35 protein-coding genes are annotated in these 44,642 nt (G+C 71.6%); 11 read left to right on the top strand and 24 right to left on the bottom strand.

The genetic code is table 11. From position 1 onward, the window contains the following. Both ACWEBX_RS22920 and ACWEBX_RS22915 read right to left on the bottom strand, forming a co-directional pair. Positions 1-414, bottom strand: a 414-nt coding sequence (locus ACWEBX_RS22920; RefSeq protein ID WP_451886681.1) for a sigma factor, incomplete at its 3' end; no start/stop codon positions are given. A gap of 70 nt (positions 415-484) precedes the next feature. After that, complete coding sequence (locus ACWEBX_RS22915) at positions 485-958, bottom strand: carboxymuconolactone decarboxylase family protein (RefSeq protein ID WP_451886680.1); 474 nt, start codon at positions 956-958, stop codon at positions 485-487. Between the two features lie 169 nt (positions 959-1,127). On the opposite strand from ACWEBX_RS22915, the gene ACWEBX_RS22910 reads away from it, so the two are divergent. Together ACWEBX_RS22910 and ACWEBX_RS22905 are read left to right on the top strand one after the other, a co-directional pair. Further along, positions 1,128-2,762, top strand: coding sequence for a M48 family metalloprotease (locus tag ACWEBX_RS22910; RefSeq protein ID WP_451886679.1), 1,635 nt, complete (start codon positions 1,128-1,130; stop codon positions 2,760-2,762). A 358-nt stretch (positions 2,763-3,120) separates the two neighbouring features. Further along, a complete protein-coding gene (locus ACWEBX_RS22905; RefSeq protein WP_451886678.1) occupies positions 3,121-3,576 on the top strand; it encodes a hypothetical protein in 456 nt (151 codons plus the stop codon). Between the two features lie 51 nt (positions 3,577-3,627). Here ACWEBX_RS22905 and ACWEBX_RS22900 read toward each other — a convergent pair whose 3' ends face one another. The 4 genes from ACWEBX_RS22900 to ACWEBX_RS22885 all read right to left on the bottom strand — a co-directional run bounded on the left by ACWEBX_RS22900 (position 3,628) and on the right by ACWEBX_RS22885 (position 6,862). Next, positions 3,628-4,164: a 2'-5' RNA ligase family protein gene (locus ACWEBX_RS22900; protein WP_451886677.1), complete on the bottom strand. Its 537-nt coding sequence runs from the start codon at positions 4,162-4,164 to the stop codon at positions 3,628-3,630. A gap of 137 nt (positions 4,165-4,301) precedes the next feature. Further along, positions 4,302-4,907 (bottom strand): hypothetical protein, encoded by a 606-nt coding sequence (locus ACWEBX_RS22895; RefSeq protein WP_451886676.1) that lies wholly within the window; start codon positions 4,905-4,907, stop codon positions 4,302-4,304. 301 nt (positions 4,908-5,208) lie between these two features. After that, positions 5,209-6,174, bottom strand: coding sequence for an NAD(P)H-dependent flavin oxidoreductase (locus tag ACWEBX_RS22890; RefSeq protein ID WP_451886675.1), 966 nt, complete (start codon positions 6,172-6,174; stop codon positions 5,209-5,211). 34 nt (positions 6,175-6,208) lie between these two features. Continuing rightward, on the bottom strand, positions 6,209-6,862 hold the full coding sequence (locus tag ACWEBX_RS22885) for a TOPRIM nucleotidyl transferase/hydrolase domain-containing protein (RefSeq protein WP_451886674.1): 654 nt from the start codon (positions 6,860-6,862) through the stop codon (positions 6,209-6,211). Between the two features lie 162 nt (positions 6,863-7,024). Between ACWEBX_RS22885 and ACWEBX_RS22880 the strand changes: the two genes are divergently transcribed. The 3 genes from ACWEBX_RS22880 to ACWEBX_RS22870 all read left to right on the top strand — a co-directional run bounded on the left by ACWEBX_RS22880 (position 7,025) and on the right by ACWEBX_RS22870 (position 10,370). After that, positions 7,025-8,245 (top strand): PP2C family protein-serine/threonine phosphatase, encoded by a 1,221-nt coding sequence (locus ACWEBX_RS22880; RefSeq protein ID WP_451886673.1) that lies wholly within the window; start codon positions 7,025-7,027, stop codon positions 8,243-8,245. A gap of 68 nt (positions 8,246-8,313) precedes the next feature. Then, positions 8,314-9,924, top strand: a complete 1,611-nt coding sequence (locus tag ACWEBX_RS22875) for a sensor histidine kinase (RefSeq protein ID WP_451886672.1) — start codon at positions 8,314-8,316, stop codon at positions 9,922-9,924. Next, positions 9,921-10,370 carry a response regulator gene (locus ACWEBX_RS22870; RefSeq protein WP_326790027.1) on the top strand — a complete coding sequence of 150 codons (450 nt, stop codon included), beginning with the start codon at positions 9,921-9,923 and terminating at the stop codon, positions 10,368-10,370. The genes ACWEBX_RS22875 and ACWEBX_RS22870 overlap by 4 nt, the downstream gene beginning before the upstream one ends. Here ACWEBX_RS22870 and ACWEBX_RS22865 read toward each other — a convergent pair whose 3' ends face one another. The 5 genes from ACWEBX_RS22865 to ACWEBX_RS22845 form a co-directional block, all read right to left on the bottom strand. Further along, a complete protein-coding gene (locus tag ACWEBX_RS22865) occupies positions 10,371-12,380 on the bottom strand; it encodes a hypothetical protein (protein ID WP_451886671.1) in 2,010 nt (669 codons plus the stop codon). Then, positions 12,377-16,099, bottom strand: coding sequence for a DUF5682 family protein (locus ACWEBX_RS22860; protein ID WP_451886670.1), 3,723 nt, complete (start codon positions 16,097-16,099; stop codon positions 12,377-12,379). The genes ACWEBX_RS22865 and ACWEBX_RS22860 overlap by 4 nt, the downstream gene beginning before the upstream one ends. Continuing rightward, positions 16,096-17,256 (bottom strand): ATP-binding protein, encoded by a 1,161-nt coding sequence (locus ACWEBX_RS22855; protein ID WP_451886669.1) that lies wholly within the window; start codon positions 17,254-17,256, stop codon positions 16,096-16,098. The genes ACWEBX_RS22860 and ACWEBX_RS22855 overlap by 4 nt, the downstream gene beginning before the upstream one ends. Before the next feature lie 177 nt (positions 17,257-17,433). Next, a complete protein-coding gene (locus ACWEBX_RS22850) occupies positions 17,434-22,338 on the bottom strand; it encodes a DNA-binding protein (RefSeq protein WP_451886668.1) in 4,905 nt (1,634 codons plus the stop codon). Continuing rightward, complete coding sequence (locus tag ACWEBX_RS22845) at positions 22,335-23,201, bottom strand: DUF4132 domain-containing protein (protein ID WP_451886667.1); 867 nt, start codon at positions 23,199-23,201, stop codon at positions 22,335-22,337. The genes ACWEBX_RS22850 and ACWEBX_RS22845 overlap by 4 nt, the downstream gene beginning before the upstream one ends. Positions 23,202-23,382: 181 nt before the next feature. Between ACWEBX_RS22845 and ACWEBX_RS22840 the strand changes: the two genes are divergently transcribed. Then, on the top strand, positions 23,383-24,180 hold the full coding sequence (locus ACWEBX_RS22840; RefSeq protein WP_451886666.1) for an inositol monophosphatase family protein: 798 nt from the start codon (positions 23,383-23,385) through the stop codon (positions 24,178-24,180). A gap of 298 nt (positions 24,181-24,478) precedes the next feature. Next, positions 24,479-26,878 (top strand): RICIN domain-containing protein, encoded by a 2,400-nt coding sequence (locus ACWEBX_RS22835; RefSeq protein ID WP_451886665.1) that lies wholly within the window; start codon positions 24,479-24,481, stop codon positions 26,876-26,878. A gap of 102 nt (positions 26,879-26,980) precedes the next feature. On the opposite strand, the gene ACWEBX_RS22830 is transcribed toward ACWEBX_RS22835, so the two are convergent. Next, positions 26,981-27,487, bottom strand: coding sequence for a DUF6584 family protein (locus tag ACWEBX_RS22830; RefSeq protein ID WP_451886664.1), 507 nt, complete (start codon positions 27,485-27,487; stop codon positions 26,981-26,983). 81 nt (positions 27,488-27,568) lie between these two features. Between ACWEBX_RS22830 and ACWEBX_RS22825 the strand changes: the two genes are divergently transcribed. Further along, entirely contained in the window at positions 27,569-28,021 is a 453-nt protein-coding gene (locus ACWEBX_RS22825) for an N-acetyltransferase family protein (RefSeq protein WP_451886663.1), read from the top strand. Here the strand turns inward: ACWEBX_RS22825 and ACWEBX_RS22820 are convergent. Next, positions 28,018-29,394: a serine hydrolase domain-containing protein gene (locus ACWEBX_RS22820; RefSeq protein ID WP_451886662.1), complete on the bottom strand. Its 1,377-nt coding sequence runs from the start codon at positions 29,392-29,394 to the stop codon at positions 28,018-28,020. The genes ACWEBX_RS22825 and ACWEBX_RS22820 overlap by 4 nt on opposite strands. Positions 29,395-29,498: 104 nt before the next feature. Here ACWEBX_RS22820 and ACWEBX_RS22815 point away from each other — a divergent pair, with 104 nt between their 5' ends. Next, positions 29,499-30,194: a TetR/AcrR family transcriptional regulator gene (locus ACWEBX_RS22815; protein ID WP_451886661.1), complete on the top strand. Its 696-nt coding sequence runs from the start codon at positions 29,499-29,501 to the stop codon at positions 30,192-30,194. Between the two features lie 161 nt (positions 30,195-30,355). On the opposite strand, the gene ACWEBX_RS22810 is transcribed toward ACWEBX_RS22815, so the two are convergent. The 4 genes from ACWEBX_RS22810 to ACWEBX_RS22795 all read right to left on the bottom strand — a co-directional run bounded on the left by ACWEBX_RS22810 (position 30,356) and on the right by ACWEBX_RS22795 (position 32,970). Beyond that, positions 30,356-30,811, bottom strand: a complete 456-nt coding sequence (locus ACWEBX_RS22810; protein ID WP_451886660.1) for a hypothetical protein — start codon at positions 30,809-30,811, stop codon at positions 30,356-30,358. A gap of 204 nt (positions 30,812-31,015) precedes the next feature. After that, on the bottom strand, positions 31,016-31,537 hold the full coding sequence (locus ACWEBX_RS22805; protein ID WP_451886659.1) for a hypothetical protein: 522 nt from the start codon (positions 31,535-31,537) through the stop codon (positions 31,016-31,018). 59 nt (positions 31,538-31,596) lie between these two features. Next, complete coding sequence (locus tag ACWEBX_RS22800; protein ID WP_451886658.1) at positions 31,597-32,202, bottom strand: hypothetical protein; 606 nt, start codon at positions 32,200-32,202, stop codon at positions 31,597-31,599. 75 nt (positions 32,203-32,277) lie between these two features. After that, complete coding sequence (locus ACWEBX_RS22795; RefSeq protein ID WP_451886657.1) at positions 32,278-32,970, bottom strand: VOC family protein; 693 nt, start codon at positions 32,968-32,970, stop codon at positions 32,278-32,280. Positions 32,971-33,127: 157 nt separating this feature from the next. On the opposite strand from ACWEBX_RS22795, the gene ACWEBX_RS22790 reads away from it, so the two are divergent. Together ACWEBX_RS22790 and ACWEBX_RS22785 are read left to right on the top strand one after the other, a co-directional pair. Further along, entirely contained in the window at positions 33,128-33,349 is a 222-nt protein-coding gene (locus ACWEBX_RS22790) for a DUF7489 domain-containing protein (RefSeq protein WP_451886656.1), read from the top strand. Between the two features lie 450 nt (positions 33,350-33,799). Then, positions 33,800-34,414: a hypothetical protein gene (locus ACWEBX_RS22785; protein WP_451886655.1), complete on the top strand. Its 615-nt coding sequence runs from the start codon at positions 33,800-33,802 to the stop codon at positions 34,412-34,414. A 134-nt stretch (positions 34,415-34,548) separates the two neighbouring features. Here ACWEBX_RS22785 and ACWEBX_RS22780 read toward each other — a convergent pair whose 3' ends face one another. From ACWEBX_RS22780 to ACWEBX_RS22750, 7 genes are all read right to left on the bottom strand, one after another. Beyond that, positions 34,549-35,370: a DUF1963 domain-containing protein gene (locus ACWEBX_RS22780; RefSeq protein ID WP_451886654.1), complete on the bottom strand. Its 822-nt coding sequence runs from the start codon at positions 35,368-35,370 to the stop codon at positions 34,549-34,551. Positions 35,371-35,441: 71 nt separating this feature from the next. Next, complete coding sequence (locus ACWEBX_RS22775) at positions 35,442-36,074, bottom strand: glyoxalase (protein WP_451886653.1); 633 nt, start codon at positions 36,072-36,074, stop codon at positions 35,442-35,444. Positions 36,075-36,177: 103 nt separating this feature from the next. Further along, positions 36,178-37,938 (bottom strand): ABC transporter ATP-binding protein, encoded by a 1,761-nt coding sequence (locus tag ACWEBX_RS22770; RefSeq protein WP_451886652.1) that lies wholly within the window; start codon positions 37,936-37,938, stop codon positions 36,178-36,180. Between the two features lie 149 nt (positions 37,939-38,087). Then, a complete protein-coding gene (locus ACWEBX_RS22765) occupies positions 38,088-38,225 on the bottom strand; it encodes a SapB/AmfS family lanthipeptide (protein WP_107065889.1) in 138 nt (45 codons plus the stop codon). A 102-nt stretch (positions 38,226-38,327) separates the two neighbouring features. Further along, on the bottom strand, positions 38,328-41,030 hold the full coding sequence (gene lanKC, locus ACWEBX_RS22760) for a class III lanthionine synthetase LanKC (RefSeq protein WP_451886651.1): 2,703 nt from the start codon (positions 41,028-41,030) through the stop codon (positions 38,328-38,330). An 885-nt stretch (positions 41,031-41,915) separates the two neighbouring features. Beyond that, positions 41,916-43,937, bottom strand: coding sequence for a hypothetical protein (locus tag ACWEBX_RS22755; protein ID WP_451886650.1), 2,022 nt, complete (start codon positions 43,935-43,937; stop codon positions 41,916-41,918). 11 nt (positions 43,938-43,948) lie between these two features. Then, on the bottom strand, positions 43,949-44,642 hold a 694-nt coding region (locus tag ACWEBX_RS22750; RefSeq protein ID WP_451886649.1), incomplete at its 5' end, for a hypothetical protein.

Raw genomic sequence — 44,642 nt, 5'->3', positions numbered from 1 at the left:
CCACCAGACGCACGCTGACACCGTGGGCGCGATCAACGTTCTACGGGCCGGGCTGGTCCGTCGCGAAGCCCAACCGGCATAGCGAGAAGCCCCCTCGTCACGAGGGGGAGGAGTCACCGACACGGAGTCGGCCAGTTCCGCCGAGCGCTCCGGATCACTCAGCAGCGGCTCGGGCAGCCACGGTCCCGCGTACTGTTCCCGCCGGACGCGCGCCGAGCGCAGTACGTCGATCGACACCCGCGTGACCGTGGCCGACAGAAAGGCCTTCGCCGAGGTCGGCAGGGTAGTGGAGCGGTCGAAACGGAGCCAGGTCTCCTGCACCGCGTCCTCGGCCTCGCTCACGCTGCCCAGGATCCGGTAGGCGATCGAGAACAGCAGCGCTCGCAGCTCCTCGAACTCCTCGGCCTTGTTCACGCCGGTTCCCCTTTCGCTCGCTCCTGCCCTGCCACGGTCGCCGATCTCGCTCCATCGCGTTCCATTTCGCTCAGTGGAACTGTTCCGGCTCGTAGTCGCCGGCCGGCCGCCGGGCGATGATGTTCAGCCGGTTTGCCGTGTTCATGAAGGAGACCAGCATGACCAGGGCCGTGAGCTGTTCCTCGTCGAAGTGCTTGACGGCGCGTGCCCACACCTCGTCACCGACCCCTTGGGCGGCGTCGGCGACCCGGGTGCCTTCCTCCGCCAGCTCCAGTGCGGCGCGTTCGGCCTCCGTGAAGACGGTGGCCTCCCGCCAGGCCGCGACCAGGTTCAGCCGTACCGAGGTCTCACCGGCTGCCGCGGCCTCCTTGGTGTGCATGTCGACGCAGACCGCGCATCCGTTGATCTGGCTCACCCGCAGCGACACCAGCTCCTGCGTCGCGGCCGGCAACGCCGAGTCCTTCAGCGCCTTCCCGGCCGACATCAGGTGCTTGAGGGCCTTGCCTGCGGTCGGGTCGGCGAAGTAGTTCAGTCGCGCTTCCATCGTGGACTCCTCGTGTTCGGCAGTGGCTGCAACCCCGAGACGAGACAGCCCGCCCATCTGTGACACGAACGGACGCGGCCCACCCCCCGAAGGCGTTTTTCGGCCACTGGGTAAGATCCGCGAGCCAAGTCGGCCCGTTCGGGCCGCCGAGTTCTGTGGGGGGACTCCGATGACGTTCCGTCTGCGTGCCCTGCGCGCCGTTCTGCTGCTGGCCGGCTTCTTTCTGATGGGCATCGGGCTGCTGACGGCCATGGCCGTGCTGGACTGGCTTCTGGTGACACAGATGCTCACCGCGCAGGCGGCCCGGTTCGAGGGCGCGATCATCGCCGTCACCGTACTGCTGGCGCTGGTGATCCTCAGGGGCATGTTCACCTTTCTGCGGGCCGGGCGCCTCGGACCGGTGGACAACGCCGTCGCCGTCCGCCCGGGTGACCAGCCCGAGCTGTGGGAAGAGGTCCGGGCCGCCGCCGAGGTGGCCAGGGAACGGCCGCCGGACGAGCTGTACCTGGTGAACGAGGCGAACGCGGGGGTGGCCGAACAGAGCCGTCTGCTCGGCCTGTTGCCCGGACGACGCCGAATTTTCCTGGGCCTGCCTCTGCTCGCCGGCCTGACGGTGCCTCGGCTGCGCGCCGTCCTCGCCCACGAGTTCGGGCACTACGGCCATCGCGACGGCCGCGTCGGCGCTCTCGCCATGCGTGGCCGGAAGTCGGTGCTTCACACGGTCGAGATGTTCCAGGAGGGCAGCACCTCGCTCCACCGGGCCATCGGCGGACTGTACGTCGCGTACGCCCACATGTTCCTGCGCACCTCGCAGTCCGCCGCCCGGGACCAGGAGTTCGCCGCCGACCGGACGGCCGCCGAACACGCGGGCCGCGACGCGACAACGGCAACCCTGCGGGCGCTGCCGGTGATTTCCGCCGCCCACGACCACTACATGAAGGCGTACGCGGGGATGGGCGACCCGATGGGAGCCCTGGCTCCGGTGGGTGAGGTGTGCGGAGGATTCCGCCGGCTTGTCGCCGCCCGGCCCGGCGACCGGCTCGCCGTGCTCACCGCCGGGACACGTCCTCCGCGGCCGCACCGCTACGACTCGCACCCTCCGGACTCCGAACGAATCGCCCGGATCGAGGAGTTGGCCACGGACGGTCGCACCGACGGCGCGGACGCTCCGGTCGCCCTCACCCTCTTGCGCGACGCGGAGCTGGTGTTCGCGGCGCTGGAAGCGCGCCTGCTGCCTGAAGGGGCTGCCCAGTTGACCCGTATGAGCTGGGAAGACCTGGTCATGGCCCGCGCTGTCGTCGACGCGGAAGGCTGGTCCCGGCCGCTGCGCGTCGCCGTGAACAGGGCGCTGCGCTCCTCGGAGGAGCCGAGGGCGCCGCAGGCATCCGCCCAGGTGGCGGACGGGGAAGCGCTCGTCCGCCAGGGCGGCCCGACCGCTCAGCCGAACGAAGCCGATCTGCCCGGCCTCGACGAGGTGCTGGACGCGTTCGACCGCGGACTGTTGTGGATGGACATCGCCGACCGCATGCCCAAGCCTCCCCAGGCGGCCCGGCTGACCGGACCGTCGGCCCGGAACTTCATCAGGCCCGAGATCTTCGACGGGCTCGCCGGAATGGTCCATCAGCACCTCGTCCGAAACGGACACGCGGTTCCCGACACAGGCTGGTCGGGACAGCCCGGACTGACCCTGCCGGAACAGTGGGAGAAGGGACTTGACGACGCCCTTGACGCAGCCGTGGCCGACACACCGGACACAACACCGCTGCGCTCCCTGCTGGCCGGCAGCGAAAGGGTGTCCGCGTAACCCCCAATTCGGCCCACCCCGAGCAGGTTCCGGCTGACAGGGTTGATGCGGACTTACAGGAGGAGGATGCGGACAACTCGTGCCCTGAGGCGAATTGAGTACGGATACTCACGACGGCCGGCGGAGCTGCTCGTAGCCTGGGCTCGATCTTGGGCGGGGACGCAGAGTACGGGAGGCATGTGTGGTCAAGGGTGCGTTAGACGCGAGCGGACGGCGGCCCCTGCGGGGTGGAAGGAGTGCCCTGGCGGCGGCTCTGGTCGTCCTGGCGGCCGTGTCACTCGGGGCATGCGGAACGGAGCGGGTCACGTCGGGCGCATCCGGCGGGACCACCGCCCGCCCGAGCACGGAAGCCACTCCGATGCCCTCGGCGGCGTCTCCCTACGTGGAACCGGGAGCCAACGACGGAGCCCCGCACTACCGGGAGAACAACGGTTCCCGGATGTCGGGCGAGATGTCGGCGGCGAGCGCCGTGGACGCCCAGCGGGAGGCCGCGCGCATCGAGCCCGTGCTCAAGCGCCTGTGGCAGCACGGGACTTGGGACCCCAAGTCGGTCCGCGCAGCGATGCTCAAGCTCGACTACCAGGAGCAACGCTTCGATTCCAACGGGAACTTGCTCGGCGGGTCACTGCTGGTCAAGCCGATGGACCCCCGTTTCGAGAACGGCAGGGAGGTCACGCACGAGGGTGCGCAGGTGGGCCTGCGCGTCCATGATGACGCCTGTGTCACGGCATTTGTAAAGAAGACCAACTACCAGGTGTCCGCCAACGGCCCCTACCCGGAATCGGGTTGCTTCGAGCCCCCGTTCGCACACTGAGCGCGCCGCGCCCTCCGCGTTCTCTCGGGGCCGAACTCCCCTTTCCCCGGATCACCCCAGCGTGAACGACGCCCGCTGCCGCCATCGCGATCCGTCATGGACCATGAGATCGACCGACGCCACGCGGGTGATGACGGGGAGCCGGTCTTGAAGGTCGGCCTCGGCCTCGTCCAGTTCGGTGCCGTCCTGGCCCTGGGCGATGGTCAGATGCGGCACGATCTCGGCGAACCGGCCGCCGAACGACGGGGTTTCGGGCCACCGAGCCACGACGGCCTCGGTGAGCGCGCGGAACGACGCGGCCGGCTCCGGGGCGAGATACAGAATCCCCGGGAACCGCCCGCACTGCCCGAACCGCGCCTCGAACGGCTTGTGACGCCCGAAGACGTCAGCGATGGCGGCCAAGGTGTCGTCGTCGATGCGGCTCTCGGGGAGGAAGGGGAAGAGCACGGTGACATGGGCCGGCATGCCCGAATGGACGGACGGATCCAGCCGGTCCCGCCACGCTCGAACAGCGGGCTCCGCCTCGGGAACCGTCACCACCAGTCCGGAACCGGCAATTGGATGGGCGCTGGAGTCGTTGCCTGTCATCGCCCCTGTCTATCCGCGGGCGACGAGGATGCGCGACCGATTTTCAAGGTTCACGTTCGGCACAGTCAGCCAGTCAGCCAGTCAGCCAGTCAGCCAGTCAGCCAGTCAGCCAGCCACAGCCATTGCCATCGCCGTCGTCACGACCGCAAGCCCGCCTGCCTGAGTGTCAGCATGGACAGGTCCGCGATGACCCGCTGGTCGCCGCGTCGCCAGGCATCGGCCAGCCCGCCCGGTGGAGTGGGGATCGCGGTGAGGGCGCGCTGGGGTCCGGTCAGGGCGCGCAGGGCGAGCAGGTCCGCGCCTCCGGGAGCGTCCAGGAGACGGCGGGTGGTGGCACTGCGCCGGATCCAGCGCACGCGCGGCGGAAGCCACAGCACCAGGACGAAGGCCACCGAGAGCACGATCAGGGCGATCGCGGCCAGCAGGGCCACGCGGCCCACCAGGTCCTCCAGCGACTGCCCGGCGTCGGAGAGGCCGGTGGCCGCGTCGGCGGCGGACCGGAGCGGCTTCTTCAGGGTGTCTCCGACGAGCGGCACCTTCGAAGCCGCGTCGCCGGCGTCGTCGAGACCGTTGGAGAGGCTGTCGCCGGCGCTCTGGGCCTCTCGCCCCGGCTCGGCCAGCAGCATGATCGCGTGGTGGACCACCAGGGCGAATTTCACCGCGGCCGCGATCAGTGCCACGGCGATCAGGTCGGCGATCACCTGACGGGTCCGGCGCGCTGGGGTCTGGGCGTAGAGGCGCATGGGCGTGCTCCTGTTCCGGCGATGGGGGAGCGAGCGGGGGGCGAGCGGTGGCACTGTGCCGGGGATCGACGGGGGCAGAGGTCAACGGAGGGCAGGGGGCGACAGGGTCAGGGGGTGACGGGGGTCAGAGGACGACGGGGGTCGGAGAGGCTGGCCCGAACGGTTTTCCGCGGCAATGGTGACATTCCGTCAGTACGACTTCCCGTCTTTCGTGAAGTCGTGCATGGCGTGGTGCGTGGGGGAGGGAGGAGGGGCCCCGGCGGCGGCGGTGGCGGACACTCTGGCCGAAGCGTCGTCTCGGTCAGGTGACGCGTCCGGCTCGGGTCAGGGCCTGCCCGGCATCGGACGCGAGGGTGGCGACAAGCTCGGCCGCGGGCGGCAGGTCGGTGACGAGGTCGACGCCCTCGCCCGCCCAGACTGGCAGCGCGGGAACGTCCCCGCTTGCCACATCGGCCTGATAGGCCAGGCGTGCCGCTCCGGGGTCGGCCGCGATCTCCGCCTCCCGGTCCCGCCAGTGGTCGAGGTACGGGTGACCCAGGGTGCGGGCCGTGTACTTCGACGGCCATCGGGAGTTCCGCGCGATGTCCAGGATGCGGTTTCTCTCCGTGTCCTGACCGCGTCCGTCGAGGAGTGCCTTGGCGGTCGAGGGATCGACGAGGGCCTCGGCCGTGGCCTGGAAGCGGGTGCCGATGACCGCCCCGGCGGCGCCCAGAGCCAGGACGGCCGCGACCCCCCGGCCGTCCGCGATCCCGCCGGCCGCCAGCACCGGTACACCCTGGGCCAGGTCCACGACGACCGGTACGAAGGGAAGCGTGGACCGCCCGTGCCGGCCGCCGTGCCCGCCGCTCTCCGTACCCTGCGCCACGACGACGTCGGCCCCGAGGTCCAATGCCCGTCTGGCTTCGTCGAGATCGGTGACCTGGACGATCACGGCCGCGCCGGCCTCACGGACCCGTTCGGTGTACGGGCCGGGATCGCCGAAGGAGAACATCACGGCCGCGGGACCGTACTCCAGCGTCTGCTCGATCGCCCCCGGGCCGGCCGCCCAGGTCTGGAATCCGACACCCCACGGTCTCCCGGCCCCCGCGACGATCGGCAGCTCACGCGCCAGCCAGTCCGGATCACCCCCTCCGGCGCCCAGCAGACCGAGCCCGCCCCCACGGGAGACGGCCGCCGCCAGGTCACCGCCGGCCGAACCACCCATGGGAGCAAGAGCGATGGGATGCTCGACACCGAACAACGTCGTGAACGCGGTCGACAAGGCCATGACGGCCATCATCCCCATGCGCCGTCCGGAACAGTCACACGTCGGCGAGCAAGTCGTCGAGCGGGGCGGGTACGCGGTCGGGGGTGAGTGCCTCGACGAGGACGCGGCCGTAGTGGATCTTGCGGCCCTTCTTCGTGCCGAGGAAGCGCCTCAACCGCTGGTGTGGGGAGCGGTCGTGCTGGGCGGGCTGGCGGACGAAGGTCCGCAGGGCCCGTAGATCGCCCTCCGCCTGGATCAACTCCTCGACCCGGGGCACGCCCAGCGCGCGGATCAGTTCGTCCTCCAGATCGGCCGCGCAGACGAAGAACGCGCGTCGCCGTGACCCGTCGCCTTCCATGGCGTTCGGTTCCCGTTCCAGGGGGTTCTGTTCCAGGGCCCGGGCGTAGTAGCCCCGTTCCGCCTCGTCGCACAGCCCGGTGAGCCGCAGGCCCAGGCCCGCTGGGCCGAGGACACGGGCGAAGCGGCCCACGCTCATGGCGCCGTTCATCGCCAGGACGCAGACTCCTTCGGCCTCCAGGTCCCGACCGCGGCTCTCGGCGAGTGCCTCGACCGCCGCGAGATCGCTCGGCCCTTCGAGCAGGACGACCGTCTTCACGGACAGCTCGGCGGCCAGCTCGTGCGCCAGGTCACCGGGGCCGCCGGCCGCCCAGGCGGTGACTGTCTCCCGGAACGCCCCCATGTCGGTCATGCGCCGAGTCTGAGCCCCTCCCGCCCGGCAGGGCAACGAATTTCCGGCGGCGGTGTGCCGACCGTGAAGTCCTCCTCACGTACGTTCGTGCGAGCGTGAGTATGCTCGCGGAGTTGTCCGTCATGAAGCGGCGGAGTGGTGGCGGGTGTGGGGGTTCATTCAATGATGACGTCGCAGCCCAGGGCTGCCGGCGTGGCTTCGCCCGAGCTGGAGCGCGCCGCGGCCTGGGGGACGGAAGAGCCGTCGGTGCTGCTGATCGAGGACGACCCGGGCGACGCGCTGCTCGTGGAGGAGATGGTCGCCGACAGCGCGCTCGGCATGCGCCTGCGCTGGGTGCGCTCCATGGCCGAGGCCTGCGACGTGCTCGCGTCCGAGGTCCCCGACTGCGTGCTGCTCGACCTGCACCTCCCGGACGCGCAGGGCCTGGAAGCGGTGTCGAGGGTGCGCGAGCGCGCCGAACACGTCGCCGTCGTGGTCCTCACCGGACTCGCCGAGGAAGGGACCGGTCTGGCGGCGGTGGCCGCCGGCGCACAGGACTACCTGGTCAAGGGCCGGGTCGAGCCCGAACTGTTCGGACGCGCGGTGCGCTACGCGATGCAGCGCAAGCAGGCCGAGCGGGACGCCGTGGCGTTGCAGGCGAGCCGGATGCAGGCCCAGGAGAACGCCCGTCTGGAACGCGGACTGCTGCCCCGCCCGCTGCTGCGCGGGGACGGCGTCGAGGTCGTGACCCGCTACCGCCCCGGCCGCGCGCACGCGCTGCTGGGCGGCGACTTCTACGACATCGTGCAGAGCGCCGACGGCACCGTGCACGCCCTGATCGGCGACGTCTCCGGGCACGGTCCGGACGAGGCCGCCCTCGGGGTCGCCCTGCGCATAGCCTGGCGCACCCTGGTGCTCAGCGGTGTGACCGGCGCCGACCAGGTGGGCCGGCTCGAGGAGATCCTCCTGGCCGAGCGGGCCAAGAGCGGGGTCTTCGCCACCCTGGTCATCCTCAGTGTCAGCCCCGGCCGTCGAAGTGTCCGGATGATGCGCGCGGGTCATCACGGCGTCCTGCTGTGCGGGACCGGCGGGGTCGAGTGGGTGGAGGTCCCGGGCGGCCCGGCGCTCGGCATCATCCCGGGCGGGGCACGCTGGCCCGTGGAGGAAGTGGCGCTCCCGGAGGGCGCGGCGATGGTGCTGTTCACCGACGGTCTCTTCGAGGGGCGCGTCGGCCGCGGCACGGAGCGGCTGGGCGAGAAGGGGCTGCTGGCGATGGCCCGTGAGCTGGCCGGTCTGCCCCCGGCCGCGTTCGTCGACGGGCTCATCGACCGGGCCGAGGCACTGGCCGAGACGCAGGGCGGTCTGGCCGACGACGTCGCCGTGCTCTATCTGCGCTGGGGCTGACGCGGGTGAACGGCGAGCGTGAGAACGGCGAGCATGAGAACAGTGACTTCGAGGACGGGACACGGAACATGACCGGCGCACGATGGGCCGGACGCCGGCTGACGGTACAGGGCTGGATCAGACTGGTCCTGGCGCTCATGTCGCTGGTGGTGATCGTGGGCGCCGTGGTCGGCGCCGGGCTGCTCCAGCGGACGGCCTCGGTCACCGACCATCTCCTCCTGGACGTCAAACCCGCGCAGACAGAGGCGTACCGGCTGCAGGCAGCCCTGGTGAACCAGGAGACGGGGATCCGCGGCTACGCCATCGCGGCGGACCGCCAGTTCCTGGCCCCCTACACACAGGGCCAGAAGGACGAGGCACATGCCGTCGCCCGGCTGCGCGCCCTCATCGGCGACCGCCCCGAACTGCTCGGCGACCTGGAGACGGTCGAGAAGCGGGCGGCCGACTGGCGGCGCGCCTACGCGGAACCCCTTGTCGACGGCATCACACCGGGCGAGCCGCGCACGATCGACACGGCGACCGCCGAACGCGGCAAGAACTCCTTCGACCGTATCCGCGGCGCGTCGGCCCAACAGATCGCCGGACTGGCGGCGGCGGTCGACGAGGGCCAGGACCAGTTGGCGTCCTCACGGAAGGTCCGCGACGCGGTTCTCGTCGCGATGGTCGTGGTGTTCCTGCTGACCGGCGTGGTGCTGACGGTCCTGATCCGCAACCTCGTCACACGCCCGCTGGACGACCTGCGGATCGCCACCCGCCGGGTGGCACAGGGCGACTTCGACCACGTCATCACCGGCGGCGGGCCCATCGACCTCACCGCCGTGGCGGGCGACGTCGAGAACATGCGGCAGCGCATCGTCGCCGAGCTGGGATCGTCCCACGAGCAGCAGGAGATCCTGACCCGGCAGACCGCCGACCTGGACGCGCAGGCAGTGGAGCTGCGCCGCTCCAACGCCGAACTCGAACAGTTCGCCTACGTGGCCTCCCACGACCTTCAGGAACCGCTGCGGAAGGTCGCCTCGTTCTGCCAACTCCTGGAGAAGCGCTACGGCGACCAACTGGACGACCGCGCACGTCAGTACATCGACTTCGCCGTCGACGGCGCCAAACGCATGCAGATCCTCATCAACGACCTGCTCACGTTCTCCCGTGTCGGCCGCGTCAACGACGCCCGCCTCCCGGTCGATCTGGACCAGGCCCTCAGCAAGGCACTCGCCAACCTGGACAGTGCAGTCACCGACAGCGCCGCGCGCGTCGACCGGCCGGACGAACTGCCCCAAGTCGTCGGGGATCCGACCCTGGCCACGATGCTCTGGCAGAACCTGGTCGGCAACGCCGTCAAGTTCCGCCACCCCGACCGACCCCCGCACATCCGCATCACCTGCGCGCGAGACCCGGAGGACTCCAACGCCTGGCGTTTCTGCGTCACCGACAACGGCATCGGGATCCCCGCCGAGTTCGAGGAGAAGGTCTTCGTGATCTTCCAGCGGTTGCACGCCCGCGATGCCTACGGCGGAACAGGCATCGGCCTCGCGCTGTGCCAGAAGATCGTCGAATACCACGGCGGCCGCATCTGGATCGACACCACCCACACCGAGGGCACGCGCTTCTGCTTCACCCTCCCGTCCGCCGACACGGCGGACGCCCTTCACGACAGCACCGAGGACAAGGCCCTGATATGACAACTCCCGCCGGCACCCCCATCGACGTCCTCCTCGTCGAGGACGACCCGGGCGACGAGCTCATGACCCGGGAGGCGTTCGAGGACAACAAGATCGGCAACAACCTGCACGTGGTGCGCGACGGCGAGGAGGCACTCGACTTCCTCTACCGGCGCGCCGCCCACGCCGACGCACCCCGGCCCGACCTGATCCTCCTCGACCTCAACCTGCCCAAGTACGACGGCCGTCAGGTCCTTGAGAAGATCAAGTCGGACCCGGCTCTGTCCCACATCCCGGTCGTCGTCCTCACCACCTCGGCCGCGGAGGAGGACATCCTGCGCAGCTACAAACTGCACGCCAACGCCTACGTCACCAAGCCCGTCGACCTGGACCAGTTCATCGCGGCCGTCCGCCAGATCGACGACTTCTTCGTCCAGGTGGTGCGCCTGCCACGGCAGAACGGCTGATCAGGACCCGGCGGCCGACGGCTGCCAGGTGGCCTCGACCAAAGCCCGTTCGACGCCCGCCAGATAGACGGCCGCGGCGAGCCAGGCCCGTGCGTAGCGGTCCGGATCGGCTCCGCCGGTGCGGCCGAAGACGTCACGGGTGCGCCGGTCGGCCTCCGCCGTTAGGCCGGTCGCCAGGTCCGCGGCCGTCAGGAAACCACCGCGCCGCAAAGCCGCCCCGTCCCCGCTCAGATCGCCGTCACGCGCGGGTTCCGCGACGGCCCTGCGGCCGCCCGACACGGCCACCTCGACCAGTCGCCGCAGTCGCCACAGCGGTGCCTGGGCCAGCGGATCCGGCGCGACGTCGCTCCATCCGTCCGCAGCGGTCACGGAGGCGGTGCTTACGACATCCGGTGGCGGGAAATGGGAGCCCTCCAGCCGGTTGTAGCCCAGGTCGGCGTGACCCTGCCACTCCGCGGGCAGCCGGAGGGTCGCCTCGGTTCCCGGCAGCGGGGCGACGGCCAGCGGGCGGAGCGTGGCGGCGCGGTCCGGGTCCAGACGGCCGACGACCCGCAACCGCAGCCCCGGCCGGGAGGCGAGCCGGCGGAAGTTGGTCGTGTGGGTGAGCGCCGGGTGGTCGGCGGCCGGGGCCAGCTGCATCAGGATGCCCTCCGTGTCCGGCCGTCCGGCGGGCAGCTCCCGGGCGATCAAGTGATCCCCGACCGCCCCGACGAGGACCAGATCACAGCCGACCAGCTCCCGGGCCGCCTGCTCGGTGTGCTCCGGGTCGGCGTCCGGCGCCGCGCCGAGCCGCTCGGCGACGGACTCGGCGAGCGGACGCTCGAACAGCGCGGCGAGCGGACCCGAGGTCCACGACCCACCCGGGAGCGGAGTCGCCCGCACCCCCTTGCCGGAGCCGAGGCGGCCGTCCTGGGACACCGTGGCGCCGGAGATCAGGAGCCCGCCGCGGGAGAGCTGGGCGTGATCGAGGTTTCCCGAACCGAGCGCCACGGTCGCGGTGGCCGCGCCCTGGGCGCGAGCGGGACCGCCGGGCTTGACGTCGGCGACCGAATACCAGCGGCCGTCCTCGGAGACGACATGGGTGACGACGCCGCCGTAGCCGGTGGCGGCGATGACCGGCTCACTGCAGACCCCCTGGACCCGCAGGCTGCCGCCCGGCCGGTAGGCGCGGCGGGCGGTGCCGATCAGTGCGGGCCCCGGGGCCTGCGCGCCCAACAGGGCCGTGGTGAGGAGCAGTTCCCGCACCTGCGCGACGAGGTCGGCCAGCCGGTGGCCGTCCTGGCGTGCCCGCGCGCCACGCAGACCTCGTACGACCCGCAGCGCGGCCGCCTCGGCACGGTGCAGTCCGGCGAGCCGGGCCGTGTGCGCGGCCCTCAGCAACTCGGCCTGGGGGACCGCGCCCGCGGCGGGCAGCCCGGCGCCGAGCAACGCCGCGGCCGCCCTCCACAGTTCGGACGCGGCGGCCCGCTGCGCCTCGGTGAGGGAGACCACCTCCCCGGCCTCGGTGACAGCCTCGGCGGTGGGCACCGCAGCGGAGACGCCGGTGGGCGACGCGGCGGGATCAGCGGTGCGCGATCCACCGGGATCGGTGGTCGGAGAGGCTCCGGGACCCGGGAGGGGCTCTGCGTCGGGGCCCGCGGCGACCGTCCCGGAGTCACCGGCGGTCTCCGCTTCGGCGACCGTCCCGGAATCACGCACGGTCTCCGCTTCGGCTTCCGGGTCGGCCAGCGGGCAGGCGCCGAGAACGGCGGCCCGGTGCAGGCACCGGGGTGCGAGCAGGCAACTGCACACCACCTGGCCCGCTTCCGTGACGGAGCCGGACGCGCCCGGAGTGAGAGCGACCTCCGCGTCCTCACCGCACCGGACACGCCGGACCGCGCCGTCGGCGACGACCGGCAGCGCCGCGTACGACGCGATCGTGGCGTCCAGCTTCTTGCGCAGCCTGCTGGTCAGGCCCTCCACGGCGGAGGCGACCACATCGGGCGCCACCGGGGGCAGTTCGGGGTTCAACGGGCTTCTCCGCGGAGACGGTCGCCCACCCAGCGGGCGAGGGCGAGGGGACTGAGCGCGGCGACGGGCATGCCGGCCGCGACGAGTTGCTGCGCGACGGGCACCGAGTAGCGCGGGGTGCCGGTGTCGTCCAGAGCGGCGCATCCCATCAGGTGCACCCCGGAGCTCGCCAGAGCCTGTACCTCGCCGAGGAGTCCGCCCAGCGGGTACCCCTCCTCGAAGTCGCTCACCACGGCCACGAGGGTCCGGCTGGGCACCGTGACCAGGGAGCGGGCGTGGCGGAGCCCGGCCGCTATGTGGGTGCCGCCGCCGACCCGTACTTCCAGGAGCAGCGACAGCGGGTCGTCGACCCGGTCGGTCAGGTCGATCACGTCCGTCGAGAACGCGAGGAAGTGCGTGGACAGGGTGGGCACGCCACCCAGCACGGCCGCCGTCAGGGCCGACCAGATGACGGAGGCCTCCATCGACCCGGAGACGTCGACCACGAGGACCAGGCGCCAGTCCGCCTCCTTGCGCGAGCGGGTGCTGAACACGGGCCGCTCGGGCACCACCACGGTTCGTCCGTCGGCCGTGCGGTGGGTGTGGGCGAGGTTGGCCCGAAGGGTGCGCGGCAGGTCGAGCCGGCCACCGGGTCGCCTGGTGGGGCGAGGTGTGGCGAGCCCGGTGAGCGCCGGACGCATCCGGGTCGCGAGCTCCTTGGCCAGTTCGTCGACCAGACGGCGTACGAGCGGGCGCAGACGGGCCAGTTGTTTCTCGGGCATTCCGCCGGCGAGGGACAGCACCGAGGTCAGCAGGTCGACCGAGGGGCGGACCGAGGCGGGGTCGAGTTCGGCCAGTACGTCACTGCGGCCCTGGTCGGCGGCGCGGGCCAGCACCTCTTCCCGGACCTGCGCCCCGAACAGCGCTTCCAGTTCCTCGGCCCACTCGCGGGCCGTCGGGAAGGACGCCTCCCGACCGCCGCCCTGGCCGGAGGAACCGCCTTCCCTGCCGAGGTCGCAGGAGCCCTCGCCGCGGCCGGTCCCGTACAACTCGTCGAGCGCGTGCGCGTAGCGGCGGGCGCCCTGCGGGAGCTTGTCGGTCTCTCGGCCGAGAAGCAGCCGCCAGCGGTCGGCGGGCGTGATCCGGACAGGGGCGGACGGTGTTGTGGGGGCCGCGGCGGTCGCGGGGTGCGGTGGTGCGGTGGGTGCGGACGCGGGGGGCTCGGCCTCGGGCCGGCCAGGGACCGCGCGGATCCCGGAGGCGCCCGCTGCAGCGAGGCTCGTGTCGGCGGGCAGGCCCAGCGCACGGAGGGCAGCAAGCCCCGCCGCGTCCGCGGCCGTCCACAGCGCCAGGAGGCGTGGTGAGGCGGTGAGCGACAGGTCGAGCCGGTCACCGAGCCGCTCGGTCACGGTGTGCAGGAGACGGTCGCGCCCGGCGGGGGTGAGCGTGTCGAAGCCTCCGCGCAGGGCGGGCAGCCGGTCCAGGAAGTCCTGGTCGCCGAGCGTGTCGACGCGGTCGAGCAGCGGGTCGAGCGCCGTCGGCGCCGACTGGAGCAGGGCGGCCGCGCCGCTGAGCAGCCCGCCGAGACGGCGGCCCAGCGCGTGCCGTGCCTCCGGACCCGTGGCCGTGTCGATCCAGCCCGCGGTCCGCGCGCCGAGCACGGTGGCGTCGTCGAGGTCGAGCAGTACCCGGGCGGCCAGCGCGGCTCCTTGGACGAGCGGGGAGCCGGTGCGGGCGAGGGTGGCGAGTGCGTCGTCCATCCGCAGTCCGAGGCGCTGTTCACCGGCCCGCGAGGCCAGTTCGATCAGCGCGGCCGTGTCCTCCGGACGGTCGCTTCCCGCCAGTCCGGGCAGGGTACGCACCGCCGACTCCAGCAGATCGGTGGCCAGTTCGGCGGCGGCCTGCCGGGTGTCCGGTCCGGTGCCGGGCAGATGGCCGCGGCACAGAGCCTCCAACAGGTCGAGCGCGGCGAGGAGTTCGGGAAGTGTGGCCGCGGTGGGGAACAGTTCGGCGGCATCGGCGAGCCGCTCCGACACCAGCGCGGGCAGATCGCAGCGGGCGGCGGCGCCGAGTGCCGCGAGGACATGGGCACAGGTCGGCCCGCCGTCGGCGGACTCCCTGCGGTAGGTCTCCCGCAGGGTGCCCTCGGCGGCCAGGGCCGGGGTCACACCCCGCATCCCGGCCAGGTCCAGCCGTACGGGGACGGCCGGCGTCCATGACACCCGCCAGCGGGTGGTGAGGGCGGACGCGTCGCCCGTACCGGCCACCGCCACGGTCTCGCCGTAGCCCGCGCCGCACACGGCGAGGCGCTGGAGGAGGACTTCGCGGCGGCCGTCGAGTGCGGAGCGGAGCGGGTCGAGCCGCAGCTCGCGCGCCGTGGGGTCGTCGGGGCCGGGCATCCGGAGCGCGGCGACCTCGGCCTCCACGCGGGGGCCGAGGCCGGAGCGGGGTGTGCCCGGGGCGACGCGGCCTCTCTCGGTGCCGACCAGGACCACTTCGAGCGCCCTTGCGAGGGCCCGGCCGCGGCCCAGCGGTTCGCCTTGGCCCATCACGCTCGTCAGGGCTTCGAGAACCTCGCCCCGCCCCGGTGCCGCGAGTCCGCGGACGCGCGCGAGGTCGTCCGCCATGCGCAGGGTCTCGGCGGCCTCGCCCGTGCCGGCCGGGTGTCCGGCCGCACGCAGTTCCCGGCACACGTCGGTGACCGCTCGCGCGGCCGCCTCCCGCACCCGCTCGGGGTCGCCTCCGGCCCGGAACACGGCCTGCTGCCAGCGAGGGTCCCGGATGCCCGCCGGATAACCGGAGCGAGAGTCCAGCAGATCGAAGGCGTACGGGACGAGAGAGGTGACGACGTCGGGGCTCTCGGTACGGACGCCGCGGGCGGCCTGCGGCGAGACCGCGTCGGCGACACCTGAACCTGAACCTGAGCCTGAGGTTGAACCTGAGCCCGAGGTTGAACCTGAGCTTGAGCTTGAACCCGATACCGGATCGAGGCCCGGACCCATGTCCGCCGCCGGCGCGGTCTCCGCCAGTGCCGGGGCGTGGAACGCACCCACGACGGCGGCGACCCGGCGCCCGTCAGCCGCCGCGCGGGCGATCGACTCGCGCATGTGCGCCTCACGGGCCAGGTCCAGCGCCGGGGCGCCGCCCGAGGCCTCGGCGTCGCTGCGCAGCGCCCAGCCGACGCCGAGCGCGGCCCGGCGGATCGCCTCGGGCGTGGATCCCGGGGCGAGGACCTCCACGCAGCGGTCCCACAGATCGTCACCGTCACGGCCGGTCCCGGACGCGGCGAGCGCGTTCCCGAAGGAGACGGGTGGGGTGACGGGGACCTCCTCGGCCACCGCGGACCGCGTGTCACCCGACGGGAAGGGGCCGTCCGCGTTCCACCGGGGATCGGACATCGGCAGATCACAGCACACGACGTCCGCTCCGCGGTCCCGTGCCCAGCGGACCGCGGCCAGCTCCGGGGAGAAGTCGGCGAACGGGTAGAAGCCGAGCCGGCCGTTCGCATCGGCCCCGGCGAGCGCGACCGGCGCGAGGGTGCCCGGCGCGGCCAGATGCGCCAGCCACGACTGGAAGTCGGCCGGCAGCTCCACGCACACGACCTCGGCCCCGCACGCGTCGAGCAGGGCGGGCACTGCCGCGGCAAGCGCCGGGCTGTGGTGCCGTACCCCCAGGAGGTACGGCGCCACGGAGCCGGCGAGGGCGGCGACGGCCGCCCGTGGGTCCTGGGTGTACGTCACCGGAGGTTCTCCCGCAGGTCCCAGAGCCTGCGCCACACCGCGGAGCCGTCCTCGGCGCGGCGGCGCACCGGACCGTCCCAGTAGCCGAGCAGACGCGCGTGGTCGGCGGGGTCGTCCTTGCGGACGACGCCCAGCAGATGACCGGGGACCAGGTCGAGGGAGTCGGCGCCGGGAAGGTACGCGGCGGCCACTCCGAGGGAGACCGCGACCTGAACCGCCTCGGCCGTCGACATGACCGTGCCGGGCCGCTCCACGTCCCAGCCCTCCGCCGACCGGCCGGCCCGGAGGTCGCGGAACACGGTGACCAGCACGTCCAGGACCGCGTCGTCGACACCGAAGGCGGCGCCCGCCCGCTCGACGGCCGCGACGGCCTGCCGGCGCACGAGCGCGGTCTCGGCGTCGACGTCGGCGATCGGGTGCACGGTCTCGAAGTTGAAGCGGCGCTTGAGCGCGGCGGACATCTCCGAGACACCGCGGTCGCGCAGGTTGGCGGTGGCGATCACGGTGAATCCGGGGGCGGCCGCGACCTGGGCGTCGTCGGTGCCGGCCAGTTCGGGCACGCTCATCCGCCGGTCGGACAGGATCGACACCAGCGCGTCCTGCACCTCGGGCAGACAGCGGGTGATCTCCTCGACGCGGGCCACCCGCCCGGCGCGCATGGCGGCCAGTACCGGCGAGTCGACCAGTGCCGTCGGCGTCGGCCCCTGGGCGAGCAGCAGCGCGTAGTTCCACCCGTAGCGCAGGGCGTCCTCGGTAGTGCCCGCCGTGCCCTGGACGGTCAGCGCGCTGGTGCCGGAGACGGCGGCGGACAGCAGCTCGGAGAGCATGGACTTGGCCGTGCCCGGCTCACCGACCAGCAGGAGGCCGCGTTCTCCGGCGAGGGTGACGACACACCGCTCCACCAGGGCCCGTTCGCCGACGAACTTGGGTGCGATGACGAGCTTGTCAGGCAGCGTGTCGTGGCGCTCGGCCAGGGCGAGGGGCTCGCCGCCGCTGCCGCACACGAAGGTGATGACAGCGCGCGGTGTCAGCCGCCAGCCGGGCGGGCGGGGGCCCGTGTCATGGGCGGCGAGGAAGGCGAGTTCGGTGGCGTGGCGTTCCTCGGCGGGCAGGGTCTGCCGGGCCGGAAGGGCGGTCGCCGTGTCGGTCGGGGTCATGCGCGTTCCTTGTTCGATGGGTATGTGCGCGGTGAGTTGCGGAAGTGACGGGGACGTTCAGGGGCCGGGTGTGTCGTGAGGTGCGGAAGGAGGCCTGCTTGTTCGATACCTGGGTGAGTCGTGAGTGGCGGAAGGTGCCGGGGCCCATGCCGGAGGGGCCAGGGCCCCGGCGGTGTGTCAGCGGCGGCGGCCGGGCCGCATCGCGAACTCCTCGAACCGGGGCCCGCCGCCGTCCAGGACCTGCTGCCAGACCCTTCGGTACAGGTCCGCGACCGGTTCGGTCGGCACGATCACGGCGAGCAGGGCTTCCTCGTTCCACAGCAGGTCGTCGTAGAACGGCCGCTTCCACTGCTCCAGCGGAACGCGCGGAGCCTTCGGCACCACCCAGCCGCCGGGCAGGAACAGCGAACGCCCGGCCCTGGTGCGGCTGGCCTCCACCACCAGTTCGCCGGCGGCCAGTTCGGCACGGGCCGCCTTGAGACGGGCCGGCTTCCATCCCGTCCAGCGGGCCGTCATCCGGTCCGTCGGGTCGGGCATGGCGAGCAGCATGAGGTAGAGCGCGGCGGCGTCCTCACCGAGGCCGTACTCCTTGGCGGCCTCCGTCACCAGATCCGGAACCGATCGGGTCGGGTCCTGCGGCCACCAGGTGCCGTCCTCGGCCCGCTCGCCCGCCTGCGGGTCGCCCGGATCGGCGAGCAGCGCCTCGAAGCGGGCGGAACGGGCCAGACGCAGGGCCACCTCCACCTGGTAGGGACGCTGGCCGTCGACACGCAGCGCGGGCAGGTACGGGTCCTGGCCCGCCTCGTCGAGCAGCGAGACCCGCAGGGCGGGGGAGGGCTGGTCGTCGTGCGTGGCCAGGACGACGGCACCGTAGCGCTCGTACCCCTTGCCGACCTCGGTCGGAGCGCCCGCCGTCTTCCGGAAGGCGGTGATGCTGACGTACTGGTTGAGGTCGAGCATCAGCCCGGGGTGGGACAGCCGGGTGCGGACGGCGTCGAGCGAGGCGGGCAGCGCGGCACGGATCGGATCGCCCGCGGGCAGCCGGTGGGCGAGCCAGGCGGCGAGCCCGACGAAGCCCATCAGGACCGGCCCGCCGAATCCGGCCCCGTCCTTGTCGACGCACTTGACCCGGTCACCGTCGACCGCCCACTCCAGGTCACGGGTGAGCCGGGGCTCACCGGCCGGGTCCAGCAGTGCGGGCAGCGCCTGGCGGACGTTCCACTGCCCGTGCTTGAAGGCGCGGATCGCGTCGCTGAGCAACTCCTCGGGGACGGCGGCCCGTCGGCCCACCTTGCGGTTCCAGACCTCGGCGGCGGCGGCCCAGTCCGGACCCTCGGTCCACAGGCGGGCGGGCTCGGCGGGCAGCAGCGCGGCCACGACCGCGGCACGGATCGCCGGATCCACGTGGTGCAGCTCCTCCTTGGCGACGGCCGCCGCGGCGGCCTTCACCCCGATGGCCGCGCATGCCTGCGAGGTCAGGAACGACCGTTCGTAGACGTCGACCTGGGGCAGACCGGCCACGATCAGCCGGGCCATGGTGTCGGTGACGCCCGTCAGCCGCGCGAACTCCTCGGCCGCCTGCGGGAACCAGGGAGCCGGGCCGCGTGCGGACAGCTCCGCGAGGAACGTGCCGAGGCGGCCCGGGTGCGCGTCCCCGCCCAGCGGGGCCGATGTCCGCAGCTCGTAGGGCTCCGGGGTCTCGAAGCGTCCGGCCGGATCGTGGAAGAAGCCGGTGAAGACGCAGCCGTCCTCGCCCTGGGACACGCGTCCCACCACGGCGACGAAGGAACCGCCGCCGAGCGGCAGCACCCCGTTCCAGGCGCCTTCGCGCCACTCGCCCGACGGGGTGCGCAGCACGCCCGCTCCCAGGTGCAGTTCCACCGCGCGCCAGTGCGAGGACTCGGCGGCCGACGCCAGGTCCAGGGCGTCGAACTCGGCGAGCAGCGCCAGCAGCGCCGCACGGTGGTCGTCGGGGGTGGTGCCGGCCGCTGTCCGGAAGGCCAGGGCGGGCATGCGGTCGAGCAGCGTCTCCAGATGTGGCTGGCCGACGGGAATCCGCCGTCCGTCGAGGTGGAGGAGCGCCGCCGGTCCCTCGGCGGCAGGAGCGGCGGAGAGCCCGGCCGCCCGCCTCATCTCGCGAAGGGCGCGGAAGACGGTGTCGGCCTCGTCGTCCCGGTTCCACCAGGAACGGGTCGTTCCGCACAGGCCGTTCGTGGCGTTGAGGAGAACGGTGTCCGGCGGTCCGGCCGGGCCCTCCTCCTGCGGGCCGCCGTCGAGGGCGCGGGTGAGCCGGGCCGCCACCGCGTCCAGGACGGCCTGCTGACCGCCCGCGTGCCGGACGACACCGGCGATCCCCGCGACCAGCGCGTCGTGGGTGACCGGGAGATGGGAACGGATCGCTTGGAGGAGGACGTCCTTGTCGTCGTCTCCCGCGGCGGACAGCAGGGCCGCCGCCGTGTCGCGGTCGATGTGGCGCAGGGCCGCGGAGCCCTCGGGATCGCGGGCTGTCAGACACTCCCAGTACTGCACCGGCGGCAGCAGCAGCGAGCCCTCGCCGAAGGCTCCGGGCGCGCGGTCGGTCTTGGCCACGGAGGTGACGACGCCGTCCGCGTCCACGACGGCGAGGCTCCAGCTCTCGCGGACGATCGCCCGCGCCTCCTCCGCGCCGGGGAAGACCACCAGCGTCGAGGGCCGGCCGCCGACGTCCGCGGGCAGGGTGACGGTGTGTCCGGCCAGATCCTGGGCGCGCACGGAGCCGTCGGGCAGCTTGACCATGCGCAGGCCGACCAGACCGTCCACAGGCGCGGAGGCGGGCGTGGCGCCGGCGGTCGGTGACGGGCTCAGCCGGCCCCCGCCGAACGTGCTGCCCTCGGGGGCGTCCCGGAGGGCGTCGGTGAAGAAGGCGGGCCTGCTCGCGCGCCCGTGTTCACCCGTCGCCGGGTCGTACTCGTGCCAGTCGTGCGTGCCGCCGTCCGAGCACCACACCCAGTACGAGACGCCGTCGCAGAGCAGTTGCCGTTCCTCGGGCAGGGTGGTGTCCCCGGCGTGCAGGACCCCGCCGCCGGTCGTGCGGCCGCCGCCGGGCAACGGCAGGGTGATCGGTCCGTGGCCCTGGTACCAGTCCATCCGGGTGCCGCGGGTGTTCCGTGCGCCTTCCAGGGACACCGGGCGGTCGGGGCGGGGATGCCAGTAGCCGCGCAGGCCGTCGTTGCGGTCGTTCCAGTAGACGAGAAGCTCACCGTCCACGTGGTGGAAGCCCGGATCGCCCCAGTTGCCGTTCGCCGGGACCCGCAGGTCGTGGGTGAGCAGCGTGCCCTCGGCCCCGATCACCCGCGCCTGCGCGGCCCCGGCCACGATCAGGTGCGGCCAGGCGTCGGCGACGACCACGTCCTCGACGTCGGCCTTGGGGACCAGAGAAGCGACCGCGTCCTCCCAGGCGGGCCAGCCGAGTTCGTCGAAGAGCCCCGCGCGCAGGGTGCGCGCCAGCACCGGTGCGAGGTCGGTGCCGGCGGCGGCCCGCACCTCGTCCTCGGCCAGAGCCAGCGCCTCGGCGGGCAGCCACTTCAACCGGGCCAGCGCATCGGGCAGTTGAGGAAGGCCGACCGCGGTGAAGCGCCGTACGACCGTACGCACCCAGTCCGCGAGCAGCGGACTGCCACCGGGGGAGGACGCGAGGAGGGCGATGGCCCGCAGCGACTGGTCGTCGTTGCCGAACCGGTCCGCGCCGCGCCGGAAGGCGCCATGGAAGCGGCTGTCGGCGGCCATCGACACCAGGTCGCGACGCCCCTCTCCGAGGGCCCACTGCGTCAGCAGCAGTGCGTCGCCCTTTCGCGGAGCGGCCACCGGAACGTCCAGCGACAGCAGCAGATCGATCAGATCCAGATCGTGGACGACCCGCAACGCGGCACCGGAGGCGGCGAGTTCGGTCCGCAGCCGGTCCGCCGTCCGTTCCACCAGCGGATACAGCTCGGCCATGCGACTGGGGTCACGCCAGGACCGGGCCCGCTGGCGGTAGTTCAGGAACCGCTCCAGCCAGCCCGCGGCACCGTCCTGCGGCCGCTGCTCATCGGGCAGGGAGGCGTCCCACAGTCCGGCGGTGGCGCCGGAGGCCTCCAGCAGCTCCAGCCACATCGCGGGCATGTCGCTGTCGTGAGCGGCGGGCATCAGATCCAGCAGGACGCCCCGCACGCGCGGCTCGCGCGCGGCCAGGGCGACCAGCGCCGTGCGGTGTCCCTTCCACCAGCCGGCCGCCGCGCGCAGGGTCGCCGGCAGCGTGAGGAGCTCGGAGACGTACTCCTGCTCGGCGAGGTTCGCGTCCCGGCCGGCCGCGCGGGCCAGCTTGCGCAGGTCGTTCGCCATCTGGGCCGACGGCGGCAGCCCGCCCGCCGTACGGCGCAGGCACAGTCGGGTGAAGCGCCGCAGCGCGTCCTCGGCCGGCACGCGCGCCGCCAGCTCCCTGGCGTACGCCGACAGCACCTTGACCGGGAGGGCCCCGGCGAGCGCGAACTCCAGGAACACGGCGTCCAGCCGATCCTCCTGCACCGCCAGACCGTGCTCCGCCTCGGCCTTGCGGGCCCGGGTGAAGAGCTGGGCCGCGTAGGTCGCGTTCTCCTCCGCGAGGAACACACGTCCGGCCTGTTCGTAGAACGTCGGCAGGAAGTGCGGCACCGAGGCCGCCAGCCGCTCCCCGAGTTCCACGAAGGAGTCGAGGGCCGCCTTCGGGCGGGACTTGGCCTGGCGCCCGGCCCGCTCCAGGTCCGGAACCACGCGCAGCGCGTGGTGGCCGTCCTTCGGGTGGTGCACCAGCACCCATTCGGGAAAGCCCAGCGACTGGCGCGGTCCGAACCCGACGACGACGGGTTCGGCGTCCTGCTCCAGACCGAGGAATCCGGCGGCCAGGTCCTCCGCGGCCCCCAGTTCGCCCGCCACCAGCCGGACCACCACCCGGTCGTCCAGGCCCGGGTGACGGTACGTCCGCGCCGTCAGCGGCACCCCCAGGTCGCCGGCCCCCTCCGTACCGGGCGGCAGCACCGCGCCCGCCGCCAGCAGTTCCTCGTACGACACCTGCGTCCCCCCGCTCATGCGTTCTTGCCCTCCTCGATGACACGGCCCGCGTACAGCGCCGCGGCCATGCGCATCCCCTCCGACCAGGCGACCGGTCCCACCTCGCCGAGCGGCAGGGCGCGGCCGTCCTGGTCCCGCCACGTGAGCGCCCCGGTCTCGACCTCGCTGTCCCAGTACGGCTCCCCGATCCACACCGAGGATTCGAGGCTGCGCCCGCCGTCCCGCACCCGGGCGGTCGCGTAACCCCCGGACACGCGGTAGCCGAGCGAACTGGCCCGTGCGGCCAGCGCGAAGCGGGAGCTGAACGAGCCCCCGGCGAAGTCCCTCACCTCGGTTGCCTTGGCGCGAAGGTCCTCGGGCTTCCGCCAGGTGGCCCGGTGGATCTGCTCGACGCGCTGGACGATGCCGAGTTCGGCCGCGAAGTCGCGCAGATCGTCGAGGTCCGGGAGGAGCACGGGGTGCGGCAGCGTCACCGTGCGCGGGGATATCCGGACCGTCTCGCCGTCCAGGTCCACCAGCATCAGTTCGCCGGCGTCGGTGGCGCCACGCAGGAAGCCCACGTCGTCGGGGTCGTCGCCGACCACCACCAGATCGCGCAGCGCGGACTGCCAGGCCTCGTCCGGCCACACCCGGGCCAGCAGCCCCGTGGGCACGGGCAGCGACGACACCATCCACGCGTCGACCTGTGCCACACATGCCGTGGCATGCCGGTCCAGCCACTCGGCGAAGCGCCGCAGCCGGTCCACCTCCGGGTGGTCCTTCAGCGCGCGCGGGAGCGATTTGAGCTGCCGTCCCGCCGACCGGCCCGAGGTGGCACGCGCCGCCACCCGCCCCTCCACAAGGGCGACTTGATACCCGTCACCCGCCGACACCCACCCCACGAGCCACAGCCTTCCGCGTCGAGAACACCAGATGAGAACACAGTTCACCCAGGTCAGTCCGACCCGGGCGGAGTGCGACTATGCAGCGAACGCTAGCGTCGGCCACTGACAATCGGCCCCGCAGCCCCACAGATCCCGGCCGCCGCACCCGCCCCGCGCCACCGCCGATATCGTGCCGGACGTGAGCAACTCGTATGCGGGACTTGACGATGCCGCGGTCGCGACAGCCGCGGCCTCTGCCGGAGCGGATGTGGTGCGGGCCCTGTACGGGCGGCGCCTCACGCGGATCGACAAGGGCGGCGGAGACTTCGCCACCACCGCCGATGTGGAGGCCGAGAAGACGATCCTCGACATCCTTCGCGAGGCCCGGCCCGACGACGCCGTGCTCGGCGAGGAGAGCGGGCCGCAGGGTGCGGCGGGGGCCGCGCGCCAGTGGCTGGTGGACCCCCTGTGCGGCACGCTGAACTACGCGGTCGGCACCATGCTGGTGGCCGTCAACGTGGCGCTGCGCGGCGGTCCCGCCGCGGTGGCCGACCCGTTCGGCGGCGAGGTCTACTTCACCGACAGCGAGACCGCGTGGGTACGGCGCGACGGTGCCGATGCCCGGCTGGTGCCCTCGTCCGCCACCGGGCTCGTGGACGTCAACCTGGACCCGCCGTTCCCGGGCGCGCCCGGGTTCCGCGCCGTGGACCTGCTGGCTGGGCCCGCCTTCGTGGAACGCTTCCGGCCCCGGGTCGTGTCGACCACGCTGGCCCTGAGCTGGGTCGCCGCCGGCAAGCGGGCCGCGTACGTGACGGACGGCGGCGACCTGTCCGGGAGCGTGCACTTCGCCGCCGGCATCGCGCTGTGCAAGGCGGCGGGCTGCGTCGTCACCGGGATCGACCGTGCCCCGATCGGGCCGTCGGGCCGGGGACTCGTGGCGGCCGCCGACGCCGAGACCCACCGGCTGCTGATGTCGATGATCGCGAGCCGCTCCTGACCCCGGGTGGCGTTGCGCCCTCTGGAAGCCGCAGGCGCGGGTGGCGTGAACGCCACCCCGGAGCAGACCCCGGACGCCCGGGACGAACACACCGGATCGCCGGAACCTGATGTGCCCGGCCGGGCGGTCCGGTCGTCCACCGGCCCTTCGCCCGGGCAGTTTGGGATCGTTCGCGACGACTCCTGGACAGCCGGACCCCACCGTGCTGTCATGTCCGCGGCGCCATTTCCAACGTTGTAGAAGTGGGACAACGTTGTCGCACTGCGAGCGGACCCCTTTCGGAAGGCAGGTCACCTGCATGTCAGTGAGCAGACGGAGAGTCCTCGCCCTGGGCTCCGGAGCGCTGGGCGCCGCGGCCCTCGGCGGCCCGTTCGCAGGGTCCGCGGCCGCGGCGCCCCAGGCGCGAGCGGAGACGGCGCCGGCCGACGCGTTCCAGAAGCTGCCGCCCGGAAGCGTGGTCGCCCGCGGGTGGCTCGCCGGCCAACTCCGGCTGCAGCTCGCCGGTTTGTGCGGCACGTACGAGAATCTCTCGCACTTCCTCGACTTCTCCACGACCGGCTGGGTGCATCCCGAGCACGACGCCTGGGAGGAGGTGCCGTACTGGCTGCGCGGCTACATCCCGCTGGCCATCGCCACCGGCGACCAGCACGCGCTGGCGCGGTCGCGTGAGTGGGTGGACGGGATCCTCGCGACCCAGCAGAGCGACGGCTTCTTCGGGCCTCGCGGCTTACGCACGGCGCTCAACGGCGGACCGGACTTCTGGCCCTTCCTGCCGCTCCTGCAAGCGCTGCGGACGCACGAGGAGTACACCCACGACCAGCGGATCGTGCCGTTCCTCGTCCGCTTCCTCCGCTACATGAACGCCCAGGGGCCGGGCTCGTTCAACACAAGCTGGGTGTCCTACCGTTGGGGCGACGGCCTGGACATCGCCGTATGGCTCCACCGCCGGACAGGCGAGGCCTTCCTGCTCGACCTCGCCGCCAAGATGCACGGTTACGGCGCCGACTGGACCGGGGCCACCCCGAGCCGGCACAACGTGAACATCGCCCAGGGCTTCCGGGAGCCCGCCCAGTACGGGCAACTGACCGGCTCCGCCGACCTCGTGAGCGCCACCTACCGGGCCTACGACACCGTGATGGGCTCCTACGGGCGGTTCCCCGGCGGGGGGTTGGCCGGGGACGAGAACTACCGACCCGGATTCGCCGACCCGCGGCAGGGCTTCGAGACCTGCGGCATCGTCGAATTCATGGCCAGCCACGAGCTGTTGACCAGGATCACCGGGGACCCGGTCTGGGCGGACCGCTGTGAGGACCTGGCCTTCAACATGCTCCCGGCCTCCCTCGATCCCGACGGCAAGTCCCTTCACTACATCACCAGCGCCAACAGCGTCGACCTCGACAACCGCCCCAAGACGCAGGGGCAGTTCCAGAACGGCTTCGCCATGCAGGCCTTCCAGGCCGGTGTCGACCAGTACCGCTGCTGCCCCCACAACTACGGCATGGGCTGGCCCTACTTCACCGAGGAACTCTGGCTCGCCGGTGCCGACGGCGGCCTGGCCGCCGCGCTCTACGCCCCGAGCCGCGTCAAGGCCGTGGTCGCCGGGGGAACGACGGTCACCGTCACCGAGGAAACGGGATACCCCTTCCAGGACACGATCACCCTCACCGTCTCCACACCCCGTCCGGTGCGCTTCCCCCTGCGCCTGCGCGTGCCCGGCTGGTGCACGGGTCCCCAACTGCAGGTCAACGGAACGGCGGTCACCGCCTCGGACGGCCCGTCCTGGGCACGGATCGACCGCACCTGGCGCGACGGCGACATCGTGCGCCTGCGGCTGCCTCAGCAGGCCCGACTGCGCTCCTGGCCGGGCGGGCACGGCGCGGTCAGCGTCGAACGAGGCCCCCTCGCCTATTCGTTGAAGATCGGCGAACGCTACGACCGTTACGCGGGAGACGACGCGTTCCCCGCGTACGAGGTCCACGCGACCACGGGATGGAACTACGGCCTCCTGCCGGAGACCTCGCTGACTCCGGCGCAGACCGGCACCGTTGTCCCGGACCAGCCCTTCACGCCCAACACCACGCCCGTGTCCCTCTCGGCGCAGGCCCGCAGGATCCCGGAGTGGGTCGCGGACGACGAACATGTCGTGGCGCCCCTGCAGGACTCCCCGGCCCGCAGCGACGCGCCGGTCGAGACAGTCACCCTCATCCCCATGGGCGCCGCGCGGCTACGTGTCACGTCCTTCCCCACGGCGGCTCCGGACGGCCGGCCCTGGACCCCGGAACCACCCTTCCGCAGACTCGCCAACAAGAACAGCGGCAAGGTCCTGGCCGTCGACGGCATGTCGACCGAGAACAGCGCACGCGTCGTGCAGTTCGACAACACCGGGACGGGCGACCACGCCTGGCAGCTCGTCGACCGGGGCGACGGCCGGCATCTGATCCGCAACGGCAACAGCGGCAAGGTGCTCGGCGTCGACCACATGTCGATGGAAAACAGCGCGATCGTCGTGCAGTTCGAGGACAACGGAACGGACGACCACCTGTGGACGTTCGTCGACAACGGCGACGGCTGGTACCGCATCCGGAACAAGAACAGCGGAAAGGTCCTGGGCGTCGACCACATGTCCACCGCCAACAGCGCCCAGGTGGTCCAGTACGACGACAACGGCACGGCCGACCACCTGTGGCGCTTCCTGTGAGCGACTGAGCCCGGCCCGGCGGCGGATCGGCGACGCGGTGTCCGGCCCGCCGCCGATCCGGCCCCCGCGCCGCACACGTCGTACGGGTCCTCGGCCGTGAACTCAGTCGAAGAGCGACACCAGGCCGTTCACCCAGATCGCGAGGAACGCGACGACCGCCAGCAGGCAGCCGGCTCCCGACAGGAAGCCGGTGAAGGGGCTGTTTACGCGGTCGGTCTCTTTGCCGTCCGGCACGGTGTCCCATGCGACGGGATGCCCCATGGAGTCCGAGCAGGCCACCCGTACCGCTTCCAACTGCCCTCTGGCGAAAGCTGTTCCGGCCAGTGACTCCGAGCCGCTCCAGGCGAGTGCGCGCATCCGCCGCTCAGGGGTGTCGTACCTGGCCTCGAAGGCCGAGGTCTCGGCCGCGTCCCGGTCCGACTCGAGATACATCCAGCGGCCCGCCTCCGCGGGCTCTCCGTACAGCCTGTAGGTCTCGGCGAGGCGGCGCCGAAGCGTCAGGTCGTTCGGAAACGACGATACGAGCCCGCGCAGGCGCTGACGCGCGACGGGGATCCGGCCCGCGGCCAAGTCCGCGTCGACGCGCGTCAGGGTCTCTCTCAGTGGCATGTACCCATGATCGACTGCCGCGTCGAACGGCGTCGACTCCTTTTGGTACCCGGTGCCGGGGGTGTGTCAGGATCGTCGTTCATGGAGATCGACATAACTCCCGCTGACGTGGCCGACTTTCACCAGGTCCTGGCCGATCACTCCCGTTACTGGGGCGAACGGGACCTTCGCTCGCTGCATCTTCTGGCGTTGGTGCGGGAGTTCGGGGCCACCTGCCTCGTCGCACGTGCCGAGGACGGGATCCGCGGCTACGCCTTCGGGTTCGTCACGCCGGACGGCACCGGTTATGTGCATCTCATCGCCACCCGGGACGACACCCGTGGCAGCGGTCTCGGGCGTCGACTGTACGCGGCGTTCGCCGAAGCGGCCGAACTCCAGGGTGCGCGACGGTTGAAGGCGATCACCTCGGTGGAGAACACCGGCTCGATCGCCTTCCATCGCAGCGTCGGCTTCGACGTGACGATCACCGACGACTACGACGGCCCGGGACGCGCCATGGCCGTCTTCCGCCGCGAACTGCCCCTGGCGGCCTAGGAAACCGCCGCTACCCGGCTGAACAGTCGGCCCGCGATGTCGATGCCGGTGATCGCTCCGTGGGCGTCGCGGGAGAAGTAGCCGCGCTGGCCCTCGAGGCCGCCCTCGGTGATGACGTACTCGTCGCCGTCACCGGGAAGGAAGCCGATGGTCGCGGCAGGGTGGTCCGGCGGCATCTCCTCATCCGATGCCTCGCGGATCTCCGGTTTGATCCCGACGCCCAGGGTGAGCCGGGCGCCGTCGACGGCGATGTCGAGGTTCATGGCGTCGATCTCGTAGCGGCCGACGACCTGCCGAGCCCTTCCCTCGTCATACGGGAGCGGCCGCGCCGGCTTCTCGGTGACGTCGAGGTAGTGCTCGAGCGCCCACCGGACGACGGACTGGTTGAAGGGGTAGCCGTCCGGACCGAGGTTGGCCAGCGAGACCACCGCGAAATCGCGCTCGGGCACGATGAGCAGTTCGGCGAACTGGCCGTTGCCCGAACCGCCGTGGCCGATCCCGCGGAGGCCGCCGAAGTCGTGGAGGAACCAGCAGATGCCGAAGCCCTCGCCGAGGGTGCTGCCGCGAAGTTCCACCGTCTGCTCGCGCATGCGGTGCAGCTCGGCGGCGGGCAGCACGCCGGTTCCGTCGCCGAGCTGGAACCGGGCCCAGCGCAGCAGGTCGCTCACCGAGGAGGCGAGCCCGCCGCCCGGGTTGTCGCCGCGGGCGCCCTCCCTGAACGCGTTCCAGGGCCGGGCGGCGCGCAGTTCGCCGTCCTCGGCACGGTTGTAGCCCACGGCGAACTTGCGGACCATCGCCTCGGCCAGCCCGTACACGGTGTCCGTCAGGCCCACCGGCTCCAGGACGAGCGAGGCCATGGCCTGCTCGAACGGCAGCCCCGTGGCCTTCTCGACGATCCGGCCCGCCAGGTTGTAACCGGCCTGGCTGTACGAGGCACGGGTGCCGGGCGGCGCGATCAGCGGGAGGCCGGGAAGCTTCGCCACCAGGCCGGTCAGTGAGCGGTCACCCCTGCCGTCGTCGATCAGATTCCAGTCCAGGCCCGCGGTGTGGTTCAGCAGGTTGAGGACGGTGATCCGCGCCGCGGCCTGCTCGTCGGCGAGCCGCAGTTCCGGGACGTAGTGCCGTACCGGCGTGTCCAGGTCCACCTTTCCCTCGGCGACCAGGCGCATCAGCGCGGTCGCGGTGAAGGTCTTGGAGACCGAGGCCACGGGGAACAGCGTGTTCTCGTCCACCGGCAGCGGATTGGCGAGGCTGGTCACACCGTGCGAGGCGTACATCTCCCGGCCCTCCAGGAGGACCCCGACGGCGACACCGGGGACACCGAGTTCCGTGGCCTGCGATGAGACGAACTCCGACAGCTTTTCCTGCGACATCTCTCCCCCTCGGATTCCTTGAACTAAGTACAAGAAGGAGCGTAGGGAGGACTTGAACAAAGTGCAAGGCGTTCCATGAACTAAGTTCAAGTAGGGTTGCCGCCATGCCGCGAGACACGCTGACCGCAGACCGGATCGTTCGTGCCGCCATCGAGCTGCTCGACGACGAGGGGCTGGACGGCCTCAATATGCGCAGCCTCGCGCAACGGCTCGGCTCGGCCGCCACGGCCGTCTACTGGCACATCAAGAACAAGGACGACCTGGTCCGGCTCGCCGGCGACGCGGTCTGGGGCGAGGTCGAGGTGCCCGACCTGGACACCACGGACTGGCGTACGGCCGCCGCCGCCCATGCCACCGGCGTGTACGCGATGCTCGGCCGGCACCCCTGGCTCGTCCAGGCGTTCGGTAGCCATCTCCTCTACGGATCGGCCCAGGCCCGGCACAACGACTTCAGCCTGGCCGTCTACGAGAAGGCCGGCTTCGCCGCACCGGACGCGGACCGGGCGGCCGCCGCGGCCCTCGCGTTCGTGCTCGGCAGCACCCTCGGGCCCGCCGCGCAGGTGTCGTTGAACCGCCGGCTGAACAAGAGCGGCGGGGACGCCGAGGAGTTGATGGCCGACACCATGCGGCGCGCCACCGATACCGCCAGGCAATTCCCGCACCTGCGGAAACGCCTCGACACCACGGCCGCCGCGGAGTACGCCGGAGCCCCCGACCATTCCTTCGAGTTCGGGCTCCGGTCACTGCTCGACGGTTTCGAGGCCCGCCTGGCGGCCGACCGTGCGGACGAGGCCAGCTGATCCGCGGGCCGCTCGACAAGAACGCGTCCTCCACGACGCCCCTGAGGAGCGTCGCCCTCGCATCATGAGCGGGAGCTTCTGCCACCCGCTCGTTCTGACCTGCGCGCACTCTGATCTGCACGCACTCAGCTTTATGCGCACTCAGCTTTGTGCGACATCTTTCAGTTCTCGATGAGGGCTCGCTCCTCATCGGTGAGTCGGTCGAAGCAGGCCACCTCCGTGGCCATGACCGTCATGTGGTCGAACGCGGGTGCCGCGAGATGCCGGGCGTAGAGGAGCCAGCCCTCCTTCTTGTACGAAGCCATGAAGTAGGTGCCGTTGCCCCCGACCGGTGCCTCCTGTGACGGCGTGCTCGCTTTCCAGCCCCGTGCCGAGAGGCCGGACAGCAGAACCTTCATTTGCCGCCGTGTGCCGGCCCGATCGGCGGCGGTCGGGGAGAGGACGTGATTCTCGGTGAGCGACCAGGTGACCACACAGGGGGTCAGTCGGGTGGCCAGAACGGCCTTGCGTGCCTTTTCGGTGCCGGCGCGGGTGTGTGCCACTTGGTGCGCGCCGAACCCCGCCTCGACCTTGCCGCCCGCCAACCCGGCTGCCGAGACGGCCGCTTGCAGCTCCACCCGAACGGCCTTCTGACCGAAGCGCGCCGATGCCGAAGAAGAGGAAAGGGCAGGGGTGGTGGTTGCAACCGGGGCGGCAGGTCCGACGTCGGCGCCGCATCTTCGCACTACGGCTTCGCCATGATGGAACGGGTCCCGGGACCCGGATCGGCATGAAGTGCTGGTGAGGCAAGGTGTCGACGCCCCTCGCCGACTTCCGCGACGTCACGCCGTGGGATCCACGTTCCAGGCCGCGGGCAGATCGCTGCCGCAGAAGACGCAGACGAAGTCCTCCTCGCGCACGATGTTGACTTCCTGGCAGTCGGGACATCGCCGGAACACCACCTCGTGGGTGAAGCCGGAGGGCCGCCCGAGTTCTACGTCGTCGAGAGCGCGGGCGACTGCCGGCCAGGTGTTGATGTCCGGGCAGTACCCGGTGGACTGATTGCTGACCTCGCTCACGGCCCACCGGTCCGCCTCGCGCGCGAAGCCGATCTCGCCGGCGCTCAGGACCATGTCTCCGCCGGCACAGGCCACGTGCTCGCTGCGCCGCGGCGCCAGTCGAAGCGCACCGTCCGTGCCGACCACGAAGGTGAACGGTTCAGTCAGCTCCGTCGTCGATCGCTCGGCGATCCACCTGTCGAAGTCAGCCGCCGAGCTGATCCGGACTCCGCTGCACCCAGGCCGGACCGCGGCCTTCAGCTCGACCGGTCCGACATATCTGTAACGCCGCCCCCGCACACTCACGTCAGCCCCCCCAGAGCGCGTAACTCGATGTTGTGGTCTCAGATGGAGAGCACTGATGCTCACCTCTCGGAATCGGACCACGTCGCCACAAGCGCCCGCCGATCTGGAAAGCGGGGACCTGGGACCATCTCTTGGGTGGATTGACCGTTGAGCCAGCACACTTGCTCGGGGGCGCCGTCGCCTGTGTCGAAGAGGCAGCACACTCCTCCGCTGTCGGCGGTGAGGTCGGTGAACACCTTCCTGATGCTGGCCGATCGCGCAAACAAGCGGCTCATCCCCGACGTCGCTGCCCAGCACTCCACCGACGTGTAGCCAGGGTGCCGTGGGGACGCGAACCGGATCGTCGCGTAGATGTACCCGATTTGGATGCGCCCGTCCGCTTCGGGTTCAGGGCCGTTCGTCCGCGCGTACTCACGAATTGCGTCATCGACGTCGAACATGAGGGACGTGTCGAGCTCGAGCGTGCTGCTCTGGGAGCAGTCGACCGGCTCGCTCGCGAAACGGGACGTGAACGGGAGTGCGAGCCGGTCACCTCCGGGCAGGGTGATCTCGAGTGGTGGTACGGGTACGGCACAGGCCGACGGCGCCAGCTCGGCTAGATTGGCCAACGCCCTGGCGACATTCCGAGGTCGCAGATAGATGTCGTAGCTGTAGACCAGCCCCACACTTCCCCCTGTCCGTCCCGGATCGAACCGCACCTTCTCACGCCCCGGCCCCTGGGCGCTTGGCGGTTTTGAGCTTCAGCCGTCTCGACCCTGCCATGTGGTCACGCAGGCTTCGTTTCCCTCCAGGTCGGCAAGCACCCAGAAAGCGGGGGCGCGGCTCGCGGACACCAGCCGGCCGCCGGCCGCCAGCGCGGTCTCGATCCGCCGGAGTGCCTCGTCATGCGGAACACAGATGTCGAAGTGGATGCGATTGCGCTGGGGGCGCGCATGGTCCATCTGCTGGAACCAGATGGCCGGGCCCTGCCCGACCGGGTCGACGAGCGGAGCCTCCGGTCCTTCGGCACCCGGCTCATCCGTATAGCCCAGCACCGCCTTCCAGAACGGACGGATCCCGGCGATGTCCAGTGCGTCAATGGCGATCTCCAGAACCTGGACGGACCGTGGTGCCCCCGTTCCGATGTCGGGTTCTGCCACGAGCCCGGACCTGTCAGCGCTCGCGGAGATCAGACGCGCGAGTTCGACATCCCGAGCGGTAACCGCCGCGCGGTCCAACGACTGCAGAGTGAAGACGACCCGATCGGGGCGGACATCGACCCGAAGGTGGCGGTCGGCGTCGTCGCCGCACGCCGCGACAGTGTCCGCCGCCAAGCCCGTCGCCTCAGCCAACGATCCGACCCGTACCGACGTTCGCAAAGTGCCCAGCAGGAAGCGCCATCCGTAGTCCTGGACCGCCGTCGATGCTTCCTGCCGACTCAATAGCTGCTCCATGGCCGCATCCTTGCAGCCCGCTGTCAGCCCCGCTTGCCGTGACTGTCGTCGTTGCTCTGCTCAGGACATTTGTATGGCTCCTTGTGTGACACCCGTACTGCGGTATGTGCGCCGCTTGACCCTGCACCCCGCCTGTCGATCTCCCTAGGCTTGCGGCATGTTCAAATCTCACAAACCAGGACCGGACGACGCCTGGGAAGGCATCGTCGAGGACAAGTCGCGGGGCATGCTCGACGGCGCGAACATGTACCACTTCGTCAAGGTGAGGCGTGCGGACGGCCAGTTCCTGAAGGTGCGCGTCGACCGTGGGCTGTGGAAGTCGATCGCGGTCGGCGACCGCATCGTGAAGGAGCCGGGAAGCGGCCCCGCCAAGGCGTAACCCCCGGAGTGCTGCACCGGCGTCGAGCCCGTGGTCGGTCGAGGGTTCGAAGCCCGGCGGTGGCCGGGCAGGCGCTTCGGGGAGCGCTCCATGGGCGGCCCCTGACGCCGACCGCCCGCCTCGCGCATCCCGGCGGGACACCGCCGTGACCGAGACCAAGACCGCCACCACGGTCCCGACGGTCCAGGGGTGAGGCTGGTGTTGGTGAACCGGTGAGTGCCACACATCGGAACAGTGCGCGAGCTGAATCGATTCGGCATGATCTATTCGGCAGATTTGCCTGAAAGTCCGACAAGTGCGGTGCCTAGGCGGCAATATGGCCTGATCTTCCCTGAACCACGCATCAGAGGCCGAGCCATGACCAGACCGCAGTCCCCGCCGGATCCCTACGCGAGGCCGCAGCGCCCGGTCCGTCAGTCCTCAGGTGACTCCCACCGGAGCGCACTCGTCGTGGCTCTGATCGGTGCCGCGGCCACGATCGTCGCAGCCCTGATCGGTCTGTTCGTGCAGCTCAGCGGCGATGTGGAGCAACGCGCCTCCGGTCCGGCGCTCGGCGGCGCGTCGCCCGCCTCCGACGCCCCCGGCGCGCCCGAAACCTCCGTCGCTCCCCGCAGTTCGGTCCCGCCGAGCACACCCGTGGCGTCCGAAGCGGCCAGCGGAGCCGACGGAGCCCCGGGCGCCCCGACCCCCACCGCTCCGACGCCCGTCGGCCTGCCGGAGGAGTTCCTCGGACGCTGGCAGGGCTACGCCGAGGAGGTCGACGCCACTAATACCGACCACTACCGCGTCACCGTGGAGCTAGACCAGGGCACACTGCGAGAGCAAGTCGGCAGCGTCCACTACGCGATGGAGTCCTCCGACTGCTACGGCACCGTGACCCTGACCGCGGTCGGCGGCACGGACCAGGTGATCCTCGGGGAGAGCATCCAGTCCGGCAACTGCGTCACGAACGGCCGCATCACCCTGACGCTGCGGCCCGGCGACACGGTGGACTTCGCCTACGAGTCGACCAAACGGGACGGCACCCGGCAGTCCGTGAGGGCGGGCCTGGAACGCGTCGCCTGACCGGTGCCGGGGGCAGGACGACTCCCCGGGCCGCGACGACCGCTCCAACCCGCCAGGCCAGAGGTTCCGCGACCGCGTGCCGGCCGGAGACGGGGAGAGATTTCCCGGCGCTCCGGCGGCCAAGTCCTCAGCCGTTACGGGCAGTCGAAGCGATGAGTGAAGGGGCGGCCGGGACAGGTGTGGCACTCGAAGAGATACACACCGCCGAGGTCGCCGAGCACCAGGCCCGGCCCCTCGTAGGGCACACCTTCGTCTTCGACCGGGGTCCAAGCGCGCCGGGACAGCGCGTCGCCCTCGGTGCTTGCCACCGTCAGGAGGTGTTCCATGCGCTTCCCGCACTCCGCGCAGTCCGGCCAACTCGGTTCCTGACTCCAGCCGGGATACCCGACCAGCTTCGTGCCCGGGGCCGTGGAGAGGTGGCTCTGGTGGTCCCAGCCCGTCTCCTGGTCCAAGTCCAGGAACCTGAACTCCAGTCCGTCCCAGAGGCCGTCTTCCAGGTCCCAGTGGGGATACTCCGTCACCGCCTCCGGATGGACGACGCACGGACGCGGGACGTAGTTCTCCCAGATCTCGGCCGGTCTCGGCGGCGCCGACAGCACCTCGCCGACCGCGCCCGCCTCGCGTCGGCGCACATCGGGAACGACCCAGCGGCCTCCGCTGTGCTTCCGCGGGCACCACAGGGCCTGGAGCAGATCGCACCCGTCGGGGAAGGGAACGACGTCGGGAACAGCGTCGCGGTAGATCTGGACGACCGGCACCATCGGAAAACCCTCGTGCTCGGGACACAGGGGCCACGCTTCCTCGGCCGGCCAGAGCAGCGGGCCACCCACCGAGCTGTCCCGGCAGGTCGGTTCACCCACACGCGGGTGGAGCCTCACGGTCTCTCTGCGGAGGGGCGCCAGCTCGGGAAACAGCTTCTCCACGTCCACGGGGCGCGGCGGTGTATGGCGGGCCACGCCGACAGACTACGACCCTGTGGCGTACCGGCGGGACCGGTGGACGGGAGCCGCTGTGCCCGGCACCGTGGTCAGGAGTGCGTGGGTGCCGGCGAGGGGACTTCCCAGGCGAAGCCGTCCGGGTCGGTGAACGCCGTCGCGACGCCGGTGAGCGCGAGCCTGTGCGAGCCGCTGCCGTCGTCGGCGACGCCGAGGTCCTTGGCCAGACCGGCGCGCTTGTACAGCGCGAGCTTGAACTGGTCCGGCCCGTCCGCGGTGAACTCGGCGTACTTGCCGCCGAAGCTCTTCGCGACGGTCAGCCCCTGCTCGACGTAGAACCGCTTGCTCGCCTTCACGTCCGCGACGCCCAGCAGGAGCAGACGTTCGTCGATGGTGCCCGTGACCGGACCCGTGTCCTTCTTCGCCGAGGTCGCGACCTTCCAGATCGTTCCGTCCGGGGCCTGGACGACGCCCCCGTAGCCCCACAGGGACTTCGACACGGGCTTGAGTGATGTGGCGCCGGCCGCGAGGGCGCCGTCGATGAGGCTCGTGACATCGGCCGGCTGGGACACGGTGAGGGCCAGCGTGAATCCGCGGAAGCCGGCCGTGGGTGTCTCGGAGGTGCGCAGGCGCAGCCCGGCGCCGAGTCCGAAGGCCGTGGCGTAGAACCGCTCGGCGGCGGTCGGGTCGTCCACTTCGAGGGTGATGGATGCGATGGAAGTCATGCGGATCACGCTAGCCGCGGCGGGTCGGCGATGGCTTCTCCGATCCTGCTCGATGCGATTCTGCGCGAAGCGGTCCTGCGTAGGGCGGTCCGGCTCGACCGTGTCAGGGCTGGGCGATCGCCTGGCTGGCGATGAGCTGTTGGTACGGGGTGCAGCGAGCCAGGAGTGCGGGGTGGTCTCCGGTGTCGGTGACGGTTCCCTGGTCGAGCATGATCACGTGCTCGGCGTGCTGCACGGTGGTGAGCCGGTGGGCGACGACGATGACCGCGCGGGTCGTCGCCAGCTTTTCGATGATGGTCCGGAAGCGTTGTTCGTTGAGGCCGTCGAGCTGGCTGGTGGGTTCGTCGAGCAGCACGATGTCGGCGTCGGACAACAGGGCACGGGCGAGCGCCATGCGTTGCCTCTGACCGCCGGACAGGTCGGTCTCGCGGCCCAGCAGGGTGTCGATTCCCTGGGGGAGGCGGGTGATGTCGTCGGCGAGTCCGACGGCGTCGAGGGCGGTGGCGAGCTCGGCGTCGGTGGCGGGCGTGGTGCGGCCGAGCTGGAGGTTCTCGCGGGCGGTGGCCTCCAGCAGGGTGAAGGCCTGGTCGACGTACGTGATGCGGGTGCGGAGGGCGTCCAGGGGCCAGTGCCGCATGTCGTGACCGAGGACCGTGATGGTGCCCGAGGAGGGCCGGATGAACCGGTCGATGAGGGACAGCGTGGTGGTCTTCCCGGCCCCGGACGCGCCGACCACGGCGGTGAGCCCGGTGCGGGCGGTGCTGAAGGAGATGCCGTGCAAGGTGGGCCGGCCGGCTCCGGCGTGGGTGTAGAAGACGGAGTCGAAGGCGACGGCGGGTGCGTCGGGGAGCGGGGTGGGAGCGGCCTGGTCGTCCTCGGCCGTGTCGTCCTCCGGCGGCAGGAGCAGCAGGTCGTTGCAGCGGTCGCGTGCGGCGAGGCCGGACTGGAGCCGGCCGAGACCCGTCGCCAGCGTGTTGACGGACGGGATCGCCTGCAGCAGGTAGAGGAGGAACGCGGCGAACGCGGCCGCGGTGATGTCGCCCGCGGCGAGCCGGGCGCCTCCGGTGAGGATCACGGCGATCATGGCGAGCTGGTTGCCCAGGGTGAGCACGGCGGGGATCAGCGTGCCCAGCCGGGCGCCCTCCAGGGAGATGGAGCGCAGCCGTTCCGCGTCCTCGGCGAGGGCGCGGGTGGCCAGCGGCTCGGCCCGGTTGGCCTTGATCGTGGTGAGGGCCTCCAGGTTTGCGGTGAAGCGTTGGGCGATGTGCCCGACGGCGTCCTGCTGGCCGCTCACATTGGCTCGCATGCGGCGCAGGACCAGCGTCACCATGAGTGTCAGGGCGGACAGGGCGACGAGGGTGACCACGGTGAGGACCCAGTCGATCCACACCATCACGCCGAGGGTCGCGGCGATGGTCACGGTGGCGAGGGGCAACTGGCTGGCCACGTCCACGATTTGGCGCAACAGCAGGGCGTCGGAGGTGATCCGGGCGGCGAGTTCGCCGGTGCCCTGGGTCCGGACGACGGGCAGGGGCAGCCGCAGCGCGTGTTCCATCAGCGTGATGCGCAGCCGGTACGCCATGCGTTCGCCGATGCGGGCGAGCAGGAATCCGGAGCAGGCCTGGGTGAGGGCGCCGGCCACGGCGGCGGCGCACATCAGGGTGATGTGGTCGGCGAGCGGACGATGGCTGGAGAAGTCGGTGATGACGTCCTGGAGGAAGAGGGGGAGGGCGAGGGTGGCGGCGGTGGCGGCGAGTGCGAGGACCAGTGCGGCGGTGAGCGGGCCGGGTTCGGCGGTCAGTTCACGGCGCAGCCGCAGTGGGCCCTTCGTGTGGTGAGCGCGGGGAGCGGGCTCGTCGGCCACGGGGAACCTCTCTGGTGGGCGAGGGGGCGTCGCGCGGGGGAACGCACCTGGCGGAGGGAGGGGCTGCTGGGGCGAGCGGGCGACCGGCCGGGCCGCTGGTGGCGGCCCGGCCGGCTGTGCTGCGTGCGCCCCCTACGGGGCGGTGCCCGTTACACGCAGAGGATCGTGCTCACCGTGCTGGTGCCGCAGTTGAGCACGCTCAGGGAGCTGGTGCTCGCGAGGGTGTCGTCGATCGGGGTGGCCTCGGTCTCGGGCAGGTCCATCGTCTGCAGGTCGAGGATCATCATGGCTGTTCTCCTTCATTCACTGACGGGTGGATCACCCGGCCGGGGCGGCCGGGAGTCTGGGGCGCAACTCGGTTGATCCGGTTGCGACTTGAGGTGACGTGGTCAGGACCGGCCGGCCGCGTGTCCGGCGGAGGCCTGGTGGCGGCCGGCCGTGGCCTGAGGGAGACCCGGGCTCGCTTGCGCCGGGCCGGTTCCGCCGGTCCAGGGGAGGAAGGGCGTGCCGGCCAGGGCGGTGCCCAGGGCCAGGAGCACTCCGGCGGAGCCGGTCGCCAGGTCCGCGGAGAGCCGCAGGAGCTGGTCGCCGGGGAAGGCGAGGTGGCCCTGGTACGAGATCTGGTGGAGGGCCAGGAGCCTGCGGTGGCGGTCCAGCGAGGTCTGGCGGTGGGCGGCCGCTTCCGCGTCGTCCGGGGTGCGTGGGCGCGGGGAGTGCCAGGGGCCCGGAGCGCCCGGCTGGGGCCGGGTGAGGGCGAGGTAGCCGAGGAGCCCCGCGCGGCCGTTGAACAGACCGGGCTGGATGATGAATTCGGGTTCGGCGGCCCGGCTGATCGGCGTCCGGTAGCGGGCTGTCACACTGTCGGGGTGATGGCGGAGCAGGGCGTCCAGAGCCAGTCCGATGCCGGTGCTGCCGGTCTCGATGTAGGGGAGTACCCGGTATTCGTCGAGGACTTGGACGGTGCCGTCCGCCGCAGTCACACATCGCTCCAGGTCCAGTTCGAGCAGAGTCTGGGCCCGTTCGAGGAGAGCGTGATCGCCGGTGTGCTCGTAGAGGCGCACCAGGGCGAGGGCCGCGCCGGACGCCCCGTTCATCAGGCCGGCTTTGCGGCGCCCGCTCGACGGACCCTCCTTCTCCAGTTCGTCGGCCGCGGTCCGCGCGTGCGTGATGGCGCTGTCCAGCAGTCGGTGGTTGCCGGTGGCCGTCGCGAAGTGCGAGAGGGTCAGGGCGATGCCGGCGCGGCCCGATGACAGGTCCGGGCCCGGCGGGCTGTCCGGAGTGGTGTGGGTGAGCCGCTCCAGCAGGTCGAGTGCGGCGTCCCGTTCGCCGAGGAGGTCGAGGGTGTGGGCCACGCCGTGTCCGCCGGTGTAGAGGCCCGGCTGTGCCGGACGGGTGCGGGCGGCCTCGATGAGCCACTGGAGGTGTTCGGGCTCCGTGCCGGCGCCCGTGGCGTGGAGGGCGTACAGGACGCCGGCCGCTCCATGGGCCAGACCCAGGCTGCCCTGGGTGAACTGGGCGATGTCGCCCGGGAAGAGCCGGTCGCCGCGGTGGGGGGTGGCCATGGCCCGGATGCCGGCCGCGAGGGAGTCGCGGATGGCCGGCCAGTCGGCCCGAGGCCCGCTGAGCAGGGCTCGGGTCTCGGCCCTGCGCAGGCCCAGTTCGGGCCTGGGAGTGCGGCCGTCCGCGGGGGAGGGGGCCAGCATGCGGCGGATCTCGGCGGTGTATCCGGGCGGCACGGGGAACCGGCGCTCGATGACGTCGGCGAGTTCGGTGCTCTTTCCCGCGTCCAGGGTGGGGAGTTGGGCGAGCGGCAGGAACAACCACAGGCGGATCGCTGCCAGTCCGTACAGGTCGATCTCCGGGCCGGTGTATCCCTTGGGGGCGGTAAAGCCCGCGGCTCCGAGGGCCGGACGCACGAACGCGTCTACGGGGCTGGCGAGTTCGAAGTCGATGAAGCAGATGTCACCGCCCGGCCGGATGATCAGGTTGCGGGGGTGGAGGTCTCCGAAGACGACCCCGCGGTCGTGCATGCCCTTCAGGATGTGCTCGATCCGGTCCACGATCGCGATCGCCTCGCGGGTGTACTCGGCGACCGTCGTGTCGTCGGCGTCCGGATGGATGAGCGGGTACTTCGCGGTCAGCCACTCGCTCAGCGACTGCCCCTCGACGAACTCCTGCACCAGGAAACGGTGTTCCCACACGGTCAGCAGTTCGTGCATGGCGGGGACTCCGGGCAGTCCTGCCAGACGGGCCATCATGTCGTGTTCCTGCTGTAACCGGGTGACGGCGTCGACTCCGCGCTGGTCAAGCCCCGCGTGCGGCCGGGCCTCCTTCAGTACCACTTGAGGGCTGTCCGCGTCTTTGCGGCCGAGGTAGACACCACCGGCGTTGGAGAAGTGCAGGACCCGTTCGACGGTGTAGGGCAGGGTGGGCGCCTGTGGGGCGTTGCGTTCGGCGATGGCCTCGTCCAGGAAGTGGGGCACGGGTGCCCAGTCGGGCACCGAGAAGCCGGCGCCGCGGACATCGGGGACCAGTCGGCCGTCGGGGTCTTCGAGTGCCAGGACCCGCTGACCGGCGTCGTTGTGGCAGTGGCGCTCGGCGAATCCCCCGTAGCGCAGATACAGCGGTCCCGCGCCCCAGCGCAGATCGCTGAGGATGTACGGGCCCCGGCGGCCGGCGAGCAGTGGTCCGAGGCCCTCCAGACACCGGCGTAGTTCGGCGTCGCCCAGCGGGTAGAGCGTGCAGAACTTTCCGCTCGAACCGCGTGGTGAGTACTTGGAATTCTGCATCTGCAGGATGGGCAGCCCGCGCAGGAACTTGAACGTGATGTGCTCGCGCAGACAGTAGTCGTAGACCAGTTCCAGTACCGCCTCGGCGTCCTCGGCGCACGAGGACACGTGGATCTTCCAGCCCTGCGAGGGCAGTTGGACGTCCTGCGGGCGTACCACCGCCCAGATCTCCAGGTCGCCGAGCTCCCAGCCGGCGGGCAGCGGCCGGGTGACGGCCGCGAACTCCTCCTGAGCGCCCCAGCGTCGGGGCGAGTCGTAGAAGATCGGGTCTGCGTAGGCGTAGGCCTCGTACCGGTTGTCCATCGGACTTCTCCTCAGGGCAGGGACGTGTGCAGGCGGGTCAGCCCAGGGGGAGCTGAGATCTGACCGACCTGGAGAGCGGAGAGGGAGGAGCGCAGAGGAAGGAGCGCAGAGAGGGGAGCGGGGAGTGGGGAGCGGGGAGATGCGTCGGCCCGGGGAGCGGGGGCGGGCTGCGCGGCTTGGGTGCCGGCCGGATCCCTTGGGAGGGCTGCGGCCACTCGAAGTATTGGGAACGCGATAGTTCGACCACAACGGCGCGAAAGAAGTCTTTTCCGAAGATATTCACCCCCGGCGTGATGATGAGACCGCCGATCGTCGACAGCGCCCAGGCGTACACCGGATCACCGGCCCGGTCCGGTGCGCCGCGCCGCCGCGGGCGCGGCCAAGCCCGGCGCGGTCCCTCCGGCTTTGTGAACAGGGTGTTTCGCGGGGGCGGATCGTGTTGGCGGTGCCGCCCAATTGGGCCTGGAGGCATGGTTAAAAAGGCATATGCCGGGTGCGGGGCGATGTGGTGTATGACCCGGGTGCGCCTGCGGCCTCTTGATGATGGATTTGTCGTACTGGCGAGAGAGGTGGACAACCGCCCCCTCGAACCGCTCCGGCTCCTGCACGAGCCCGGGCATGGAGTCACCGGATGATGCGGAGGGCCTCGCCCGTACATCTGTGCGCTATTGTTTGTTCAGAGCGGTCGGAGGAAGTCACTCTGGCCGGTGATGCGTTGGTGGTCCAAGGAAAGACGCCCCGCTTCCTGCGGGGAAATGCAGGTGCAAGGCCTGCCCGGCGCTCTGGCGAAACCCTGTCCCGCGATGTGCGGGACAGGGTTTCTTGCTGTCCGGGGCCGATCCCTGCTGCGGGCCCCGGACATCGGGGCCCGCCGCCCGGATGCTGTCAGTCGGCGCCACCCGCTGCGGACGTGGCGAGCAGTGCGGCGCGTGCGGCGGCGCACAGAGCGTCGTCCTCCGGGACGGAACGCCAGGTGCCGTGCCTGACGGGCCGTTCGTCGGCGTCGAGGAACACCTTCAGGACCGGCCGCGCGGGAGCGGCGTCCGCCCCGATCTCCGCCAGGAGCTTCACCGATTCGATGACCGCCGGATAAGCGCCGCCCTGTTCGGCGAAGGGGGCGATCGCCCGGACGAGGGCCGGGACCACCTCGTCGGTGCGTCCGGTGATCCGCCACAGTGCCTCGCCGACGCGCAGCGGCAGCCAGCCGTGCGTATGACGGGGCAGCAGTTCGCGCAGTCGTCCGGCGTACAGGGCCGCCGCCGGGCCCAGTTCCGCCAGGAGCACGGCTGCGCTCTCCTGGCCGTAGGGTGCGTTTAGCTCGGGAAGGAGCAGCGTCAGCGCGGGCTCGCGGTCGCCGGTCAGCCGTCCGTAGGCGAGCGTGAGGCAGCGGGGTGCGAACCGCTGGTTCGCGGGCGGGGCTTCGAGCAAGGCGCGCAGCCGTTCACGGGGGACGGCCTCCGCCGCGGCCGGCCCGATCGCGGCGAGGGCGTCCAGCGCCCAGACCGCGGCATCGGTGTCCAGGAGAGCGAGCAGCTCCGGGATCGCGGGGGCTGAGGCGTCGCCCCACGCCGTCAGCACCTGGCAGAGCGCGCGCCGTTCGTCGAGGCCGGTGGCCGTGGCGAGACGGGCCCGCAGCGGGGGCAGGAGCACGTCGGCGTGGGCGCCGAGATCCGCTGCGACATCGTTCAGGCTCAGCTCGTACGTCCACCAGCCGTCCGCGTGGGACGAGTGGTGGGCGAAGCCGGGGTCCGCGTCGGCCAGGCGCCGCGCCAGGGGCGGGACGCACCGCGCGTCACCCAGTCGCGACAGCGCCCAGAGAGCGTGGGCCCGGGTCTGCGGATGCGCTTCGCCCGCCTCAGTGCTCATAGCTGCCAGGGCGTCCGCCCAGGGGTGGGCCGCGCGCCCGCACATGCCGAGGATCCGGGTGGCGAAGAGCCGGTTGTCGGCTTCGGGATCGTCGAGCGAACGGGCCACGTCGGGCAACAGGTCGGCGACGGCGGACCGTCGGCGGCTGAGCGCCTGGGCGGCGACCCGCAGCGCTCCCGCGCGTACCGTGGGGTCCCGGTGTCCGAGCAGTTGGCGGGTCGAGTCGGCCACGGCGGTGGGGTCGTCTCCGAGGAGGCCGACCGCCCAGACGACCGTCCCCGTGGTGGTGCCTTCCGGCCGCCACGTGTCCGGTTCGCTGCCGGACAGCACGTCGGACACGGCACGTCCGCAGTCGCTGACGTCGTGTCCCGGGAGCGCGCGGCGCAGGGCCTGCACGGCCGTCAGCCGTACGGAGGGGACGGTGCCGTTCATCTCGGCGCGCAGCCAGTCGAGGGAGGCGCCGCGCTGTTCACCCGCGTGGGCGGTCAGTGAGCCGACCGAGTCGATGAGCTGGAGCCGGGTCCGTGGTGCGGCCTCGACGTCCCAGCGTGCCCGCAGCGCGGCGATCACCTCGTCGGCCCGGCCGCGGGCCTCGGCCAGACAGTGCGCGACCGCCGTACGGTGCTCCGCTTCCGGGTCGTCGAGCAGTGGCAGCAGGTCGGGGACCGCCAGGTCCCAGGCGCCGGCCCAGCCGGAGGTGACGAATCGGGGCTGTGCGGTGTTTCCCGAGTGGGCCAGGGACCGTACGAGGTGGAGGAGTTCAGCCCGCACGTCCGTGGCGACGGCCGGGTCGGTGACGGCCGCGATGACGTGGGGCAGCGCGGCGGGTGCCGATGAATAGACTCCACCGCCCTGATGGTGGACGTGCGTGAGCAGATCGTCGGCCGCGTCGGCGGCCTTCTCCGGCTGCCGGAGGTTCCGCAGCATGGCGGGTACGTCGTCGGCGGTCCCGTAGGCGTGCTGGAGGGCCGCCCAGTCCACGGCTTCGACCGGCGTGGGCGAATCGCTTGAGTCCCGCTCGCTCGAGTCCCGTTCGTTCATACCCCGCTCGTTCATATCCGGGCCGCCTCGACCTGCTCCGAGACCGGGAAGACGTCATCGCAGTCCGGGCAGGTGGCCCGGCCGAAGAGATGCGTGAGTCCGCGTGCGATGTCCTCGTGTCCCGCCTGCGTCGCGGTGCGGTGCAGACGCGCGGGCAGGGGAGCGAGGTCGGGCGGGTCGGCCGGCAGCAAGGGTGCTTTGGCCGGGTCGGCCGTCACGTAGTCGCCGGCCGAGGCGAAGGTGCCCCGGTCGCCGAAGGCGATGAACAGCTCCGAAGCGCACTTCGGGCACTCGATCTCGTACTCCTGCTGGTACAGGCCCTCCAGCAGCCCCGCGCTCCAGACGCGTTCTCCCTCGAAGGCCAGGACGCACTGGAGAAGGTCCACGAACACCACGGCGTCCTCACGTGCCGCGTCGAGCAGTCGGCGGGCCACGGGGAGGAGGACGGCGAGCTCTCCGGCGTAGCGCGCGCTGTGCTCGTCGTCCGCCGCCGACGCGATGAGGCCCGCCAGTTCGACGGCTTCGTGCGGTTCGCCCGGGGCGCGGCCGTCAGCGATGGCCGCCAGGTGGGGGAGGGCGGGGAAGCTGTCGCTGTAGACGCTGCCCAGATGGCACAAGTCGTCCCACAGCTCGATCCAGATCTGTCTGTCGTCCTCACCCCCCAGACGGGCGAAGGCGGCGGCCAGATCGTCGGAAGGTCTCGCG

It is taken from the genome of Streptomyces sp. NPDC005070 (assembly GCF_053600395.1).
This window is presented reverse-complemented; position numbering and strand designations above follow the sequence as displayed.

Excerpts from the sequence above, each read along its gene's own strand:
- ACWEBX_RS22820 (WP_451886662.1), bottom strand. The coding sequence starts at position 29,394 with ATGTCGCAGGAAAAGCTGTCGGAGTTCGTCTCATCGCAGGCCACGGAA.
- ACWEBX_RS22850 (WP_451886668.1), bottom strand. The coding sequence starts at position 22,338 with ATGAGCGGGGGGACGCAGGTGTCGTACGAGGAACTGCTGGCGGCGGGC.
- ACWEBX_RS22815 (WP_451886661.1), top strand. The coding sequence starts at position 29,499 with ATGCCGCGAGACACGCTGACCGCAGACCGGATCGTTCGTGCCGCCATC.
- ACWEBX_RS22915 (WP_451886680.1), bottom strand. The coding sequence starts at position 958 with ATGGAAGCGCGACTGAACTACTTCGCCGACCCGACCGCAGGCAAGGCC.
- ACWEBX_RS22910 (WP_451886679.1), top strand. The coding sequence starts at position 1,128 with ATGACGTTCCGTCTGCGTGCCCTGCGCGCCGTTCTGCTGCTGGCCGGC.
- ACWEBX_RS22880 (WP_451886673.1), top strand. The coding sequence starts at position 7,025 with ATGATGACGTCGCAGCCCAGGGCTGCCGGCGTGGCTTCGCCCGAGCTG.
- lanKC (WP_451886651.1), bottom strand. The coding sequence starts at position 41,030 with ATGGACAACCGGTACGAGGCCTACGCCTACGCAGACCCGATCTTCTAC.
- ACWEBX_RS22870 (WP_326790027.1), top strand. The coding sequence starts at position 9,921 with ATGACAACTCCCGCCGGCACCCCCATCGACGTCCTCCTCGTCGAGGAC.
- ACWEBX_RS22875 (WP_451886672.1), top strand. The coding sequence starts at position 8,314 with ATGACCGGCGCACGATGGGCCGGACGCCGGCTGACGGTACAGGGCTGG.
- ACWEBX_RS22900 (WP_451886677.1), bottom strand. The coding sequence starts at position 4,164 with ATGACAGGCAACGACTCCAGCGCCCATCCAATTGCCGGTTCCGGACTG.
- ACWEBX_RS22755 (WP_451886650.1), bottom strand. The coding sequence starts at position 43,937 with ATGAACGAACGGGACTCGAGCGAGCGGGACTCAAGCGATTCGCCCACG.
- ACWEBX_RS22885 (WP_451886674.1), bottom strand. The coding sequence starts at position 6,862 with ATGACCGACATGGGGGCGTTCCGGGAGACAGTCACCGCCTGGGCGGCC.
- ACWEBX_RS22825 (WP_451886663.1), top strand. The coding sequence starts at position 27,569 with ATGGAGATCGACATAACTCCCGCTGACGTGGCCGACTTTCACCAGGTC.
- ACWEBX_RS22835 (WP_451886665.1), top strand. The coding sequence starts at position 24,479 with ATGTCAGTGAGCAGACGGAGAGTCCTCGCCCTGGGCTCCGGAGCGCTG.
- ACWEBX_RS22830 (WP_451886664.1), bottom strand. The coding sequence starts at position 27,487 with ATGCCACTGAGAGAGACCCTGACGCGCGTCGACGCGGACTTGGCCGCG.
- ACWEBX_RS22895 (WP_451886676.1), bottom strand. The coding sequence starts at position 4,907 with ATGCGCCTCTACGCCCAGACCCCAGCGCGCCGGACCCGTCAGGTGATC.
- ACWEBX_RS22795 (WP_451886657.1), bottom strand. The coding sequence starts at position 32,970 with ATGGAGCAGCTATTGAGTCGGCAGGAAGCATCGACGGCGGTCCAGGAC.
- ACWEBX_RS22890 (WP_451886675.1), bottom strand. The coding sequence starts at position 6,174 with ATGGCCTTGTCGACCGCGTTCACGACGTTGTTCGGTGTCGAGCATCCC.
- ACWEBX_RS22775 (WP_451886653.1), bottom strand. The coding sequence starts at position 36,074 with ATGACTTCCATCGCATCCATCACCCTCGAAGTGGACGACCCGACCGCC.
- ACWEBX_RS22765 (WP_107065889.1), bottom strand. The coding sequence starts at position 38,225 with ATGATGATCCTCGACCTGCAGACGATGGACCTGCCCGAGACCGAGGCC.
- ACWEBX_RS22790 (WP_451886656.1), top strand. The coding sequence starts at position 33,128 with ATGTTCAAATCTCACAAACCAGGACCGGACGACGCCTGGGAAGGCATC.
- ACWEBX_RS22905 (WP_451886678.1), top strand. The coding sequence starts at position 3,121 with ATGCCCTCGGCGGCGTCTCCCTACGTGGAACCGGGAGCCAACGACGGA.
- ACWEBX_RS22855 (WP_451886669.1), bottom strand. The coding sequence starts at position 17,256 with ATGACCCCGACCGACACGGCGACCGCCCTTCCGGCCCGGCAGACCCTG.